49 protein-coding genes, 1 tRNA gene, 1 pseudogene and 1 riboswitch (1 of these 52 cut by a window edge) are annotated in these 57,397 nt (G+C 65.2%); of the genes and pseudogenes, 30 read left to right on the forward strand and 21 right to left on the reverse strand.

The window, feature by feature from the left end:
- On the reverse strand, positions 1-225 hold a 225-nt coding region (locus AUL30_RS19890), incomplete at its 3' end, for a DUF2218 domain-containing protein (protein WP_062225558.1).
- A gap of 1,605 nt (positions 226-1,830) precedes the next feature.
- Here AUL30_RS19890 and AUL30_RS00035 point away from each other — a divergent pair.
- Complete coding sequence (locus AUL30_RS00035) at positions 1,831-3,240, forward strand: sensor histidine kinase (protein ID WP_192842980.1); 1,410 nt, start codon at positions 1,831-1,833, stop codon at positions 3,238-3,240.
- 11 nt (positions 3,241-3,251) lie between these two features.
- Here AUL30_RS00035 and AUL30_RS00040 read toward each other — a convergent pair whose 3' ends face one another.
- Positions 3,252-3,869: a MarC family protein gene (locus AUL30_RS00040; protein WP_062225564.1), complete on the reverse strand. Its 618-nt coding sequence runs from the start codon at positions 3,867-3,869 to the stop codon at positions 3,252-3,254.
- A 321-nt stretch (positions 3,870-4,190) separates the two neighbouring features.
- On the opposite strand from AUL30_RS00040, the gene gyrA reads away from it, so the two are divergent.
- Positions 4,191-6,899 (forward strand): DNA gyrase subunit A, encoded by a 2,709-nt coding sequence (gene gyrA / locus AUL30_RS00045; protein WP_062226461.1) that lies wholly within the window; start codon positions 4,191-4,193, stop codon positions 6,897-6,899.
- Positions 6,900-6,988: 89 nt separating this feature from the next.
- On the opposite strand, the gene AUL30_RS20185 is transcribed toward gyrA, so the two are convergent.
- Positions 6,989-7,117 carry a hypothetical protein gene (locus tag AUL30_RS20185; RefSeq protein ID WP_280137381.1) on the reverse strand — a complete coding sequence of 43 codons (129 nt, stop codon included), beginning with the start codon at positions 7,115-7,117 and terminating at the stop codon, positions 6,989-6,991.
- Positions 7,118-7,312: 195 nt separating this feature from the next.
- Here AUL30_RS20185 and coaD point away from each other — a divergent pair, with 195 nt between their 5' ends.
- The 7 genes from coaD to AUL30_RS00080 all read left to right on the forward strand — a co-directional run bounded on the left by coaD (position 7,313) and on the right by AUL30_RS00080 (position 13,926).
- Positions 7,313-7,804, forward strand: coding sequence for a pantetheine-phosphate adenylyltransferase (coaD, locus tag AUL30_RS00050; RefSeq protein ID WP_062225567.1), 492 nt, complete (start codon positions 7,313-7,315; stop codon positions 7,802-7,804).
- Between the two features lie 40 nt (positions 7,805-7,844).
- Positions 7,845-8,399, forward strand: coding sequence for a peptidylprolyl isomerase (locus AUL30_RS00055; RefSeq protein WP_062225569.1), 555 nt, complete (start codon positions 7,845-7,847; stop codon positions 8,397-8,399).
- Positions 8,400-8,501: 102 nt separating this feature from the next.
- Positions 8,502-8,972: a peptidylprolyl isomerase gene (locus AUL30_RS00060; protein ID WP_062225570.1), complete on the forward strand. Its 471-nt coding sequence runs from the start codon at positions 8,502-8,504 to the stop codon at positions 8,970-8,972.
- Between the two features lie 19 nt (positions 8,973-8,991).
- Positions 8,992-10,038, forward strand: coding sequence for a tRNA preQ1(34) S-adenosylmethionine ribosyltransferase-isomerase QueA (queA, locus tag AUL30_RS00065; protein WP_062225571.1), 1,047 nt, complete (start codon positions 8,992-8,994; stop codon positions 10,036-10,038).
- A complete protein-coding gene (tgt, locus tag AUL30_RS00070; protein WP_062225572.1) occupies positions 10,035-11,171 on the forward strand; it encodes a tRNA guanosine(34) transglycosylase Tgt in 1,137 nt (378 codons plus the stop codon). Before queA ends, tgt begins: the two co-directional genes overlap by 4 nt.
- Positions 11,172-11,310: 139 nt before the next feature.
- Positions 11,311-12,450: a GTP cyclohydrolase II RibA gene (gene ribA, locus AUL30_RS00075; RefSeq protein WP_244490659.1), complete on the forward strand. Its 1,140-nt coding sequence runs from the start codon at positions 11,311-11,313 to the stop codon at positions 12,448-12,450.
- A 102-nt stretch (positions 12,451-12,552) separates the two neighbouring features.
- Positions 12,553-13,926 (forward strand): glycosyltransferase family 4 protein, encoded by a 1,374-nt coding sequence (locus AUL30_RS00080; protein WP_083507564.1) that lies wholly within the window; start codon positions 12,553-12,555, stop codon positions 13,924-13,926.
- On the opposite strand, the gene AUL30_RS00085 is transcribed toward AUL30_RS00080, so the two are convergent.
- From AUL30_RS00085 to AUL30_RS00105, 5 genes are all read right to left on the reverse strand, one after another.
- Entirely contained in the window at positions 13,859-14,872 is a 1,014-nt protein-coding gene (locus tag AUL30_RS00085) for an alpha/beta hydrolase (protein ID WP_244490660.1), read from the reverse strand. The two genes, AUL30_RS00080 and AUL30_RS00085, sit on opposite strands and share 68 nt — an antisense overlap.
- Before the next feature lie 67 nt (positions 14,873-14,939).
- The gene (locus AUL30_RS00090) at positions 14,940-15,134 is read right to left on the reverse strand and encodes a hypothetical protein (RefSeq protein ID WP_062225574.1); all 195 of its coding nucleotides are present in this window, start codon (positions 15,132-15,134) and stop codon (positions 14,940-14,942) included.
- A gap of 71 nt (positions 15,135-15,205) precedes the next feature.
- Positions 15,206-15,520: a hypothetical protein gene (locus AUL30_RS00095; RefSeq protein WP_062225577.1), complete on the reverse strand. Its 315-nt coding sequence runs from the start codon at positions 15,518-15,520 to the stop codon at positions 15,206-15,208.
- A 183-nt stretch (positions 15,521-15,703) separates the two neighbouring features.
- Entirely contained in the window at positions 15,704-18,829 is a 3,126-nt protein-coding gene (locus tag AUL30_RS00100) for an efflux RND transporter permease subunit (RefSeq protein WP_062225581.1), read from the reverse strand.
- Positions 18,830-18,832: 3 nt separating this feature from the next.
- Positions 18,833-19,945 carry an efflux RND transporter periplasmic adaptor subunit gene (locus tag AUL30_RS00105; RefSeq protein ID WP_062225584.1) on the reverse strand — a complete coding sequence of 371 codons (1,113 nt, stop codon included), beginning with the start codon at positions 19,943-19,945 and terminating at the stop codon, positions 18,833-18,835.
- 103 nt (positions 19,946-20,048) lie between these two features.
- Here AUL30_RS00105 and AUL30_RS00110 point away from each other — a divergent pair, with 103 nt between their 5' ends.
- Positions 20,049-20,648, forward strand: a complete 600-nt coding sequence (locus AUL30_RS00110; RefSeq protein ID WP_062225586.1) for a TetR/AcrR family transcriptional regulator — start codon at positions 20,049-20,051, stop codon at positions 20,646-20,648.
- Between the two features lie 218 nt (positions 20,649-20,866).
- Here AUL30_RS00110 and AUL30_RS00115 read toward each other — a convergent pair whose 3' ends face one another.
- Positions 20,867-21,094, reverse strand: coding sequence for a hypothetical protein (locus tag AUL30_RS00115; RefSeq protein ID WP_157069779.1), 228 nt, complete (start codon positions 21,092-21,094; stop codon positions 20,867-20,869).
- A gap of 94 nt (positions 21,095-21,188) precedes the next feature.
- Positions 21,189-21,265: transfer RNA gene (locus AUL30_RS00120), tRNA-Pro, on the reverse strand.
- 419 nt (positions 21,266-21,684) lie between these two features.
- On the opposite strand from AUL30_RS00120, the gene AUL30_RS00125 reads away from it, so the two are divergent.
- Complete coding sequence (locus tag AUL30_RS00125; protein ID WP_157069781.1) at positions 21,685-21,888, forward strand: hypothetical protein; 204 nt, start codon at positions 21,685-21,687, stop codon at positions 21,886-21,888.
- A gap of 87 nt (positions 21,889-21,975) precedes the next feature.
- Here AUL30_RS00125 and wrbA read toward each other — a convergent pair whose 3' ends face one another.
- The gene (gene wrbA, locus AUL30_RS00130) at positions 21,976-22,578 is read right to left on the reverse strand and encodes an NAD(P)H:quinone oxidoreductase (protein ID WP_062225595.1); all 603 of its coding nucleotides are present in this window, start codon (positions 22,576-22,578) and stop codon (positions 21,976-21,978) included.
- A gap of 158 nt (positions 22,579-22,736) precedes the next feature.
- On the opposite strand from wrbA, the gene AUL30_RS00135 reads away from it, so the two are divergent.
- Together AUL30_RS00135 and gpt are read left to right on the forward strand one after the other, a co-directional pair.
- Positions 22,737-23,474 (forward strand): competence/damage-inducible protein A, encoded by a 738-nt coding sequence (locus AUL30_RS00135; protein WP_062225596.1) that lies wholly within the window; start codon positions 22,737-22,739, stop codon positions 23,472-23,474.
- A 65-nt stretch (positions 23,475-23,539) separates the two neighbouring features.
- Positions 23,540-24,034: a xanthine phosphoribosyltransferase gene (gene gpt / locus AUL30_RS00140; RefSeq protein WP_062225597.1), complete on the forward strand. Its 495-nt coding sequence runs from the start codon at positions 23,540-23,542 to the stop codon at positions 24,032-24,034.
- Positions 24,035-24,093: 59 nt separating this feature from the next.
- Here gpt and AUL30_RS00145 read toward each other — a convergent pair whose 3' ends face one another.
- The 5 genes from AUL30_RS00145 to AUL30_RS00165 all read right to left on the reverse strand — a co-directional run bounded on the left by AUL30_RS00145 (position 24,094) and on the right by AUL30_RS00165 (position 31,101).
- Positions 24,094-24,774: a CBS domain-containing protein gene (locus AUL30_RS00145; RefSeq protein ID WP_062225598.1), complete on the reverse strand. Its 681-nt coding sequence runs from the start codon at positions 24,772-24,774 to the stop codon at positions 24,094-24,096.
- A gap of 62 nt (positions 24,775-24,836) precedes the next feature.
- Entirely contained in the window at positions 24,837-26,786 is a 1,950-nt protein-coding gene (gene fhuB, locus AUL30_RS00150; RefSeq protein ID WP_062225599.1) for a Fe(3+)-hydroxamate ABC transporter permease FhuB, read from the reverse strand.
- On the reverse strand, positions 26,783-27,679 hold the full coding sequence (locus AUL30_RS00155; RefSeq protein ID WP_083507566.1) for an iron-siderophore ABC transporter substrate-binding protein: 897 nt from the start codon (positions 27,677-27,679) through the stop codon (positions 26,783-26,785). Before AUL30_RS00155 ends, fhuB begins: the two co-directional genes overlap by 4 nt.
- A gap of 15 nt (positions 27,680-27,694) precedes the next feature.
- Positions 27,695-29,854, reverse strand: coding sequence for a TonB-dependent siderophore receptor (locus AUL30_RS00160; protein ID WP_062225601.1), 2,160 nt, complete (start codon positions 29,852-29,854; stop codon positions 27,695-27,697).
- Between the two features lie 158 nt (positions 29,855-30,012).
- Positions 30,013-31,101, reverse strand: a complete 1,089-nt coding sequence (locus tag AUL30_RS00165; RefSeq protein ID WP_062225603.1) for a catalase family protein — start codon at positions 31,099-31,101, stop codon at positions 30,013-30,015.
- Between the two features lie 172 nt (positions 31,102-31,273).
- Between AUL30_RS00165 and AUL30_RS00170 the strand changes: the two genes are divergently transcribed.
- The 3 genes from AUL30_RS00170 to AUL30_RS00180 are packed head-to-tail and all read left to right on the forward strand — an operon-like array spanning position 31,274 to position 33,443.
- Positions 31,274-31,900 (forward strand): CDP-alcohol phosphatidyltransferase family protein, encoded by a 627-nt coding sequence (locus tag AUL30_RS00170; protein WP_244490661.1) that lies wholly within the window; start codon positions 31,274-31,276, stop codon positions 31,898-31,900.
- The gene (locus AUL30_RS00175; RefSeq protein ID WP_062225605.1) at positions 31,897-32,505 is read left to right on the forward strand and encodes a lysophospholipid acyltransferase family protein; all 609 of its coding nucleotides are present in this window, start codon (positions 31,897-31,899) and stop codon (positions 32,503-32,505) included. Before AUL30_RS00170 ends, AUL30_RS00175 begins: the two co-directional genes overlap by 4 nt.
- Positions 32,505-33,443, forward strand: coding sequence for a phosphatidate cytidylyltransferase (locus AUL30_RS00180; protein WP_062225606.1), 939 nt, complete (start codon positions 32,505-32,507; stop codon positions 33,441-33,443). Before AUL30_RS00175 ends, AUL30_RS00180 begins: the two co-directional genes overlap by 1 nt.
- Positions 33,444-33,450: 7 nt before the next feature.
- On the opposite strand, the gene AUL30_RS00185 is transcribed toward AUL30_RS00180, so the two are convergent.
- Positions 33,451-34,566, reverse strand: a complete 1,116-nt coding sequence (locus AUL30_RS00185) for a ribonucleotide-diphosphate reductase subunit beta (protein ID WP_062225609.1) — start codon at positions 34,564-34,566, stop codon at positions 33,451-33,453.
- A gap of 29 nt (positions 34,567-34,595) precedes the next feature.
- A complete protein-coding gene (locus tag AUL30_RS00190) occupies positions 34,596-37,391 on the reverse strand; it encodes a ribonucleoside-diphosphate reductase subunit alpha (protein ID WP_062225612.1) in 2,796 nt (931 codons plus the stop codon).
- 117 nt (positions 37,392-37,508) lie between these two features.
- A riboswitch (cobalamin riboswitch) is annotated at positions 37,509-37,718 on the reverse strand.
- A 130-nt stretch (positions 37,719-37,848) separates the two neighbouring features.
- Here AUL30_RS00190 and AUL30_RS00195 point away from each other — a divergent pair.
- Genes AUL30_RS00195 through AUL30_RS00210 form a run of 4 tightly spaced genes read left to right on the forward strand, consistent with a single transcriptional unit; the run spans position 37,849 to position 42,158 of the window.
- Entirely contained in the window at positions 37,849-39,375 is a 1,527-nt protein-coding gene (locus tag AUL30_RS00195; protein WP_244490662.1) for a sensor histidine kinase, read from the forward strand.
- Entirely contained in the window at positions 39,372-39,815 is a 444-nt protein-coding gene (locus AUL30_RS00200; protein WP_062225614.1) for a response regulator, read from the forward strand. Before AUL30_RS00195 ends, AUL30_RS00200 begins: the two co-directional genes overlap by 4 nt.
- Positions 39,812-40,894, forward strand: coding sequence for a sensor histidine kinase (locus AUL30_RS00205; protein ID WP_062225617.1), 1,083 nt, complete (start codon positions 39,812-39,814; stop codon positions 40,892-40,894). Before AUL30_RS00200 ends, AUL30_RS00205 begins: the two co-directional genes overlap by 4 nt.
- A 16-nt stretch (positions 40,895-40,910) precedes the next feature.
- Positions 40,911-42,158 (forward strand): alpha/beta hydrolase, encoded by a 1,248-nt coding sequence (locus AUL30_RS00210; protein ID WP_062225620.1) that lies wholly within the window; start codon positions 40,911-40,913, stop codon positions 42,156-42,158.
- 6 nt (positions 42,159-42,164) lie between these two features.
- On the opposite strand, the gene AUL30_RS00215 is transcribed toward AUL30_RS00210, so the two are convergent.
- Positions 42,165-42,704 carry a cytochrome b gene (locus AUL30_RS00215; protein WP_062225622.1) on the reverse strand — a complete coding sequence of 180 codons (540 nt, stop codon included), beginning with the start codon at positions 42,702-42,704 and terminating at the stop codon, positions 42,165-42,167.
- A 144-nt stretch (positions 42,705-42,848) separates the two neighbouring features.
- Here AUL30_RS00215 and AUL30_RS00220 point away from each other — a divergent pair, with 144 nt between their 5' ends.
- The 6 genes from AUL30_RS00220 to AUL30_RS00245 all read left to right on the forward strand — a co-directional run bounded on the left by AUL30_RS00220 (position 42,849) and on the right by AUL30_RS00245 (position 49,593).
- Positions 42,849-43,553 (forward strand): CDP-alcohol phosphatidyltransferase family protein, encoded by a 705-nt coding sequence (locus tag AUL30_RS00220; RefSeq protein ID WP_192842981.1) that lies wholly within the window; start codon positions 42,849-42,851, stop codon positions 43,551-43,553.
- Positions 43,544-45,073 carry a sulfatase-like hydrolase/transferase gene (locus AUL30_RS00225; RefSeq protein ID WP_157069782.1) on the forward strand — a complete coding sequence of 510 codons (1,530 nt, stop codon included), beginning with the start codon at positions 43,544-43,546 and terminating at the stop codon, positions 45,071-45,073. The genes AUL30_RS00220 and AUL30_RS00225 overlap by 10 nt, the downstream gene beginning before the upstream one ends.
- A 73-nt stretch (positions 45,074-45,146) precedes the next feature.
- A complete protein-coding gene (locus tag AUL30_RS00230) occupies positions 45,147-46,145 on the forward strand; it encodes an ABC transporter substrate-binding protein (RefSeq protein ID WP_083507568.1) in 999 nt (332 codons plus the stop codon).
- The gene (locus AUL30_RS00235) at positions 46,135-46,938 is read left to right on the forward strand and encodes an ABC transporter ATP-binding protein (protein WP_062225634.1); all 804 of its coding nucleotides are present in this window, start codon (positions 46,135-46,137) and stop codon (positions 46,936-46,938) included. Before AUL30_RS00230 ends, AUL30_RS00235 begins: the two co-directional genes overlap by 11 nt.
- Complete coding sequence (locus AUL30_RS00240) at positions 46,935-48,518, forward strand: ABC transporter permease (protein ID WP_202814465.1); 1,584 nt, start codon at positions 46,935-46,937, stop codon at positions 48,516-48,518. The genes AUL30_RS00235 and AUL30_RS00240 overlap by 4 nt, the downstream gene beginning before the upstream one ends.
- A gap of 19 nt (positions 48,519-48,537) precedes the next feature.
- Positions 48,538-49,593, forward strand: coding sequence for a glycosyltransferase family 4 protein (locus AUL30_RS00245; RefSeq protein ID WP_062225636.1), 1,056 nt, complete (start codon positions 48,538-48,540; stop codon positions 49,591-49,593).
- A 21-nt stretch (positions 49,594-49,614) separates the two neighbouring features.
- On the opposite strand, the pseudogene AUL30_RS19145 reads toward AUL30_RS00245, so the two are convergent.
- Positions 49,615-50,463, reverse strand: a pseudogene (locus tag AUL30_RS19145) (DMT family transporter); the annotation flags it as partial.
- A 114-nt stretch (positions 50,464-50,577) separates the two neighbouring features.
- Between AUL30_RS19145 and AUL30_RS00255 the strand changes: the two are divergent.
- Positions 50,578-51,981 (forward strand): aminotransferase-like domain-containing protein, encoded by a 1,404-nt coding sequence (locus AUL30_RS00255; protein ID WP_062225638.1) that lies wholly within the window; start codon positions 50,578-50,580, stop codon positions 51,979-51,981.
- Here AUL30_RS00255 and AUL30_RS00260 read toward each other — a convergent pair.
- Complete coding sequence (locus AUL30_RS00260) at positions 51,954-53,939, reverse strand: BCCT family transporter (protein ID WP_062225640.1); 1,986 nt, start codon at positions 53,937-53,939, stop codon at positions 51,954-51,956. The two genes, AUL30_RS00255 and AUL30_RS00260, sit on opposite strands and share 28 nt — an antisense overlap.
- 214 nt (positions 53,940-54,153) lie before the next feature.
- Between AUL30_RS00260 and AUL30_RS00265 the strand changes: the two genes are divergently transcribed.
- From AUL30_RS00265 to AUL30_RS00270, 3 genes are all read left to right on the forward strand, one after another.
- Complete coding sequence (locus AUL30_RS00265; protein WP_062225641.1) at positions 54,154-55,533, forward strand: GntP family permease; 1,380 nt, start codon at positions 54,154-54,156, stop codon at positions 55,531-55,533.
- A gap of 379 nt (positions 55,534-55,912) precedes the next feature.
- On the forward strand, positions 55,913-56,668 hold the full coding sequence (locus tag AUL30_RS19595) for a hypothetical protein (RefSeq protein WP_157069784.1): 756 nt from the start codon (positions 55,913-55,915) through the stop codon (positions 56,666-56,668).
- Positions 56,669-56,806: 138 nt separating this feature from the next.
- Positions 56,807-57,397, forward strand: the 5' end (the start) of a protein-coding gene (locus AUL30_RS00270) for an autotransporter outer membrane beta-barrel domain-containing protein (RefSeq protein ID WP_157069785.1). 2,664 nt of this gene lie beyond the right edge of the window; only the first 591 of its 3,255 coding nucleotides appear in the window; its start codon is at positions 56,807-56,809; its stop codon lies beyond the right edge, outside the window.

The raw sequence follows: 57,397 nt of genomic DNA on the forward strand, positions 1-57,397 counted from the left end.
GACAACACCCTTCATCGCTTCCAGCCCGGCCGCATCGGCGCAAGACAGGACAAGCGTCAAAGCCTCATCGTCGCGCGACAGCGACAGGCTGGACTGCGCGCTGAAGGCAATCCGACCCGTGTCCACGCCGTGCTCGACTTCAAAACGGTGGCTCCAGTGCTTGCACAGCTGCTGAAGGTAGCGACCACCATGGGACGTGAGGACACGGGATGTCGCAATGAGCATGAACAGGCTTCCTGATAAACGGGCATAAGCAAGCGGGCGATAAGGGTGGTATGGGCGACGCACGGCGAATGAGGACGGCATAATGGTTAGCCTGTCCAAGTGGTTCGCATACATGGATGAATCGAGACGCGGATGCCGTTGCCCTCGATCGTTCGAGTAAGACCTTTGGCCATTATGTCGTCCTCGATAGCCTCCCGCAATCTGCTTAGGAACGATGCTAGAGAACGGTCCCGTAACGACGTCACCAGGGCCGATATCGCATCTGGATGGTCCTAAGTGACGCCTGGGACGAAGCGCCTTCGCGTTTGGAGCCGTGACAGAACATTGCTGCAAGAGTGCCGGGCGGATGTTATCGCGTCGGCATGCCAAGAGATTTGGAAGGGGAATGAACCAGTAGCGGTGTAGATACGCTTCATAGACTGGCTTGGGGCAGTCACTCGGCAGGCCGTGATCAAGGCCACAACACCGTATACCCATTGGGACACAAACTTCACTTCAGATGCAATCTGATCAGTTCGCGCCCCGGTTTTTCCCATGTCTTCCGGCGGGACTTTCCCGCAAAAGCCGTAGCAGTCCGGAGATCTGGTGAGTGTGTCCAAAGAGAAATGATTCGGTCAAAACCATCGTCTCAGTCGAAACCACGGCAATGCGCAGGTGGCGACGACGGCTTGCTACGCCGGGGCGCGCCATACGCATGATCCTCTAGCATGCTCGTATCGTCTCAGCTCAGGCAGACATGATCATCCAGCAGTGACGTGCTGGATCCTTCCGCTGTTGCAAAGCGATGGGGCTGGCGTGTCATAAGGGCGTCGTCCGGGCGGCCACCGGCATTCCCCTTGCAGGCTGACACCGTAGATGCGTGACGCCTGCGTCACTGTCCGTCGACGATACGCCGGAGCCGGTCGTTGATATGCAGATGGTCGCAAACCAGCGCTACCGCCGCCGACGCTATGCCAAGGGTCACATCAATGCAGCCCTGACATTCTGCGCCATCGCACATCCAGCCCCGTCAGACGACGGGACGTGCGCATATCGTAGAAGTGCTATTTCAGGCCCAAAGCAACCCGTGCGTATCCTGCTCTCATCATGGGCGACAGCGCGTTACGTTGCGTTGGTGAGACGAACGAAACAGGAAATCGGCGCTCTTCGCTCAGGCCAGTCTCAAACGTCGCCATGTCGTATGACCCCCGCGGTGAAGGTAATCGATCCTGTCACAGTGGGTCGCGCATGGCGTTCTTGTTCGGTCGCTTCCCTAGGTAGGGGCCGGGAGGGACAAAATCCGCCAAGCCTGCGGAAATCCAGAGGGGCAACGGGTCTGTCGTTTTACCGAATTCACGAGATGACCTCGGCGCGTTGCGGACGCATGAGTCGCTATGCCTGCCGACCGCTTGAAACTGGTCCGCAACCCATCCGGCATTCTCGCCTGCGTCTGGATTGGTTGGCGCGACGCGATGTGTCGACAAACAAAATAACGCTTCCGATCTAAGCTTCGTGTATCCTCGCTTTGCCTGCGGGACCCTGTATATCGGCGGACACACATCCGTTTCGGGGTCGCCGGCGTGGTCGCAGGTCAGGGCCGGACGTCATTTTGATATCGGGGTGAACGTGGACATAGAGAAAGCTGAACCGCTTTCGCATGAGCTCGGGTCAGGGTGGAAGGCGATTGCAGAGGATATCCGGGAAGGTCTTTTCGTCGGAGAGGTCATCCGCAGCGCCACCGGCATCATCACCGACTACGTCATCATCTATGCCAACCCATCCTTCGCCCGCATGACGGGCGTTCCGCTTGAGGTTGCGATCGGTTCACGGTTGACGGCGCTGTTCCCGCTTGCCGGTGACGCGCCGCTCCAGATCTGCCGACGTGTGGTCAGCACCGGAATTTCCGAAGAGTTCGACATGCCCTTCGACGATCCCGTTGGATGGTATGAAGGGCGTGTTCGCCGCCTTTCCGAAAACCGCTTCACGGTCGTCTTTCAGAACACGACGAAACACCACAGTGCCGAGCTTGCCTTGGCTGCTGCGCAAGACCGATACCGCCGGTTGTTCGATGCGATCGATGAGGGCTTCTGCGTCATCGAGATGATCTTCGACGACGATCAGCCCGTGGACTACCGGTTCCTGGAAGCGAACCCGGCTTTCGAGCGCCATACGGGGTTGGTCGATCCGGTCGGCAGGACAGCGCGGGAGATGGTGGACGGGCTCGAAGCGCACTGGTTCCAGACCTATGGCGCCGTCGCTCGGGATCGACGGGCGGTCCGCCTGACGCTACCCGCCCCCTCCATGGGTCAGCGCACCTTCGATATTTTTGCCTTTCCGGTTGCCGAAGAGCTGCCGAACCAGGTCGGCATCCTCTTCATCGACGTCTCGGAACGGGTTGCCATGGAAGAGCAGCGCTCCTTCCTGAACCGCGAACTCGGACACAGGTTGAAGAACACGCTGGCGGTTGTTCAATCCGTCGTGTCCCAGACATTGCGCTCCGCACCGGACATCGAGTCGGCACGACAGTCGCTGTCGTCGCGGATCCATGCGCTTGCCCAAGCCCATGAAGTGGTTCTGAAGGGGGAGCAGGAGGGGGGCCAGATCTGCGATATCATCCGCGCCGCCGTGGATATCCACGATCCCGAATGCCGGGTCGACATCAATGGCGAGCCGATGGTCGTCCACCCCGCTGCAGCCCTGTCCCTTTCCATGGCCATGAATGAGCTCGCCACCAATGCCACCAAGTACGGGGCGCTTTCGACTGCGGCGGGCCGGGTGCGCGTGTCGTGGGAGCTGACCCGGCTCGCGCATGGAACCCGGCTTTGCCTGTCCTGGATCGAAAGCGGTGGCCCGCCCGTCCGCCAGCCCGATCGGCAGGGATTCGGCTCCCGCCTGATCGCACGCGGCATCAGCGGGGCGGCCGATGGTTCGGTGGTCATGGACTTTCCGGTGGAAGGGTTGGAATGCCGTATAACGGCTGTTTTGCCATACGTTACGCCCCAGGCCACGACTGGGGACAGCGCCGAAGCCCGCTGACAGGGCTCGGTTCAGAACTCGAAGAGTTGCCGTGCACCATCGGCAACGAACTGCACCGCCAGGGCTGCCAGAAGGACACCGAGAAGCCGGGTAACCACCGCGCGTCCCGTCGCGCCCATCAGCCGGTCCAGCCTGTCGGCGACCGACAGGAACAGGAACGTGGCCGCGCAGACCAGCGCAATGACCATCAGGAGCAGGCTCTGGCCGAGAAGGCCGGGCAGATTGCCGGACAGGAGAATGACGGCCGATATCGCGCCCGGACCCGCCAGCAGGGGAATGGCAAGCGGGAAGGCCGCGACATCCGGCGTATCCTCCGGATGGGGAACCGCTTCCCCGGCACTCTTTTCCTTGCGGTGCTGCCGCTTTTCAAAGACGAGCTCGAAGGCGATGGTGAAAAGGAACAGACCGCCCGCCACGCGGAATGCCCCCAGCGATACGCCGATGGCCTCGATCAGCGCCAGCCCGAAGAGGGCGAAGACCGCCAGGATCAGGAAGGCGATGGTGCTGGCCTGAAAGGCGATCCGCCGCCGCTCGTCGCGCGAGCGGCCGGGCGTGAGCGTGAGGAACAGGGGCACGAGCCCGAACGGGTCGATGATGACGATCAGCGTGATAAAGCCCGTCAGAAGCATATCGTACACGGTGCCGAATCTCCCCCGCCAGAATCGCTCGCCGAAGAGCGCCGCGGCCGATCCTGCGCCCTTGCGGGCCGGATGGCGACGCAGAGCGGCAGATAATTTCAAGACAGCCCGTCTAAGCCGTCATAAGATATTGATTTATATGGATTTATACGCCCCGTTCCAGGGCGTCGGATTTGCCAAGACGGGGCTGCGCAGGCTATAAGCGGTGCAGGTCGATAGTACAGGCAAGGAAGCGTCTTGGCAGACGATCAGAACGAGACTTCGCCGCCGGAGCGCCCGCGCGGAATCGAACCCGTATCCATTGTCGAGGAGATGCAGCGCTCATACCTCGATTACGCGATGAGCGTGATCGTGAGCCGTGCTCTGCCCGACGTGCGCGACGGGCTGAAGCCGGTGCACCGCCGCGTCCTCTACGCCATGTCGGAAATGGGCCTGGTCCACAACCGGCCGTACCGCAAGTCGGCGGGTGTCGTCGGCGAGGTGATGGGCAAGTTCCACCCGCATGGCGACTCATCCATCTACGACGCCCTCGTGCGCATGGCGCAGGATTTCTCGCTTCGGGCGCCGCTGATCGACGGGCAGGGCAATTTCGGTTCGATCGACGGCGATCCGCCGGCGGCGATGCGGTACACTGAGTGCCGCCTCGAGAAGCTGTCCGACATGCTGCTCGAGGATATCGACAAGGAAACGGTCAACTTCCAGGAAAATTACGACGGCCGTGAGCTGGAGCCGACCGTGCTTCCGGCGCGGATCCCGAACCTTCTGGTGAACGGTTCGGGCGGCATCGCCGTCGGCATGGCGACCAACATTCCGCCGCACAATCTGGGCGAGGTGGTCAATGGCTGCATCGCCATGATCGACAATCCCGGCATCAGCCTGCCGGAACTGATGGAGATCATCCCCGGTCCGGACTTCCCGACCGGCGCTATCGTGCTCGGCCGTGCCGGCATTCAGTCCGCCTATTCCACCGGGCGCGGCTCCATCCTGATGCGCGGCAAGGTCCATATCGAGACCGGGCGGGGCGAGCGGGAATCCATCGTCATCACCGAGGTGCCGTATCAGGTCAACAAAGCCTCGATGATCGAGAAGATGGCCGAGCTGGTGCGCGACAAGCGCATCGAGGGCATCTCCGACATTCGCGACGAAAGCGACCGCGAAGGCTACCGCGTCGTCGTCGAGTTGAAGCGCGACGCGTCGTCCGATGTCGTCCTGAACCAGCTCTACCGCTTCACGCCGCTGCAGACGTCCTTCGGCGCCAATATGGTGGCGCTCAACGGCGGCAAGCCGGAGCAGATGACGCTGTCCGACATGCTCGCGGCCTTCATCGCCTTCCGCGAAGAGGTCGTGAATCGGCGCACCAAGTTCCTGCTGCGCAAGGCACGCGAACGGGCGCATGTGTTGGTCGGGCTCGCCATCGCTGTCGCCAATATCGACGAGATCATCAAGCTGATCCGCGAGGCGCCCGATCCGGCAACCGCGCGCGAGCAGCTCATGACGCGCGACTGGGATGCCAAGGATGTGGCGCCCCTGGTGCGGCTGATCGACGATCCGGTCTATCGGATCAGCGACGCCGGCACCTACCGCCTGTCCGAAGCGCAGGCGCGGGCCATTCTGGATCTGCGCCTGCAGCGCCTGACGGCGCTCGGACGCGACGAGATCGGGGATGAGCTGAACAAGCTTGGCGCCGAGATCCGCGACTATCTGGACATCCTGTCCTCCCGCGTGCGGGTGCGCGACATCGTCAAGGACGAGCTGATCGCCGCGCGCGACGAATTCGCTACCCCGCGGCGCACGGAACTGTCCGAGGGCGCCGCGGACATGGACGACGAGGACCTGATCCCGCGTGAGGACATGGTCGTCACGGTGAGCCATGGCGGCTACATCAAGCGCGTGCCGCTGACCACCTACCGGGCGCAGCGGCGGGGCGGCAAGGGCCGGTCCGGCATGACGCTGAAGGGAGAGGAAGACTCTGTCACGCGGCTTTTCGTGGCCAACACCCACACGCCCGTGCTGTTCTTCTCGTCCCGCGGGATCGTCTACAAGGAAAAGGTGTGGCGCCTGCCTCTGGCGACGCCGCAATCCCGCGGCAAGGCGCTGGTGAACATGCTGCCGCTCGAAAAGGGCGAGCGGATCACCTCCATCCTGCCATTGCCCAACGACGAGGAAGCCGCCGAGCGCCTGAACGTCATGTTCGCCACGACACGGGGAACGGTCCGGCGCAACAAGCTGTCGGATTTCGTTCAGGTCAACCGAAATGGCAAGATCGCCATGAAGCTCGACGAGGCCGGGGACGAAATCCTGGCGGTCGCGACCTGCTCGGAAGATGACGACGTCCTTCTGACGGCGGCATCTGGCCAGTGCATCCGCTTCCCCACGACGGATGTGCGCGTCTTCGCCGGCCGCAATTCCGTCGGCGTGCGCGGCATGGCGCTGGCCGACGGTGACCGCCTCATCTCCATGGCGATCATGCGCCATGTCGATGCCACGCCGGCCGAGCGCGCGACCTATCTGCGCATGCGGCGCGCCGTGGAGGGCGAGGCCGGAGCCGATGTGGTGAGCGACGAGGAAGGCACGGTCGAGGATGTGTCCCTGTCGCCGGAGCGTTATGCCTTCCTGGGGGCGAATGAGGAGTTCGTGCTGACGATTAGCGAATTCGGCTTCGGCAAGCGCTCGTCCTCCTACGATTTCCGGACGATCGGGCGTGGCGGCAAGGGCATCCGCGCCACCGACGTGTCACGGCTGGCCGATATCGGCGCGCTCGTGGCGGGCTTCCCGGTCGAGGAGGGCGACCAGCTCCTGCTCATCTCCGATCGGGGGCAGATGATCCGCGTGCCGGTCAACGGCATCCGCATCGCCAGCCGCGCGACCAAGGGCGTCACGATCTTCAACACGGCTGAGGGCGAGCGGGTCGTCTCCGTGGAGCGCATCCCGGACCAGGGAGAGGAAACCGGCATCGCGCCCGATGACGATCTTGCCGACGGTGCGCCGGAGCCGGACGCGCCGCAAACGCCGGAAGGCTGACACGAAAAACGGGGCGCGATCCGGCCGATCGCGCCCCGTCTCGTCATCACATTGGGAACGGCCGCACCGTCCCGGCAGGCAGGTCGTTCTTAATACATGACGCGATGCTTGCGCACCGACGCCTTCACACGTGCCTTGTCGGCCTCGTTGTGGATAGTGATGGCAGTGGCCGTGAGAAGCGTGACGACCATGGCCAGGGACAATGCGAGTATCAGCATTCCTAAGCCTCCAGATTTGCAGGGAAAACGTGGTTAATCCCCGCTTGGTTCCACGCCTTCCATGCCCCGTTCCGCAATGCGGTGTCAGGGCATCTCCGTGATGCACAGAGTGCGACAAATTCCTTGGCAGAGGGGTTTCAGGATCATGTCCAATTTTAACGAAACGGCTCTGCCGTCGCAGAGGGTTACGAAGCGATGAACGCAGAGCGCCGCGCCCTCTACTCGGGCTCCTTCGACCCCGTCACCCATGGCCATGTCGACATATTGGCGCGGGGACTGGCGCTCTATGACCGGGTCATCGTGGCCATCGGTATCCATCCAGGCAAAGTGCCGCTCTTTGCTTTCGAGGAGCGGGCGGAGCTGGTGCGCGGAGCCGTCCGGAACCTTTCGGGGGCCGAACGGCTGGATGTCATCTCTTTCAAGGGCCTGGCGATCGATGCTGCGCGGGCGCAAGGGGCGCAGGTCATGCTGCGCGGACTGCGCAGCGGCACGGACCTCGACTATGAAATGCAGATGGCGGGAATGAACGGTGCAATGGCGCCCGACGTCGAAACCGTCTTCCTGGCCGCAAGCCCGGCCGTCAGGCCCATAACCGCCACATTGGTCCGTCAGATCGCGAGCATGGGCGGCGATGTCGGCCATTTCGTCCCGGCCAATGTCGCTGCTGCCCTGAAAGCCAAATTCTAAGGGCTTTCCTGCCGCCGCCCTTCCACTGGAGTCCACCCACATGACCTTGCTCGCCCGCCTCGGCCTCGTTGCCGGCATCCTCGTCTCAGCCTTCACCATGCAGGCCGTCGCCCAGGCGCCCGATCCCGAGAACCAGATCAAGGTCACGACGGACAAGGGTGATTTCGTCATCCAGCTCCGTCCTGACCTTGCGCCCAAGCATGTTCAGCAGATCAAGACGCTGGCTGCCGAGGGCTTCTACAACGGGGTCGTCTTCCACCGGGTGATCGACGGCTTCATGGCCCAGACGGGCGACCCGACGGGCACCGGCACCGGGGGCTCGCATCTGGCCGATCTTCCGGCCGAGTTCTCCAACGAAACCTTCGATCGGGGCACGGTGGGCATGGCCCGCGCGCAGGACCCCAATTCCGCGAACTCGCAATTCTTCATCATGCTGGCGGATGGCGATTTTCTGGACGGCCAGTACACGGTGGTCGGCGACGTGATCTCCGGCATGGATGTCGTGGACCAGATCAAGAAGGGCGATCAAGCCGCCAATGGCAAGGTCGACGATCCGGACAAGATGGTCGCGGTGACCGTCGGCGCTGCAGAGTAGCATCGCTCCAGCGGTTGTACTCCATGCCCGAATGGGGCATTGACGGCACATGCCTGGGCGGCCTTCCGGCCGTCCCGAACCCAAAGAGGAAGGAAGAAGGCCATGACCTTCGAGAATCCCGAAGACACGCTGGTGCTGGAAACCACCAAGGGTCGTGTCGTCATCAAGCTGCGCCCGGACCTGGCTCCCAACCATGTGGCGCGGGTCAAGGAACTGGCGCGCGAAGGCTTCTATGATGGCGTCGTGTTCCACCGCGTGATCGACGGCTTCATGGCCCAGACGGGCGACCCGACGGGCACCGGCGCGGGCGGCTCCGACAAGCCGGACCTGAAGTCGGAATTTTCGGCCGAATCGCACAAGCGGGGCACCGTCTCGGCTGCGCGCACGGCCAATCCGCATTCAGCGAACTCGCAGTTCTTCATCTGCTTCGACAAGGCCCCCTGGCTCGACCGACAGTATTCTGTCTGGGGCGAGGTGATCGAAGGCATGGATGCGGTCGATCAGATCAAGCGTGGCGAGCCCGTGCGCGATCCCGACTCCATCACGACCATGCGCGTCGCCGCCGACCTGTAGAGCGGACGACAGCACGGACATGCGGGTCGACCTGTTCGATTTCGACCTACCGGAAGAGCGGATCGCCCTGCGACCCGCTCTTCCGCGTGAATCGGCACGGCTGTTGCGCGTGGCGCCCGCAGGTCCCTTCGAGGACCGGACGGTGGCCGACCTTCCGGCGCTCCTGCGGCCGGACGACTGCCTGGTCTTCAACGATACGCGCGTTATTCCGGCGCGGCTGGCGGGGCTGCGGCAGCGTGGCGATACCACGGCCCGGGTGGAGGTCACGCTGCATATGCGCGTTGCGCCCGATCGCTGGCGCGCCTTCCTGAAACCCGCCAAGCGTGTCGCGAAGGATGAAACCATCACCTTCGGGCCGGACCTGTCCGCGCATGTGATCGACAAGGCCGATGGCGGCGAGGTGACGCTCGCCTTCGATCGTTCGGGGCCGGCGCTCGATACGGCGATCGCCACGACCGGCTTCCTGCCGCTGCCACCCTATATCGCCGCCCGTCGGCCGGTGGATGATCAGGACCGGCAGGATTACCAGACCATCTATGCCCGGGAGGACGGGGCCGTCGCGGCGCCGACCGCCGGGCTGCATTTCACGCCGGAGCTGATGGCTGCGCTCAAAGCGCGTGGGTTGGAGACGCTGTTCGTCACCCTGCATGTGGGCGCCGGCACCTTCCTGCCGGTCAAGGCGGACGATACGGCCGCCCATGTCATGCATTCGGAAATCGGCGAGATCGATGCCGGGACGGCGGAGCGCCTGAACGCCGCGCGCGCGGCCGGACGGCGGATCGTCGCCGTGGGGACAACCTCGCTGCGCCTTCTGGAATCAGCGGCCGACGAGACCGGACGGTTGCATCCGTTCCGGGCGGCGACGGATATCTTCATCACGCCCGGTTACCGCTTCCGCGCCGTGGATGCGCTGGTGACGAACTTCCATCTGCCGCGCTCCACCCTATTCATGCTCGTATCGGCCTTCAGCGGGCTGGAGCGCATGCGGGCGGCCTATGACCATGCCATCGCAGGGCAGTACCGCTTCTATTCCTATGGCGATGCCTGCCTGCTGGAGAGATCATGACGCCTGAATTTACCTTCCAGTTGCTCGCAACCGATGGTCGCGCACGCCGGGGCGAGATTTCCATGCCGCGCGGCACGGTGCGCACCCCCGCCTTCATGCCGGTGGGAACCGCCGGTACGGTGAAGGCCATGTATCTCAGCCAGGTGCGGGAGCTTGGCTCGGATATCATCCTGGGCAACGTCTACCACTTGATGCTGCGGCCGGGGGCCGAGCGCGTGGCGCGCCTGGGCGGGCTGCACGACTTTGCCCGCTGGCCCTGGCCGATCCTCACCGATTCCGGCGGCTTTCAGGTCATGTCGCTGGCGGGCCTGCGCAAGCTGACGGAAGAGGGCGTAACCTTCCGATCGCATATTGACGGGTCGGTCCATGAACTGACACCGGAGCGCTCCATCGAAATCCAAGGCCTCCTGGATTCTGATATTCAGATGCAGCTCGACGAGTGCATCCGCCTGCCGGCGCCGCGCGAAGAGATCGAGCGCGCCATGGAACTGTCGCTGCGCTGGGCCGAGCGCAGCGCGGTGGCCTTCGGCAACCAGCCCGGAAAGGCCATGTTCGGGATCGTGCAGGGGGGCGACCAGCCCGACCTGCGCATCCGCTCGGCCGAGCGCCTGACGGCGATGAACCTGAAAGGCTATGCCGTGGGCGGGCTTGCCGTCGGCGAACCGCAGCATGTCATGCTGGAGACGCTCGACGGGACGCTCCCTTCGCTCCCCACGCACAAGCCGCGCTACCTGATGGGCGTCGGCACGCCGGACGACATATTGCAAAGCGTGGCGCGCGGCATCGATATGTTCGACTGCGTCATGCCGACCCGCGCCGGGCGGCATGGCCTGGCCTTTACGCGCCATGGCAGGGTCAACCTGCGCAACGCCGTCCATGCGGAGGATCCGGCGCCCCTCGACGCAACCTCCGACTGTCCCGCCACGCGCGATTATGCGCGGGCCTATCTGCACCACCTCGTGCGTAGCAACGAGGCGCTGGGCGGCATGTTGCTGACCTGGAACAATCTGGCCTACTACCAATCTTTGATGGCCGGCATCCGGGATGCCATTTCGCAAGGGCGTTTTGCGACCTATGCGGCGGAGGTCTCCGAGGGATGGGCGCGGGGCGAGGCGCTGCGCAAGGCCCGTTAGCCAAGAGGACCGCCCGGTCAGGGGCCGGCCGGGTAACGAGGATTGAACGCTGTGTTCGCGCGAGGCGCGCTCCGGCCGGTATGGCGGAATGGACCGCGAAGGTCCATATGCTGGCTATGAATAGTGACGAGGTTGTGCCGTGAATCACGACAGGGCCGCCGCCAATGGCGGTGCCATCGGCAAGCTGGTCTTCGGTACGGCGGGGACATTGCGGGCGGAACGGGCCGTGGCCGAACTGCGGGCCGGCAGGCCCGTCATGCTGCGCCGCACGGAGCCGAAGGCCAACCGGGCGATCCTGGCGCTCGATACCGCCTCGCCCGCCGTCTACGAAGCCTTCATGGCTGCCACGCTCGCCCGTGCCGAGCTTTACCTGACGCCGGCCCGGGCGCATGTCCTGGGCCTCGATGCTCCGGAAGGGGCGCGCGTGCCGCTGACGGGCCTTAACTACGACGCTCTCTGCCAGATCGGCTATCTGCGCCATGCCGCAACGCCGTCCGCTTGGCGCCCCGGTGATGCGCTGGACGCAGAAGCCGCGCATCTCGCCCGGTTGGCGTTGCTTCTTCCGGCCGTCCTGGTGGCCGACGTGGCGGAAGAGGACCCGCTTTTCCTGTCCTGCAACGCAGTGGAGCCGGGCGACCTGTCCGAAGGTTTCTCGACCGCGGCGCTCTCCTTCAACGAGATCGCTCGCACACCGGTCCCATTGAAAGATGTGGGCGAGGTCGTCTTCGCCGTCTTTCGGGGTGGCTTTGCCCAGCGCGATCAGCTGGCCATTATCGTCGGCGCGCCGGATCCGACGTCGGCGGTCCCGGTCCGCATCCATTCCTCCTGCATCACGGGGGATCTTTTCGGCTCGCTCAAATGCGATTGCGGCGACCAGCTCCGCAACGGCCTTTCCATTCTGAAGGAGATGGGCGGAGGGGTGCTCCTCTATCTCGATCAGGAAGGGCGCGGCACGGGGATCGCCTCCAAGATGCGCGCTTACGGGCTGCAGCATGAGGGGCTGGATACGGTGGATGCGGATGCCGAACTCGGCTTCGGCGGCGATGAGCGGCGCTATGAGGCCGCCGTTGCGATCCTGAAGGCACTGAAGATCGGAACGATCCGCCTTTTGACCAACAATCCGTCCAAGATCGCCTATCTACGCGGAAGCGGTTTGTGCGTGGAGGAGCGGATTCCCGTGGAAGGCGCGGTCACGGGCGAGAACGAGAACTATCTGCGCACGAAGGTCCGGCGAGCGGGGCACCTGATGGATGTCGATGCAATGACACGTCGCCCATAAGGCTGCGCGCCACCCTTTGGGGTAGGCGTCTGCGCGAAGGGTCGAATTGATCCGCTACGCCTTGTCGCGCAACATGATGCGCACGAGTCGTAAGAGCGTTTTATGGCATCCTCACCCAAAGTCCTGATCGTCAGTGAAAACGCGTCGATGATGTTCGGCGGCGAAGCCTCGCTGCCCTGGCATTATTTCACGCGGCTGCGGGCGCGCCGTGTGGATACGTGGCTCGTGGTGCATGAGCGCACGCGTGACGAGCTCCTCCGCCTTGCGCCTGAGGCTGCCGACCGGATCCACTTCATCCCGGATGACCGGTTCAACGTCTTCTGCTGGAAGATGGGCCGCAAACTGCCCGCACAATTGGCCGACATCACCTTCGGCTATGCCAGCCGCATCGCCAATCAGCTTGCCGCGCGCAAGCTCGTGCGCGCCCTGGTGCGCGAACACGGTATCGAGGTCGTGCACCAGCCCATCCCCGTATCGCCGCGCGAGCCGTCGCTGATGGCCGATGTCGGCGTGCCGGTGGTCATGGGGCCCATGAACGGCAACATGTCCTACCCACCGGCCATGGATACGCAGCGGCGCGGCATCGTGCGCAGCATCATGAGCGCGGCCCGTTCGCTGTCCGAACATCTCCATTCCGTCATGCGCGGCAAGCGGGATGCCGCGCTGCTGCTCGTCGCCAATGAACGCACGCGCAAGGGCCTGCCGCGACACTGCCGGGGGGCCGTGGTGGAACTCGTCGAAAACGGGATCGACACCGAGCTCTGGCAGCCGGGCAGGGTCCATGGCGGCGCGCAGGACGGAGCATCCTTCCTGTTCCTGGGCCGCCTGGTGGACTGGAAGGCCGTGGACATCATCCTGGAGGCGATGCAACGCCTGCCGGAAAGCCTGAACGCGACCTTAGACATTATCGGCGACGGGCCGCAGCGTCTGCATCTCGAGGCAATGGCGCAAGAAATGGGCTTGACGGACCGCGTGCGGTTCCATGGGTTTCTTCCCCAGGCCGATTGCGCGGAGCGCATGCGCAAGGCCGATATCCTGCTTTTGCCGAGCATCTATGAGTGCGGCGGCGCCGTCGTGCTGGAAGCCATGACCGCGGGCCTGCCGGTCATAGCCACGGCTTGGGGCGGGCCGATGGACTATCTGGACGAAAGCTGCGGCATTCTGATCGAACCGACGAGCCGGGCGGATCTGGTGGCGGGTTTTGCATCCGCCATGACGGACCTTGCGGGCGATCCGGCGCGCCGCGCCGCGATGGGCCAGGCGGGCCGCAACCGCGCCCTGCGCCGGTTCGACTGGGACGACAAGATCAGCCGCATTCTGTCGCTCTATGCCAGCGTCGTCAGCGGGCGCCCCATCGAGCCGGAGCCTGTCGATGACCGCTCCGCGGATCGCCTGCAGCGCCATCAGTTCATTCTGCGGCCGTCTCCCCATGCGAGGGCCGGGCAGCCGGCAGATCAGTCCAGTGGCCCTCGATGAAGGTGAGGCCGTCCCGGATCGTCTGCGACCAGAGTAACCAGACATGGTCACCGTCGGTCACGCGGAACTCGACGGGCCGGTCATCCGCCTTCATGGTTTCAAAAAAGGCGATCGCACCGCGCCACAGGGCGTGACTGTCGTCATCGCCGACAGTCACATACATGGCCGGCAGCGGAACATCGGCGATAATGGCGTCCTCCAGCAGCGTGAAGACGTTGAGCCGGTTGAAGAGCCGCCCGTCGAAGGGCTGGCCGAAGGACGCGCCGAAATAGGGAGGGGCGGGCGGTATGTCCACGCCCTCGGTCACGTCGTCCACGCTGTTGCGGTGGAAATACTGGCTCTTGCCGATGACCGACATGGCTTCGGGGGCGAGATCGAGCTCATCCGCCGGGATGTTCTGCCACATGCCGGGCGACAGCGCGACAGAGGCGATGAAGCTGTCCGGGTGCGCGAGCGACAGGCGCAAGGCCCCAAAGCCGCCCATGGAAAGCCCGGCAATGGCGCGCCCCCCGCGATCGCGCCGGACGGGGTAACGCTCTTCGACGGCGGCAGGAAGATCGCGCGTCAGCGCGGTTTCGTAATTGCCGGGACCGCCGACGGACGCTGAATCCACATACCAGGAATCACCGACCCCAGGCATGACGACAAGCTGTGGCCGGATGGCCCCGCTGCCGATCATTTCGTCCAGCGTCGGCCCGATATCGCCGAGGTCCCGCCAGCTCGTTTCGTCCCCGCCATGCCCGTGCAGAAGGTAGAGGACCGGCCAGCCTTGTGCCGGCGCATCGCCGCTCGGCGTATAGACGAGCACCGGCAGCTCCCGGCCGAGCGCCGCGCTGGCAAAATGTTCGGAAGCGATCTGTCCGGCATAAGCACCGGGGGCGGCGAAACAGGCCGCGCCCATGACAATGCCTGAAACGACCCTTATGCCCATGCGTCGGATGCCCATGCTCTGCCGTCCTCCAGCTCATGCGTCACGGCACAAACTATAGCAGCTATGTCTTCAGGACAGGCACTCAGCGCCGCGGCAAGTTCCGTGCGAGTTCCTCGCCATAAGCGCCGATGGCGTAGAAGGCTGCCTTCACGACATCCTTCTTGCTGGCGGCCGGATGGCGTTCCCGGACTTTGCGGATGATCTTCCGGTGGGCAAGCCCGGGGCGGGCGATGGTGACCAGGGTCGCGGCAATATCAAAAAGGGCGTCTTTGCTCACGAATGAAACTCAAGGTTGATACTCTTGAGGGGCCCATACGGCAGGTTCGTAACAGCCATGTGACGGCCGGCTCAGGCGGAAATCCACGTCATGATGGCGTGGAACGGGAGGGCGCCGGGGTCCTTGGCCGAGCCATCGATGATCACCGTCGGCCCTTCGATACGTCCGTCGAAATTCACGACGATATTGCCCTTGCGGGGCACCGCATCGAGCTGGTGGATCAACCGCACCGTGCCCATGATCCGTTGGCCGAGGACGACGTAGGAGCCGGCGAATCCCTGCATGGGATTGATGCAGTAGAGCCTGCCGCCGCAGGCGACGGCGTAGCCCCGCCCGTCCAGGCGGTGCGCCAGCCCGTATGTCGCAACATAGAGTCCCTCCCGCATGTCGATACGGCCCCCTTGTCGTCGTTGCGCCTGCATTCGGGCCAGCTAAAACGGCCGCGTCGTGCGGCGCAACCCGTCAATCTGGAGGAGGGTGCGCCCAGGCCCTTGCCTATGAAGGCAGGTTCGCGCCGCACTCTGCGGTTTCGCTGTATCGACAGTGTTGGCGTTACATTGGATATCACATCACTCCGCTGGCAGCGCCTGCGCACTATCGGCATGCCCGTTCTGTATGGCTGCCGGCGCGCCCGTTCCCTCCCTGGTCTTCGGCGCTTTGACTCGGAACCAGGTCGCGTAGAGGGCCGGGAGGAAAAGCAGGATCAGGATCGTGCCGCCGGCGGTGCCGCCGATCAGCGTGTAGGCCATCGAACCCCAGAAGACCGAATGCGTCAGCGGGATGAAGGCCAGCACCGCGGCAAGTGCCGTCAGGATGACCGGGCGCGTTCGCTGGACGGTTGCCTCGATCACGGCATGGTAGTCATCCAAACCTTCGGCCTTGTTCTCGCGGATCTGCTCAATGAGGATCAGCGTGTTGCGCATCAGTATGCCGGCAAGGCCGATCATGCCGAGGATGGCGTTGAAGCCGAACGGCTGATTGAAGGCGAGAAGGATGGGCACAGCACCGACGAGGCCGAGGGGCGCCGTCAGCACGGTCATGAAGGTTGCCGAAAACGAGCGGACCTGGAACATGATCACGATCAGCGTCAGGACGATCATGATCGGAAAGACTTTCACGAGCGCGGCGTTCGCCTTCAGCGACTCGTCTATGTTGCCCCCCGTCTCGATGCGGTAGCCTTCTGGAAGCCCGGCGATCAGCGGCTGGAGGGCGGCGAGCACCGCGGTCGACACTTCTGGCGGCTGGGCCGTCTCTGCGATGTCCGACCGGATTGTGATCGTGGGCGTGCGGTCGCGGCGTTTGAGGATCGGATCCTCCATGCCGATCTCGGTTCGGCCGATCTGGTCGAGCGGGATCAGTCGGCCATCGCGGCTCGTCAGCGAGAAATCCTTCAGACGCGCGGGATCGAGACGCTCCTCGCCGGCGCTGCGAGCGATGATATCGACGGTGCGAATGTCTTCGCGCATCTGCGTCACCGTGATACCCGAGAGCAGGAACTGAAGCTGCTGTGCAGCTTCGACCGGCGACAGGCCAATGAGCCTCAGGCGGTCCTGGTCGAGCACGAAGCGGAGTGTCGGCGAGCGGCTGCCCCAATCGCGGTTGACCTGCCGCACATCCGGCACGCTTCGCATGATCGACATCGCCTCGCTCGAGATGCGCACAAGCTCGCCTGCATCCGGCCCCATGACGCGGAATTCGACGGGGAACGGCGTATAGGGACCGAACACGAGTTGCGTCACCCGGACGTAGGCTTCCGGCGCCAGGCCCTCGGCAATCGCCTTGCGCAGCCGCTGCTTCAGCACTTCGCGGGTATCGGCATCCCGGGTCAGGACGACCATCTTGGCGAAGGACGGATCGGGCATTTCCGGCGACATGGCCAGAAAGAAGCGTGGCGCGCCCTGGCCCACATAGCTCGACACGCGTTCGGCTTCGGGCTGCGCCTTCAGCCAGGCTTCGAGCTTTGCAACGGTTTCGGTGGTGGCCTCGATGCTGGATCCTTCGGGGAGGCGCACCTCGACCAACACTTCCGGGCGATCCGAGGATGGGAAGAATTGCTGCTTCACGCCGCCCATGCCGATCACCGCGGCACCGAAGGCCAGTACAACGAACCCGCAGGTCAGGAATTTGTGGCGCACGGCCGCGGTGATGACGGCGCGCAGGCGCCGGTAGTTCGGGGTGTCGTAAATCGCGTGTGCGCCGCCAGGCACGGGCTTGATGTCGGGCAGCAGCTTGACCCCGAGATAGGGCGTGAAGATGACCGCCACCACCCAGGAGGCAATCAGTGAGAAGCCGACGATCCAGAAGATGTTGCCGGCATATTCGCCTGCTGTCGACTGGGCGAAGCCGACGGGCATCAGGCCGATCACGGTGACGAGCGTACCTGACAGCATCGGGGCGGCGGTATGGCTCCAGGCGACAGCGGCGGCCGAGACACGGTCCATGCCTTCCTCCATCTTCACCACCATGACCTCGATGGCGATGATGGCGTCGTCCACCAGCAGGCCGAGGGACAGGATCAGGGCACCGAGCGTGATACGGTCGAAGAAGCGCCCGGTGTCGAGCATGATCAGGAACACGACCGCGAGCGTCAGCGGCACGGCGAGCGCCACGATGATGCCGGCGCGCCAGCCGAGCGCGATCAGGCTGACCAGGAGGACCACCCCGAGCGCCATGACGAACTTCACCATGAACTCGTTGATCGAGCCGGAGATGTTGACGGCCTGATCGGTTACCTTGGTGAGGCTCATTCCGAGTGGCAGGCGGGCCCCGATCTCGGCGGTCTTCGCCTCCAAAGCCTTTCCGAGGTCAAGCCCGTTCCATGCATCCTGCATGATGACCCCGAGCATCAGCGCGGGCTCGCCTTCCGTACGGATCTGGAAGGTCGCGGGGTCTTCGTAGCCGCGGCGCACTTGCGCGACGTCAGACAGGCGCAACGATCGTCCGACCGCCACGATCGGCGTATCGGCGATAGTCTGGAGATCGTCATAGGCGCCGTCGAGGCGCAGGAAGATCTGCGGTCCGGCCGTGTCGATCGAGCCGGCAGGCGCGACGGTGTTCTGGCGCTGGAGTGCCAGGAACACATCCTGCGCCGAGATGCCCAGGGTGGCGAGCTTGGCATAGGAGAACTCGACGAAGATGCGCTGTGGGCGCTCGCCAAGGATGTTGACCTTCTTGACGCCAGGAACGCCCAGAATTTGCTGGCGCATGGCTTCCGCCTCCCGCACCAGCGCACGCATCGGCATGCCAGGCGCCTTAAGGGCGTAGAGGCCGAAGGTCACGTCGGAGAACTCGTCATTGACGAAGGGGCCGACGGTGCCGTTCGGCAGATTGCGTGCCTCGTCACCCAGCTTCTTCCGGGCCTGGTAGAACTCGTCCTGCACGGCACTTGGCGGTGTGTCGTCCTTGAGTGTCAGCGTCAGAAACGCGACACCGGGGCGGGCAATGGTCTCGACACGGTCGTAGTAGCGCAGCTCTTGGAGCCGCTTTTCCAAGGGCTCGGCAACCAGATCCTGCATCTCCCGGGCGGTCGCGCCTGGCCAGGCGACTGTGGTTACCAGCGTCTTGACGGTGAAGGCCGGGTCCTCGGCACGGCCGAGCTGCAAAAAGGCGAAGGCACCGGCAAGTGCCACGACCATGATGAGGAAAAGTGTCACCGAGCGATGGCGCACTGCAAGCGCCGAAAGGTTGAAGCTCATGGCTCAAAACCCCTTGCCGACGATAAGCCGCACAGCGGCTCCCTCGTGAAGGAGATGCGCTCCGAGCGCTGCGACGGTCGTTCCGGGTTCGAGGCCGGATACGGTCACGGTCTCCTCGCCGAATTCCATGATCGTCACCGGCCGCAACGACACTCGGGACGTGGCGCGATCGACGGACCAGACGCCGGTCTTCCCGTTCTCGTCGAGGATGGCGCCGATCGGCACTTCGGCCGCATCCGTTGTCACCGGATTGCCGATCCAGACGGTGACAGTGGAGCCGATCGGAGCCTCCGCCGCCTCGCCATCTAAAACGAAGCGCGCGTCAAAGGTGCGTGTCTGCGTATCGGCAGCGCTGGAGAGCTGACGCAGCCTCGCACCCCAGCGTCGGTCGCCAAGACCATAGACGCGGGCTTCGGCCGCCGACCCGATGGCCGGCCTCACGGTTTCAGGCAGCGATACGGTCGCTTCCCGCTGGCCGTCATGGGCAAGACGCACGACGGCCTGGCCCGCCGACACGACCTGGCCGGGCTCGCCAAGGGTCTCCACGACTGAACCGTTGGAATCTGCGACGAGGATCGCATATCCGGCCTCATTGCGTGCAACGTCGGCTTCAGCCTGCGCGGCCGCAAGCTGGCCTTCGGCAGAGTCGAGCGCGGCCTTGGCCTGCTCGTAGCGCTGGCGCGTTGCCTGGCCGAGCTTCAGAAGGGTGGCGTAGCGCCTCTCGTCAGCCCTGGCCTGCACAGCCATGGCACGCGCCGCATCCGCCGCCTTGGATCTCGCGGTGAGCGCCAGGCGAAGGTCTCGTTCGTCGATGCGCATGAGGGGCTGACCGATCTTCACCTGATCGCCCGTATCCACGAAGCGTTCAACGATCTTGCCGGGCACGCGAAAGCCGAGATTGCTCTGCACACGTGCGGATACCGTTCCAGTGAAAGCCCGTTCAGATACGCCGATGCGCCGGGCCTCTACCGCCGCAACCAAAGGCGGCTCGGTTCGCGCATCTATCGTTGCGGACTTTGCGGAGGGTTCGTTGGCGGCGAGCGATGGGTAGATGACGACAGCTGCAGCGGCGGCCAGCGCAGCAGATGCAAGCGCAATGAGGGATGCGATTCTCATGGGACCACCTTGTTGACGGTACGACGACCCAAGCCCATTATAGATTGTGTTTAAACTCTATATCGACGATAGATGTTGAACGCAATCCAATTAGGAGAAGTCCATGAGAGTTTCCCGTGCGCAGGCCGAGGTGAACCGCGACAGGGTGATCGACGTCGCCAGCCGCCTGTTCCGTCAGCACGGGTTCGACGGGATCGGCCTCAAGGATTTGATGGCTGCTGCCGGTCTGACGCAGGGCGGCTTCTATAAGCAGTTCACCTCCAAGGAAGATCTGGCCGCCAATGCCTGCACACGTGGCTATGCAGCCGTTCGCGAACGCTGGCGCGAATTCGCGGCCGGCGATCCGCAGCGCCCCCTCGAGGCGCTGGTGCGCGCCTACCTTTCCTGCGAGCATCGCGACGAGCAGGCAGAGGGCTGCGTGATGGCGGCGCTGGGCCCGGATGCCGCGCGGGCGGGCCCGGCAATCCGCACGGCGATGGAGGAGGGCGTGGTTGCCTATGTGGATTTCATCGAGGCCTACCTGCCCAACGCGGCAAGCGACCGCCACGGGCGAGCTATGGCAATCGCCTCGACGATGATCGGGGCAATCGTGCTGTCGCGCAGCGTGAACGATCCAGCCTTGTCCAAGGAGATCCTCGACGCGTCCGTCCGCGACATATTGGAACGCTCGGGCGCCCCAAAGAGCGACGATGGACGAGAATAGACCTGGCGGTCATACAACGGATCCGACGCAGTGGTGGCCCTGCGCTTTGCGGCTGCCGGCGGGCTCCTCAAAACACGCGAAAGGCGATCACCAAACAGGCGGCACGGGTTTTGCGCTGGCCGTCAGTGGGTTGCCGTGCAATCGTAAATCCGACGGCCCCACTCGGTACCTTGCATTTTCATTTGCATATCGCGCAGAAGCAGCCGAGTGCCCCCGCTTTACGGCAGGTTCGTATCGCAATTGGCGAGTTCGGCCGTGATGCGTGCCCGGTCGGCATCGCTCAGCGGCGTGCCGTCTTCCGTCGTGCCGCGCTCCAGCATGCTGGCGGCAAGGCCGCAGCTTTCGGCCTCGGCCGTTTCGTCGTCGGCGAGCTGCCACTGCAGGATCCAGCCCCCAAGGGCAATGATCATGACGATGACGAGGGCGATGGTTACGGATTTCGTCATGCGTTGCGTCATGGCGTCTCGTCACCAGAGGTCAGGCACCGGCGCCGCAGAAAGGGTGCCCATGCGTTGGGGAAGAAGGGTTTTTCAGTGAAAATGGTCGGAGCGAGAGGATTCGAACCTCCGACCCCCTGAACCCCATTCAGGTGCGCTACCAGGCTGCGCTACGCTCCGACGGGCGAAGGCTTATGAAATCTCGGGGGGCAGCGCAACTTATTTTTCGGCCTGCCGACACGGGGTACGGGCATCAGCAAATGTATCAGCCAAAATGTGTAGGGCGATGGCCTCTACGGTAAAGTCCGCCTGCCGGACCGCCATGAAGAAGGCGGCCATCTGTCGGTCTTATTCATTGCGTATCGATTAAAGGATGGTAGGCATCTGTTCGCGAGCGACGGTATGTAATTCTGTGCGCCCAGGCTGGCAGGATGAATTGAAAATTCCAAGTTTTCGGATTGAATTATACTTAAAACGGTCTCGTCACAGTTTCGTCAAATATTTGGGAATTTGCTACGCTGTGACTTTCGACTTGCGCAGCGGCCGTATCGCGCGTAGTCTTTGGAAATGAGGGGCGAATGGGACAGGAGGACAGGGCGATGAGCGGTATGACCCATCATAGCATTTCCGACCCATATGTCATGGATATCGGTGGTGACCAGCTCGTATCGCAGGCGACGGCACCAGGTTTGATTCTGCGTCTGCGGGACAGCAATCGCGCTTTGGAGAATCTGCTGCGCGAGCTGCGGCGTGATGAATGCATCTATGGCGACGGCGCGCAGGATACGCAGGCTTACGTGTAATGGCCGTCCGGCCGGAATAAATCACATGGTATGAATGGAAACGGGCCCGCAAGCGGGCCCGTCGTCGTTTGCGCGGATGGTGTTCCGTCAGGCGGACAGCTTGCCGGCGATCTCAGCGATATGGCGGCCCTGGAAGCGTGCACCGTCGAGCTCAACCTCGCTCGGCTGGCGCGAACCGTCGCCCGCGGCGATGGTCGTGGCGCCGTAAGGCGAGCCGCCGGCGATGGCATCGAGGGTCATCTGGCCGGCAAAGGCGTAAGGCAGGCCGACGATGACGAGGCCATGATGCAGCAGCGTCTTGTGCATCGACAGAAGGGTCGCCTCGTTGCCGCCGTGCTGCGTGGCCGAGGATGTGAACGCGCCACCGACCTTGCCGATCAGCTTGCCCTGCGCCCAGAGGCCGCCGGTGCGATCCCAGAAGGATGCCATCTGGGAGGCCGGGTTGCCGTAACGCGTCGGGGTGCCGACGATGATCGCGTCATATTCGGCCAGATCGGCCGGCTGCGCTTCGGGGTGCGAATGATCGGTCACGAAGCCGGCAGCCGCCACGACCTCGGCCGGTGCGGTTTCGGGGACGCGCTTGATGTCCACCGTGGCGCCGGCGGCAGCGGCGCCCTCGGCGACGGCCTCCGCCATGGTCTTGATGTGGCCGTAGCTCGAATAGTACAGCACCAGAACCTTCGTGGTCATTATGAAGCTCTTTCCTTGTCAGCGTTGCAGCTTGCTCTTGACCCAAGATACGCAACTGCGCAGGAAGTCGAGAGCCCCCGGCCAGTGACGGACTGTCCACACGGATCGAACCATCACGCGCCGGGCCCTGATGGCCGCGCGATACAAGGACAATCGGCATGATCGAAACCGCTTCCATGCTGGCCATCGGGGACGAACTCCTGTCCGGGCGGACCAAGGACAAGAATATCGGCCACCTGGCCGACGTTTTGACCCTGGCCGGAATCGACCTGAAGGAAGTGCGGATCGTCGGGGACGAGCCCGATGGAATAGCCGAGGCCATCAACGCGTTGCGCGCCCGGACCGATTATCTGTTCACCTCCGGCGGGATCGGGCCGACCCATGACGACATGACCGCCGATGCGGTGGGCCAGGCCTTCGGGCTGGATGTCGGCTTCCACCCGCAGGCCTTCGCGCTCCTGGACGCCCATTACCGCAAGCGGGAAATGCCCTTCACGCCGGCGCGCCAACGCATGGCGCGCACGCCGGTCGGCGCATCGCTGATCGACAACAGCGTGTCGGTGGCGCCGGGCTTCCGGGTCGGGAACGTCTTCGTCATGGCAGGCGTGCCGGCCGTGTTCCGGGCCATGCTGGAAAGCGTCGTGGCCGCCCTGCCGCAGGGCCAGCGCATTCTGTCGGCCGCGATACCCTGTCCGGTCGGAGAGGGCGATATCGGCGGCCCGCTCGCCGAGATCCAGGCCAGGCACAAGGATGTGGTGATCGGCTCCTACCCGAAGTTCGACGGCGCCGGCTACTCGACCGAACTCGTCGTTCGTTCGCGCGATGCCGATGCGTTGGAGCGGGCGAGGGCCGATGTCGCCCAGATGGTGGAAACCATCGTAAGGGAGCGTTCGTAGCCGACTTGCGGCTCCGTTCCCTACGGGTTATCGCAACTGCACCATTACGGAGCGATTGAAAGCCAATGTCGAGCGAGAAGTCCTTCCCCGTGTCCTGGGACCAGTTCCACCGCGATGCGCGCGCCCTGGCCTGGAGATTGGCCGGCGTCCGGCCCGATTGGAAGGCGATCGTCTGCATCACGCGCGGGGGGCTCGTCCCCGCCGCCATCATCGCCCGCGAGCTCGGCACCCGCATGATCGAGACGGTCTGCGTGGCCTCCTATCACGATTACGATACGCAGGGTGAGCTGGCCGTCCTGAAGGGGATCACGCCGGAACTCAAGGTGGATGACGGTGATGGCGTGTTGATCGTCGACGACCTGACCGACACGGGCAAGACCGCGGCGCTCGTCCGGTCCATGCTGCCGAAGGCGCATTTCGCCACCGTCTATGCCAAGCCCAAGGGCCGCCCCCTGGTCGATACGTTCATCACCGAAGTATCGCAGGATACGTGGATCTTCTTCCCCTGGGATATGGGCCTGACCTTCCAGGCGCCCATTTCCAAAGGCGTCGCGGGCTAAAGGCCGGGCAAAGCCCCGGCCGGAGCCTTGCCTCGGCCCGGCCACGGCCTCGACTTTCCTCAGCTCCAGGACGCATCCACCCGGGTGGCATCTTCGATGCCGCGCACCTCCGGGATGCTTTCCGCCGCCAGCCGCAGAGCCAGGCGCTCACGCTGGCTGGCAAGGTTGCCGGAATAGCGCACGATGCCGTCCTGCACCTCCACATTGTCGTCGCGCAGGTAGAACCAGGGTTGTCGCCGCAGGTCCTCCAGCAAACGCCGGCGGATCTCCGCATCGCCGATCGGCTCCGGGGCGCGGGGCGGCGTCGCCTGAATGGCCTTCAGTATGTCCGAGCGCGTGACGATGCCGACGGGCTTTCGATCGTCCAGGATGACGATGGACCGGATCTTGCGGGCGACCATCTCGGCAACGATCTCCGCCAGGTCGGCATCCTTGGGCAGGGTGCGGACCTTGGTGGACATCATGTCCCCGGCCGTGTTGGCATGGCTGCGGATGTAGTTGTCGAGCATTTCCCGCGGGCTCTTGCGGTCCCAGGACCACCAGTTGCTCGGCAGCAGGGTATCGATGCTGCGTCGGACGATGAAGTCCGTTGTGGTGACGATGCCGACGAGATACCCAGCCGCATCGACGACGGGCAGGGAATTGACCCGCTTCTGCGCCAGGATCTCCGCGACTTCGGCCACGGAAACATCGGGTGTGATCGTCATGATGGGCGATACCATCAGGTCGGACGCTTTCATCGCAATCCTTTCTGCCATCTTCAACTGCACCGCGCCCTCCCGGACGGGCGGCGGCCGACGTCTTATCGGCGGCTGATCAACAGGATCAGATAAAGACCACCAATCAATGACGCAAAGAGCCCGACCGGCATCTGGTACGGAAAGCCGATCATGCGGGCCAGCCAGTCGGCTCCGGCCAGGAGGATCGCGCCCAGCATCACCGCTGCGGCCGCCTCGTGCAAGGGCTTGGCAAAGCCGATCTGCCGGGCAAGATGCGGGCCGATCAACCCGGCGAAGGAAAGGGGGCCGACCTGCAACGTCGCCGCGGCGGAGGCCGTGGCCGCAAGGATCAACATCGCCCTGGTCGCGCCATCGACCGGCACGCCGAGGGAACCGGCCGCCGGGCGGCCCAGCGGCAGGAGCACCAGCCAGCGGGCCAGAAGCGGCAGCGGCGCTAGAAGAAGAACCGCGCTGAGGAGCGCCGCCACGCCTTGCCGGGCCGTCGAGCCCTGCAGGGCGCCGCTCAGCCATTCCAGCATCTGCATGGCCTCTGGCCCGCCATCGGAAATGACGGTGGTGACGGCGGCGCCCGTGCAACTGCCCAGCGCCACACCGGCCAGGAGCAGGCGCTCCGGCCCGCCGCTGTTGCGTGCGGCGATGGCGAGGATTGCCGCCAGCGCCACGGCCGATCCCGCCAGGACGGCGCCGAAACGCAGCGCCGGCCCCGGCATGTCCACCAGCATCAGAAGGGCAGCCAGAGCCAGGCCCGCCCCCGATGCGATGCCGAGGACCTCCGGGCTCGCCATCGGGTTTCCGGTGACCCGCTGGAGGAGGAAGCCGGACAGGGCCAGGAGCGCGCCGCTGCCCACCGCGACCGCAAGGCGCGGGGCGCGATAGGGCATGAGCTCCGCGAAGGCGGAGCCCGTCGCCAGGAACCAGCCTTCGCCGTCGCGCCCCACGCACAGGGCGACGGCCACGACGGCAAGGAGCACCAGGGCGATGATCGCCAGGGCGATGCGCGGATGCGCCAGGCGGTGAAGGACGCGTGGCGACGGCACCTGCTGCAGGGAGAAGCGCAGGCGCGGCAACGCCCACAGAAGGATCGGGCCGCCGATCAACGCCGTGAAGGCGCCCGTCGGCAGAAGATCGCGGCCGCCCACCGTGGCAGCCAGGACGAGCCCGTCTGCGAGCCAGAGCAGAAGCGCGCCGGCGATGGGCGCGGTCAGAAGCTGCATGCCGATCGTGCGGGCTCCGGCGGCCCGGACCAGCGCGGGCGCCGCCAGTCCGATAAAGCCGATGATGCCGATCATGGAGGTGACGGAACTGGCCAGGAAGACCGCCAGCGCCAGCGCCACGAGCCGTATGGTTCCCACACCGAGGCCAAGGCTCTTTGCGCTTTCTTCCGCCAGACCCAGTATGACGAGCGGGCGGGTGATCAGCCCGGCGAAGAGCGCGGCCACGCCGAAGCGCCAGCCGAGCTGCACGGTCGGCTCCCAGCTTTCCTGGGACAGCACCCCGCCACCCCAGATGAAGATCGACATGACATAATCGCCATGGGCAAGCGTGAGCGCGGCGCCGAGGGAGGCCGCGACGAGCGACAGGAGCAGGCCCGTCAACACGGTGCCGACCGGCTCCAGCCGACGCCGCCAGTTGATCAGGATGATCAGCCCCAGCATGGCGCTGCCGCCGACAAAGGCAACCATTCCCCGCCCGCCGGCCAGGAGCGCGGGGGCGTAGAGCGTGGCGAGGGTCAGCGCAAGCTGCGCTCCGGCCGCGACGCCGAGCGTCGACGGATCGGCGATGGGATTGCGCAGCACCCGCTGCAGAAGAAGGCCCGACAGGCCCAGAGCCGCCCCGGCGATCAGCGCCATGGCCGCGCGGGGAAGCACGGCATAGGCGAAGTAGATCTGGGCAAAGGCGCTGGTGCCGGCGGCCTGGAACGCCGGCCAGGCATCGGCAGCAAAGAGCACGGATGCAAGGCCGGCCGCGACGAGGAAGGGCGCTGTGCGCAGGGGTTCCACCTCGGCTTTCATGCCGCTTGCGCACCGAGGCTGGCCGACAAAAGCCGGATGAAGCGGCGCGCGGTCGGCAGCGCGCCGAAGGCGTTCATGTTCGGCAGAATATGCGCGCGTCCGGAGGCGACGGCCGGTATGGCCTGCCACAGGACGCTGTGTTCCAGGGCGGCTTCCGCATCCGGTGGAATCGGTCCCACGATGACGATGGCCGCGTCCGGGCGCTCGGCCATGGCCTCGATGCCGACGGGGGCCGATGCCGCGTAGCGCGTGGGCCCGGAAAACGCATTCTGAAGCCCCATCGCGGCCATGATGCTGCCGAAGAGCGAGTCCGGGCCGAAAACGCGAGCGTGCCGCGCATCTCCCAGATTGATCAGATAGACTGGCCGTGACGCCCGTCCGGCGAGCGCCTGACGCGCCGCTTCGAGTTCGGCCTTCGTGTCAGCGATGTAGGACTGCGCCTCTGCCGCGCGGCCGAGCGCATCGCCCATCTGCCGGGTGACGGTGATCGCCTGTTCGAAGGGCGGTGTCTGCGTACCGAAGATTTCATAGAAGCGCAGCGGCGCGATCGGCTCGATGAGCGGCATCGCCCAGCTGTTGAAGGGCGATACATAGATGGCGTCCGGCCGGAGCGATGCCAGGAGCTCCAGATTGAACGATCCGCGCAGGCCGAGATCGATGACCTGCGGCGGGACGGTGGGCTCGACCGCGAGCTTGCGGAACAGCACCAGCTCCACGGCGGCGACGGGTACGGTGCCGAGCGCCAGAAGACATTCCAGAAGAGCCCAGTCCAGGACGGCGAGCCGCTGTCCGCCAGCCGCCTGGGCCAGGCCGGCCGGCGCGGCAAAGGCGGCAGCCAGGGGGGTGGCCAAGGTGCCGGCCAGGAACCGGCGCCTGTCGAAGCCCCCTGCCATGCCGCACGCTCCCCCTTACCAGGTGTAGCCGACGGAGGCGATCACGCTGCGGCCTTCGCCGTAGTAGCAGCCGAAGTTGCAGCTTGCGACATACTCTTCATCCGCGATGTTGTTGATGTTCAGCGCGGCCTTGAAGTCGTTCTTTTCGAAGCGGATCGCGGCATCGACCAGCGTCACGGCCGACAGGTCGATCGTGTTGGCATCGTTGCCATAGCGGGTGCCGATGTAGCGCACGCCGGCACCCAGCGACACGCCCTCCAGCGCCGTTCCGGACTGGAAGGCGTAGTTGAGCCACAGCGCCCCGGCATGTTCGGGGACATTGGCCGGCCGGTTGCCGGTCGTCGACGCGGTGATGATGCCAGCGGCGCTGACCGTGTCGTCGCCTTGGGTGATCTCCACATCCGTATAGGTGTAGTTGCCGACGAGACTCAGCCCGTCCACAAGGGTCGCCGTGCCTTCCAGTTCGAACCCGCGGGACTCGATCTCACCCGTCTGGCCGGTGACCTGCTGCAGCAAACCGTCGATGGGCAGGGCCTGCGACGATACGATGTTGGTCTGCGTGATGTTGAAGATCGACGCCGTGATGAACCCGTCCCAGCCGGTCGGCTGGTACTTGATGCCGCCTTCGATCTGCTTGCCCTTGGACGGCTTGAAGAGTTCGCCGGCCTCGGTCTCCCCGATCAATGGGTTAAAGGAGGTCGCGTAGCTGACGAAGGGCGCCAGGCCATTGTCGAACAGATAGACGGCGCCGACACGGCCGGTGAGGGCATCGTCGTCGGCCGACTCGGCGCTGTTGGACAGCTGCGACCAGTCCTGCCGCAGCCCGGTCGTGACGACGAGCTTGTCGAAGCGGATCTGGTCCTGCGCGTAAAGGCCGGTCTGGCGCAGGTCGTTGTCGGTCAGGTTCGCGGCATCGGGATCGACGGTGATGGTCTGTCCGTAGACCGGGGCGAAAACGTCGATGCTCGGCTGGCTGAAATTGAAGTTGGAGCTGCGGAACTGGCTGTTCTGGCGGTAGTCGACGCCCATCAGCGCCGTATGCTCGAGCACGCCGGTGTTGAATTTGGCTTCCAGCTGATTGTCGATGCCGACGCTTTCGCTCAGCTCCGACTGGACCGACGAGCCGCGGAACACCGTGCGCTGGTCCGCGCCCAGGCCGGAGAAATACAGGTTCTGGTAATCGAAATCGAGCCGCAGATACTGGGCATTCTGACGGAATTCGAGCGCGTCGTTGAAGCGGTGGCTGAACTCATATCCGATCGTGCCGAGCCAGCTGTCCGAATCGTTGAAATCCGGCTCGCCGATATAGGTGCTCGGCGGAATGACGCCGTTGGGGTTGAAGTCCAGAGTGCCGGCCTGCGGCAGGCCGAGGGGCGAATCCGCCTTGTCGTATTGCAGCGAGCCGAGGATCGTCAGCGTCGTATCGTCGCCGGGCTTCAGCGTGATGGACGGCGCCAGATAGACGCGGTCGTCATCCACGGAGTTCTGCTGCGTTTCCGACAGACGGGCCAGGCCCACCAGGCGGTAGCTGACATCTTCGTTGACGACGCCGCCCACATCGAACTTGGCGACGTAGCGGTCGTTGTTGCCGACCTCGGCCCCGACGGAGGCGAAATCGGTGAAGGTCGGCCGCTTGGAAACGAGGTTGATGATGCCACCCGGCTCACCTTGGCCGTACAGGACGGAGGCCGGACCCTTCAGCACCTCGATCCGCTCCAGGCCATAGGGCTCGAAGGAGAGGGCGCCGAAATCGCGGATGAAGCGGAAGCCGTTCAGATAGACACTGTTCGTCGCCTCGAAGCCGCGGATGATCGGGCTGAAGAAGCGCGGATCCTGGCCGAAGGGCTCGGTGACCACGCCGGAAGTGTAGTTGAGCGCCTGCGCGATATTCTGGACCGCGCGATCTTCCATCTGGTCGGTCGTCACGATGGAGATGGACTGCGGAACCTCGATCAGCGGCGTATCGATCTTGGCCCCGGTGCGGACCTGCGTGGCGACATAGCCATCCACCGGACCCGTCGCCGCGGAAACACCGCTGCCGGCCGTGCCGCCTCCGGCCGACCCGTCGACAACCACCGTATCGAGCTGGACCGTCCCGCCGTCCTGGGCAAGGGCAGGCGTGTATGGGAAGGCGACAGTGGCCGCGAGGATCGCGACATGTTGGGCGAGACGCATAAGAACCTCCGGCTTGCAGGACACGCTGCTTACCTGTGCTTATGCGCGATAAACTGGAGTGGAAAGTTCAATTTAACCGGGATGCTGCAAATGGCGCGCCCCTGTGGATCGCGCGCAACAGCTTCCCATGCAAATGTTCCCGGCTCGTCCCGCTCCCGTCAATCGACCGGTGCTGCGTTCGGCTCGTGGATCGGGCACCGATTGTAGCGCGCGCGGTACTCGGCGGAATGGCGGTAGGTGTCGCGCCGGGCCCGGTTGATGTTGCCCAAAGGGCGATGTGCCGCCAATCCGGTCCAGACGCTGAAGCGCATCCGCTCGTCGATCTCGTCCACTTTGGCCTTGGACCAGCTGTCCTGCGGCTCGGCCATGATGGTCGCCACGACGGCGAAGGGCGCTTCGTCTTCCGACCATTCGCGTGTCGGATCCTCGACGGGCTGATTTTCCAGATCACGGCAGAGCTGGACGCGAAATTCCCAGACCGGCGCGCGCGTGCGCAGCTCCGAGCGAACGGTCTGGCGGATCGCATCCGGGCTGTCCTTCGTCTCCACGATATTGCCCTTGAGCTCCAGAAGATCGCTCGAAATCGGCGCCAGGCTGAACTTGGCGATATGGTCGCCATAGCGGAAGGGCGTCACGCTGTAATAGGTCTCTCCCAGCGGATCGACGTTCGGCGCGCCGCCCAGTGCGTTGAGCGTCGTGCTCTGCACGCCCACCGTTTCCAACGCGGCGCTGACCCCGCGCAGGACAGACGACATCGCCTTCTTGGCGCCGTCCAGCCGGTCGGTGGTCAGTGCCAGGGCGCGCAGGCTCGTCAGGAAGCGGCCGGCATTCGGTGCCTGGAACACCTTGCCGTTGACCATCACGAAATCCTGCGTCGTGCCTTCCGCGTCCGGCAGCCGCGCGCCGTCCACGCCGATCACCTTGAGCGCGACGCCGCGCGGCAGCGAAACGGAATCATCGAGAATGTCGCCGGCATTGGTGGACAGGCGCATGACCACGTCATAGTTGCCCGGTTTTGCGAACAGACCCTGCCGCAGCTCGGGCGGCAGATCCTCGCGCACCGTCATGCGCCCCACGATCAGTCCATGCCCCTTGGCATGGACGGCGCGCACGGCATGGCCGTAATCGGTGGCCGTCGTCGCCAGGACGCGGTCGAAGGTTTCGTTCAACTGCCCGATCGTTTCCGCTTCGTCGGGCAGGATCGTCTCGACATCGTCACTGTAATGCACGGGTGGGTTCAGCGGCATGGATGGGCTCCAGTTCAGTCCGATTCCAAACTGGAAAGCCGTCTCTTCGTTCCGAAGCCGCCTAAAGGATCCGGCGCTGCCGTTGATGCGGCAAGCAAGGGCACTTGGCGTCGGCTTCACGATCGTGTCAGATTCACCCGCAAGTTGCGTGGGAGAGAATCGGATGCCAGATATGTCAGCGGATCGCCGTCCGCTCGCCTCACGCAGGACGCCTTGGGCGGCGGGTCTGACGCGACTGGCCCTGCGCACCAGCATCACCCCCAACACGATTTCGGTCCTGGGGATCGGCTTTGCCATGATCGGCGGTGCTGCGCTGACCTTTGCCCCGCTGCGGCCCTGGTTGTTCCTGCTGGCCGCGCTGATGATCCAGCTCCGGCTGGTATGCAACCTCCTGGACGGGCTCGTCGCGGTGGAAGGCGGCCGGCATTCCCCATCGGGTGCACTCTACAATGAAGCGCCCGACCGCGTGGAGGATGCCGTGCTCCTGATCGGCTGCGGCTATGCCGCGCTTCTGCCGGAAATCGGCTATCTGGCGGCAATCGCCGCCGTCGGCACGGCCTATCTGCGCGCTTTCGGCGCGTCACTCGGCTTTGGCCAGGACTATCGCGGACCGATGGCCAAGCAGCATCGCATGGCGGCGCTGACCATCGGCTGCATTGCGGCCTTCGTCGAGATCCTGTGGCTCGGCAGCCTCTATGCGCTGCAGGTCGCGCTCCTCCTCATTCTGTTCGGAACGGCGGTGACGATCGTGCGGCGCCTGCACCGCATCTCACTCCGGCTGCATGGGGTGGACCGATGATCGGGGCGTTGATCGTCGGGCTTGCCCGTTTTCTGGTGGGCGGGCGCCCGGAATGGGTCGGCAGTCTGCCATCGGGCCTGCCGCGCATCTACTTCGCCAATCATGGCAGCCATCTGGATACGGTGCTTCTTTGGGCCGCGATACCCGAACACTATCGCGGCCGGACGCATCCCGTGGCCGCCGCCGATTACTGGGGCCGCAACCGGCTGACCCGGGCCGTCTCGCTCGGTGTCCTGCGCTCCGTGCTGGTGGACCGGCGCGGCGGCGCTGCGGCGGGTACCGATGTCTTGAAGCCGATGGAAGACGTGTTGAACAACGGTGAATCGCTCATTCTCTTTCCCGAAGGAACGCGCGGCACGGAGCGTCTGCCGGGGCCTTTCAAGAGCGGGCTCTACCGGCTCGCCGAGCGCTGCCCGGAGGTGGAACTCGTGCCTGTTTATCTTCAGAACCTGTCGCGCGCCTTCCCGCGCGGGGCGCTTCTGCCGGTTCCCATTTCCTGCGGCGTGCGCTTCGGCGCGCCGCTCGCCCGGCTGCCGGAGGAAGGGCGTGACGCCTTTCTGGAACGCGCCCGCAATGCGGTGATCCAGCTTGCGGAGCCGGCCTAATGGATGGCGTCTTCATCGGGCTCATCGCGGGCCTCGTCGCGCTTCTGACGCTGGCGACGGTCACCGGGCAGATCCTGGCGGCGCGCGCCCGCGGCGCGGATTCCATCGCCACCATGGACAATCTGAACAAGCGGATCCGATCCTGGTGGCTGATGGTGGCGATCCTGGCCATCGCCATGTTCTTTGGCCGCACGGTGACGCTCGTCTTCTTTGCGCTCACTTCCTTCTACTGCCTGCGCGAGTTCATCTCTCTCACGCCGACGCGGCCTGCCGACCACCGGGCCCTGGCGGCCGCCTTCTATGTGTTCCTACCGCTGCAATACATCCTGATCGGAATCGACTGGCAGACGCTCTTTTCCATCGCCATTCCCGTCTATGCCTTCCTGGCACTGCCGGTCCTGTCGGTCCTGGCGCACGAAACGGACGGTTTTCTGGAGCGCAGCGCCAAGGTGCAATGGGCGCTGATGCTGACGGTCTATTGCATCAGCCATGCGCCGGCGCTGCTCATCCTCGACATACCGGGCTTCGAAGGGCGTACGGTGCTCCTGATGTTCTTCCTCCTGTTCGTCACGCAGGCGAGCGATGTTCTGCAATATGTGTTCGGCAAGCTCTTCGGCCGGCACCGCATCGCCCCGATCGTCAGCCCGAACAAGACCTGGGAAGGCTTCCTCGGCGGCGGGCTCTGCGCCACGCTCCTTGGCGCGGCGCTTTTCTGGATCACACCCTTCACGCCGCTTCAGGCCGCGGGCATGGCGCTCGCCATCGTGCTGGCCGGTTTCTGCGGCGGCCTGGTCCTGTCCGCGGTCAAGCGGTCCATGGGCGCCAAGGACTGGGGCAGCATGATATCGGGCCATGGAGGGGCGTTGGACCGGATGGACTCCGTGTCCTACGCCGCGCCGCTCTTCTTCCATCTGGTGAATTATTATTTCGTGCCGTGAGGCGCCGTCAGTCCCAGCGCAGTGATCCGCCATTCTGGTATTCGATCACGCGTGTCTCGAAGAAGTTCTTCTCCTTGCCGAGGTCCATGGCCTCGCTCATCCAGGGGAACGGGTTCTCACAGGCGGGAAACACCGCTTCGAGCCCAAGCTGCGCGCAGCGGCGATTGGCGATGAACCGCATATAGGTTTCGCACTGGTCGGCATTCAGGCCGAGCATGCCGCGTGGCATCGTATCGCGGCCATAGGCGGCTTCCAGTGCGGCGCCGTCGCGGATCATGCCGCGGACTTCCTCGTTGAACGCATCCGTCCACAGATGCGGGTTCTCGGCCCGGATCTGGTTGATGACGTCGACCCCGAAATTCAGGTGAAGGCTCTCGTCGCGCAGGATGTACTGGTACTGCTCGGCGATGCCGACCATCTTGCCACGCCGGCCGAGGGCCAGGATCTGCGCAAAGCCGGTATAGAACCACATGCCCTCGAAGACGACGTAGAAGGCGACGAGGTCCCGCAACAGGGTCCTGTCGGTGGCTTCCGTTCCCGTGCGGAAAGCCGGGTCCTCGACGCTCTGCGTATAGGCCAGTGCCCAGGCCGCCTTGTCGGTGATGGACGGCACCTCCCGGTACATGTTGAACAACTCGCCCTCGTCCATGCCGAGGCTCTCGACGATGTACTGGAAGGTGTGGGTGTGGATCGCCTCCTCGAAAGCCTGCCGCAGCAGGTATTGGCGGCATTCCGGATTGGCGAGATGGCGGTAGATCGCCAGGACGATGTTGTTGGCGACAAGCGATTCCGATGCCGCAAAGAAGCCGAGATTGCGCTTGACCAGCCGGCGCTCGTCCTCCGTCAGCCCGTCGGTGGATTTCCAGAGCGCGATATCGGCCTGCATCGACACTTCCGTCGGCATCCAATGGTTGTTGCAGGCGGCAAGGTATTTTTCCCAGGCCCAATGATACTTCATCGGCAGGAGCTGGTTCACATCGGCGCGGGCGTTGATCATCCGCTTTTCGCCGATGCTTACCCGCCCGCCGGCACGGTCGATGGCGCCAAGGCCCGTATCGGCAGCGGTGCCTGGTGTGGGGGCGCCCGGCGCGGGGGCAGGCGGGGCGAAGGTCGTGTCGAACATGGTTGAGTCCTTTCCTGATGTCGGGCCGGTCACTGGCAGGCTTCGCAGTCGGGCTCGTCGATGGCGCAGGCGCGCACCGCCACGGGCACGGCGTTGAGGCGGCCGTCGCTGACATCGAGAGTCGATTTTTCCACGTGGCTCGCCGAGCGCGTCCGCAGGTAGTAGGTCGTCTTCAGGCCGAGCTTCCACGCCGTCCGGTACAATGTGTCGAGCGCGCGCCCGCTGGGATCGGCAAGATAGAGGTTGAGCGATTGCGCCTGGTCGAGCCAGGTCTGGCGCCGGGCCGCGGCGGCCAGCAGCCATTGCGAATCGATCTCGAATGCGGTGGCGTAGAGCGCTTTCAGCTCCCCATCCACGCGATCCAGCGGGGCGAGGGCGCCATCGTAATACTTCAGGTCGGAGATCATCACCGCGTCCCAAAGGCCGCGCTCCTTCAGGTCCCGCACCAGGTAGGGGTTCGCCACGGTGAAGTCACCGGACATGTTCGCCTTGACGAAAAGGTTCTGGTAGGTCGGCTCGATCGATTGCGAAACGCCGCAGATGTTGGAGATAGTCGCCGTCGGGGCAATCGCCATGCAATTGCTGTTGCGCATGCCCTGACGGCGGACCGTCTCGCGCAGGCTGTCCCAGTCCCGCGTGCCGCCGACGGGCAGCACCGTCCCCCGCGCTTCGGCCAACAGGGCCAGGGAATCCGGGGGTAGTATGCCCTGCGACCACAGGGAACCCTCGAAACTCGGATAGCGCCCGCGCTCCGCCGCAAGCGCGCTCGACGCCGCGATGGCGTGATAGGCGATGGCCTCCATGCTGGTATCGGCAAAGGTGACAGCCGCTTCGCTGGCATAGGGGATACGCTGGATGTGCAGCGCATCCTGGAAGCCCATCAGGCCGAGGCCGACCGGGCGATGGGCAAGGTTCGAGCGGCGCGCTTCCGGGATCGTGTAGAAGTTGATGTCGATGACATTGTCCAGCATCCGCATGGCAACGCGCACTGTCTGCGCCAGCCGCTCCTCGTCCAGGCCGCCATCCGCGCTCACATGCGCCGCAAGGTTGACCGAGCCGAGGTTGCACACCGCCACCTCGTCGCCGGAGGTGTTCAGCGTGATTTCCGTGCACAGGTTGGACGAATGGATCGTGCCGACATGGCGCTGGGGCGAGCGGATGTTGCAGGCATCCTTGAAGGTGATCCAGGGATGCCCGGTCTCGAACAGCATGGTCAGCATGCGGCGCCACAGATCGACGGCGCGCACCTTGCGATGAACCCGCAATTCCCCGCGTTCGGCGCGCGCCTCCGCGGCTTCATAGACTGTTTTGAAGGCAGGGCCGTAGCTGTCGTGGAGTTCGGGAACCTCGTCGGGGGAAAAGAGCGTCCAGCTTTCGTCGGCTTCCATGCGCTGCATGAAAAGGTCTGGAACCCAGTTGGCCGTGTTCATGTCGTGCGTGCGGCGCCGGTCGTCGCCCGTGTTCTTGCGCAGATCCAGGAAGGCTTCGATATCGATGTGCCAGCTTTCCAGATAGGCGCAGACCGCCCCCTTGCGCTTGCCGCCCTGGTTCACCGCGATCGCCGTATCGTTGGCGACCTTCAGGAAGGGGACGACACCCTGGCTCTTGCCGTTCGTGCCGCGGATATGGGCGCCCAGGCCACGGACATTCGTCCAGTCATTGCCGAGGCCGCCGGAGTACTTGGCCAGAAGGGCGTTGTCCCGGATGGATTTGAAGATGTCCGACAGATCGTCGCCGATCGTGGTCAGGAAGCAGGATGAAAGCTGTGGCCGCGGTGTTCCGGCGTTGAAGAGGGTCGGCGTCGAGGCCATGAAGCGAAAGGACGACAGGAGATCGTAGAAGGCGATGGCAGAGCCTTCCCGATCCACTTCCTGCCGCGCCAGCCCCATGGCCACGCGCATGAAGAAGGTCTGCGGCATTTCGATATGCCGGCCGTCCGCTTGCAGAAGGTAGCGGTCATACAGCGTCTGCAGGCCGAGGAGTTGGAAGTTCCGGTCCCGCTCCGGGCGCAGCGCGGCGGCAAGACGGGGCAGGTCGAAGGCCAGGAGTTCGGGATCGATCAGCCCCGCACTGACCCCGTGGCGAAGATAGGCGGAAAGACCCTCGACGCTGTAGAGATCCGGCGCTGCGCCCTTCACGCCGAGCGCGGCCGAGACGCGGCCGGCAAGCTTGGTCAGGAGCAGCCGGGCGCTGGCATAAGCGTAGTCGGGATCGGTCTCCACCAGGCTGCGGGCCGCTAGGATGGGCGCATCGGCGAGTTCGTCCACCGACATGCCATCATAGAGATTGGCCATGGCGCCCGAAAGAATCTGGCCGGCATCCGCACCGGACAGGTCTTTGCACGCATCCTCGATGCGCCGGGCAAGGGTGGAGAGGTCGATCGGCCGCCGCGTGCCATCGGGTGATGCCAGATGAAACACCGGCGCGGGCGCCGCTGCCTCCTGCGCCTGGCGGTCAAGCGCGCGTTCCTCCCGGTACAGTACATAGGCGCGCGCCACCTTGTGATGGCCGCCCCGCATCAGGGCCAGCTCGACCTGATCCTGTATGTCCTCGATATGGACGACATGATCGCGACCGGCCCGGCGTTCGACAGCGGCCACCACGGCCTGCGTCAGGGCGGCGACCAGATCGTGCACCCGGGGCGAGCCCGCGGCCGAGCGCCCTTCGACCGCCAGGAAGGCCTTGGTCATCGCCGCGGCGATCTTGGCCGGGGCGAAGCGGTCCGTCGCGCCATCGCGCCGGATGACGCGCAATGCGGTGCGCAGCGCGTCTTCGTTCAGCGGGGATGCCGTATCGTCGGACCGGGTTTGCAGGAGTGTGGACATGCTGCGTGTGCTCCGTTGGGTGGAGCGGGGACGAGCGGAACCGTGCACGACCGCGGCTGGGACGATCCCAAGGAGCGCCCGCCGCACGACACGATCCACCGGGACACCCCGCCCGGGGAAAGATCTGGCGTCGCGGCAGGTCTCCTGACTTGCGGGTCATCGTCCGGTGCCGAACCTTCCCAGACTTGAAGTCCAGTGGTTGGAGCGTGGCATCGAACTCGTCGCATACAGTTGCGGGGGCAGTTCCGGCTTTGCGGTAAGCGTACCGGATTCCCTCTTAGCTTCCATGCTTTGTGGTCATGGAAGACCGTGACCACAATATGTTGTGTGATGGGCCGCGGGCTGTCAACCCGCCCGCGCGGCTATCCACATCCGTGGGGTGGCTAAGGATACGGATAACGTCAGTTGTGCATGTCTTTGTTTGCGCAATTGTACTTTGCGCACGGGTGCGGCAAAGATGCACGAAATCTTCGTGGTCGAGCGTTTCATGCCCATCAGCCAGCGACAATTCTACCTGCGCACCTCCGCCTTCCTGGCGGCCGGTCTCATCCTCCTGGTCGTGATCGTGGCGTGCTCGCTCTATCTGACGGAGCGCACATCGGCCAATTTCGACCGCGTCGTCGCCACGCGGGAGTTGCGCAGCTCCGCCGCGGATCTGATGAGTGTTCTGACGGAGGCCGAATCGGGCCAGCGGGGATACCTTCTGACGCAGGACGAGCGCTACCTTGCCCCGTATCGCCTGGCGTTGGGCCGCCTGGAAACAATGCTGGAGCGGCTGGAGCAGGCCCAGCGCAACGTGACCGGAACGCCGCTGGATTTTGCGGAACTGAAGCAGGGGGTCGAAACCAAGATCGCCGAGCTGGAAGATACGGTGCGTGAGGTCGATGCCGGCAACACGCAAACCGCGCTCGAAACCCTGCGTTCCGGCACCGGACTGGCGTTGATGACGCAGATCCGCGAAAAGCTGAACCGTACCCTTTCCACAAGCGAGGCGGAACTTCAGATCGCCATTGCCGATCAGGAGCGGATCGGCGCCTGGCTGCGCAATACGACGATCTTCGGTGCGCTGGCGCTGCTTGCCATGGCAGTTGCCGCAGCCGTGATCATCCTGCGCTACACGCGGGAGATCGTCGATGCCCGCAGCGAGGTGGAGGCGGCCAATTCGGCCCTGGAAGCGCGGGTGCAGGAGCGGACCCAGGATCTGATGAAGGCCAATGAAGAGATCCAGCGCTTCGCCTATATCGTCACGCACGATCTGCGCGCGCCGCTGGTGAACATCATGGGCTTTACGAGCGAGCTCGAGGCCACGTTCGAACCCGTCCGCACTTACCTCGAAAAGCTGCCCGATGCCGATCCGCGGCTCAAGGAGGCCGCCGATCTGGCCATGCGCGAGGATGTGCCGGAGGCCATCACCTTCATCCGCTCCTCGACCCGCAAGATGGATGGGCTCATCAATGCCATCCTGCGCATCTCGCGCGAGGGGCGGCGGACGCTGAAGCCCGAGCGGGTCGATCTTGCGGAGGTTGTGGAAACGGCGACGGGCGCCGTCCATCACCAGACCGTGGAAGATGGCGGGGAGATCGTGACCGAGCTGCGCGCCGGCAGCATCGTGACGGACCGCCTGTCGCTCGACCAGATGCTCGGCAACCTCCTCGACAACGCGATCAAGTATCGCAATCCGGGCCGGCCGCTGCGCGTCGTCGTGCGCACGCGGCAGGATGCTTTCGGCCGCGTCGTCATCGAGGTGGAAGACAATGGCCGCGGCATCGCGTCCACCGACCATGAACGGGTGTTCGAACTCTTCCGCCGCTCGGGCAAACAGGATAGGCCGGGCGAGGGCATCGGGCTGGCGCATGTGCGCACGCTGGCCCGCAATCTGGGCGGAGACATCAACGTCGCGTCGGAGTTGGGAGTGGGCTCGACCTTCACCATCTCTCTTCCGGCAGATATCAGAACCGTGAAGCGGAGCATCGAAAGCGCATGACCAACGCCAAGCCCGTCCAGATCGTCATGATCGAGGATGATGAGGGGCACGCCCGCCTGATCGAGAAGAACATCCGCCGCGCGGGCGTCAACAACGAGATCATCCCCTTTGCGAACGGCACGGAGGCGCTGGCCTTCCTGTTCGGAGACGACGGCTCGGGCGAGGTGAGCGCCGGGCGGCATCTCCTTATCCTCCTGGACCTCAACCTGCCCGATATGGGCGGCGTGGACATATTGGAGCGCGTCAAGGCGAACACCCATCTGAAGCGCTCGCCCGTCATCGTGCTGACGACGACCGACGACAGCCGCGAGATCCAGCGCTGCTACGATCTCGGCGCCAATGTCTACATTACCAAGCCGGTCGATTATGAGGGCTTTGCCAACGCCATCCGCCAGCTCGGCCTGTTCTTCTCGGTCATGCAAGTGCCCGAAACGGAATGAGTGACCTGGCGGCTCCCGGCACGGCGGCGACGCCGGCGGTACGTGTTCTCTATATCGATGACGACCCGGTGGCGGGGCGCCTGGCGCAGCGCGCGCTCGGGCGGCTCGGCATCGATGTCGTACACGCGCCCGATGCCACGGCCGGCCTGGCGTTGTTGACGCAGGGCAGCTACGACGCCGTCATCCTGGATCACGATCTCGGCACAAGCTCCGGCATGGACGTGCTCGCGGCGCTGTCGGGGATGGAGCATGCCCCGCCGGCGGTCTACGTGACGGCTTCGACGGAACTGTCGATCGCCGTGGATGCGCTGAAGGCCGGGGCTGTCGATTATGTTGTGAAGACGGTGGGGAGCGAGTTCGACGTGCTTCTGGCCGCCGCCGTTCGCGCCTCCGTCGAAAAGGCGCGCCTGCGCCGTGCCAAGGAACAGGCCGACGAGGCCGTCCGCGAAGCGCGCGACCGGGCCGAGGCCATGCTGGCGGAAGTGAACCACCGTGTCGCCAACAGCCTGGCGCTCGTGGGCTCGCTCGTGCGCATGCAGAGCCATGATGCAAGTGACCCTGCCGTGCGCGAAGCCCTGTCGGAGGTTCAGGCCCGCATCACCGCAGTCGCCAATCTGCACCGCAGCCTCTATACGAGCGCCGATGTGCGACAGGTCGATCTGGACGCCTATCTCGGCACCTTGGTCCACGACCTGGCCCGGTCCATGGCCGATGGCAGCACCGTTCCACATATCCGGCTGGCGGCCGAACCGATGCAGGTTTCGCCCGACAAGGCCGTCGCGATCGGCGTCATCGCCACCGAACTCGTCACCAATGCCATCAAATATGCCTACCCGGCGGAGAAGGGGGAAATCCGCGTCAATCTGGTTCGTTTGGCTGGCCAAAGAACGGAACTCTCGGTAGAGGATGATGGTATCGGATGGCGCGGCGCTGGCCCGATCAAAGGGACGGGCCTGGGGGCCAAAATCGTGACGGCGCTGTCCCGCAGCCTGGACAGCGAGCTCGTTTACGAGGCGATGCCGCGGGGAACACGCGCCGTCATCGCCTTCGACGCGCCGGATCCGGGGGGCGTGGGGTGATCGTTTGGGGGAAAGCATGCGCAGTACAGCCAGGCGTGTCCTCGTTCGGGCGCAGGTTCTGACACTTGGCCTGTTGGTCCTGGCGGGTTGCGCCGGCGGACCGCAAGGCGTTCTGACGCCGCTGCGCGTCGATCCCGCCGCCTTCGGCGCCAGCCGTATCGACATGCTCGTGGCGACGACACGCCAAGCCGTGGACGACCCCGCATTCCTGTATGGCGGAGAGCGCGGGCCTAACCTGTCGCTCCTGGATATGGAAATCTCTATCCCGCCGGATGCCAACCGTAAGATCGGCGAGGTCCAGTGGCCCAAACGCCTGCCGCCAAATCCGGCGCGGGACTTCACCACCCTCCTGGCAAACCCCATGTCGGCGCACCAGAGCCGCACCTGGCTGAACGAGAACCTGACACCCAGCCGCAACGTCCTGATCTTCGTACACGGCTTCAACAACCGCTTCGAGGATTCCGTCTACCGCTTCGCGCAGATCGTCCATGATTCCGGGGCGGATGTGACGCCGATCCTCTTCACCTGGCCCTCCCGCGCCAGCGTCTTCGGCTATAATTACGACAAGGAAAGCACCAACTATTCCCGCGATGCTTTGGAAACCCTGTTCCGCGAAGTGGCGAAGGATCCGCGCGTCCGGGAGGTCACCGTGATGGCCCATTCCATGGGCACCTGGCTCGCCGTCGAATCCCTCCGGCAGATGGCCATCCGCGACGGGCGTATCGCTGCCAAGATCCACAATGTCATCCTGGCCTCGCCCGATATCGATATCGACGTGTTCCGCCAGCAGTGGATCCAGTTCGGGGAACGCAAGCCGCATTTCACCATCTTCGTCTCCACTGACGACAAGGCGCTCGCGGTCAGCCGCATCCTGGCCGGCAACAGCCGCCTGGGTGCGGTCAATCCTGCGGAAGAGCCCTACAAGTCGGAGTTCGAGAAAGCGGGGATCGACGTCGTCGACCTGACGGGGCAGGGTGGCTCGGACTATCTGAACCATTCGCGCTTTGCGGAGAGCCCCGAAGTCGTCCAGCTCATCGGCCGGCGGCTGATCAACGGCCAGACGGTCACCGATTCCCATGTCGGCGTGGGCGAGGCGATCGGCGCTGTCGCCATCGGCGCGACACAGGCCGTCGGGCAGACCGCCTCCGCAGCTATCAGCCTGCCGATCGCCGTCGTGGATCCGACGACCCGCCGCAACCTCGGCGATCAGTTCGACGCCGCGGTGGATTCCACGGCCGGCACGCTGGAGGCTGCCAGGCCCTGAACCGCCCTACCAGGGGCGCATGCGCCACAGGACCCCGTCCCGCCGCACGATACCGTGATAGAGCGCGGCGGCGACATGCAGCGCAATGAAGACGATCAGCACGGTCTTGGCGCTGTCATGCAGGCCAGAGGCGAGGTTGGCCAGGGCGTCGGAGCGGGGGACCAGCGGTGGCAGGCCGATCGCGTCCAGAAGCTCCACCGGGTATCCGCCCGCCCGCACGCTGACATAGCCGGTCAGGATCATGACGAGAAGCAGCGTGTAGAGCGCGGCGTGATTGCCGATGGCAAGCGCCGCCTGCCATGCCGGCATGCCGGCCGGCAGCGGCGGCGCGGGATGCCGCGCACGATAGGCCAGCCGTGCCAGGACCAACAGAAGCAGGAGGACGCCGGTGTTCTTGTGGAACAGGAACAGCGCATCCTGAAGCGGGCGGCCGATGTTCGATCCCGTCATGACAAGGCCCGCCGGGACCATGGCAAAGACCGCGACCGCCACCACCCAGTGGAGAATGCGGGCGGTCGGCCGGTAGGACTGTGGAAGCACTGCCATGCGATACCCCCGATCCGTTGTCCCGCCAGAGTGAACCTTTGGTTGCGCTCGTCAAGGCCATGCGCTTGACAGAGGCGCCCGCCTTGTCTGTCCTGTGCCGGCATGGGCGCCGGAGCGTTGCAGGCGCACTTGGGGAGGCATGATGTGACCGCAGCCGGTGTGACGCCTGCCATGCGCCTTGGCCTGACGGGCCTGCCGCTCTCAGTCGCTGTCCTGCTGCTGGCGCCCCACCTGGCGCCGGAACGGCCGGCCGCCGGCCTTGCGGTGGCCCTAACCCTTCAGCTTGCCGTCACCGGTCTGGCGGTGGCGGGCCTGTCGCGCGGCTATCCCTATGACAGGCTCGGCCCAGCCAACCTTGTCACGCAGGGGCGGGCTGCGCTGACGGCGAGTCTGTCGGCAGCGCTCGTCGTCATGCCGGACGCTGCGGTCCTGTGGGCCGTTACGTCCATTGCGGTCCTTTGCCTCTTCCTCGACGGCGTCGATGGGCAGCTTGCCCGCAGGAGCGGGCTCGTTTCCCGGTTCGGGGCCCGCTTCGACATGGAAACCGACAGTCTGCTTGCGCTCCTGCTGGCGCTGGTCGCTTTCCGGAGCGGCAGCGGGGGCGTGCTGGTCCTGGCTCTCGGACTGCCTCGCTATGGCTTCTGGGTGCTTGGCCGCATCTATCCGCGCCTGTCGGGTCCATTGCCGGAGCGCATGGGGCGCAAGCTGGTCTGCGTCATCCAGATCGTGGCCCTGCTCCTGATCGTCAGTCCGCTGACGGGGCCGGCAAGCTCCGACATGCTGGCACTCTTCGCCCTGGCGTGCCTTGCCTGGTCGTTCGGGCGGGACATCCTCTTCCTGTGCCGTTGACGCAAGGCCTACGCCACATCGCACCGGCTGCCGCGCTCCTGGCATGCTGGTGCATCTTCGCCTTGCCCGGCCTTGGCGCATCCTGGCGGTGGATGCCACCGGAGGCGCTTGTCATCCCGTTCCTCATCGCCATTCCCATGCGGGGGCCGGCCGGCTTTCCGCCCGCGCTGGCCGCCCTGTTCCTGACGGGGCTTCTCGTCCTGAAACTCGCCGATATGGCAACGATGGCGGCCTATGGGCGGAGCTTCAACATCCTGGCCGATAGGGAACTGCCCGGCGCGGCCGCAAATCTTCTGGCCGGCACGCTCGGACTGCCGCGCCGTCTGATCGAGCTTCTCTTCATCGCCGTTCCGCTGGCGGTCTTCATCCTGCTGCGCTGGCTGCTTGGCCACCTGCAAAGCCTGTTGCAAGGCCTGCCGCACCGCCGCGCCGTGCCTCTCGCCCTTATCGCCGCTGCCCTTGCGATCCTGCCTGGAAATTACCGCGCCCTCCTGGCCCGCGCGCAAGACACGGCGCAATTTGCAGCCACCCTGTCGCAGTTCGACCGCGATCTGGCCCAGCCGGCGCCGCGCCATGCCGATCTGTCAGCCCTTCAGGGCGCGGATATCGAGATCATCTTTGTGGAATCCTACGGGCGGGCGAGCTTCGAGGTCCCGCTCTATGCGGCGGAGCATACGCCATTGCGCCGGGCGGCGGAGGCGTCCCTGCGGGCCGCCGGGCTGTCCAGCCTGTCAGGCTGGCTAGCGGCGCCGGTGGCCGGCGGGCAGAGCTGGCTGGCCCATGCCACCTTTGCCGCTGGTGTGCCTGTGCCCGATCAGTTGCGCTACAGGCGGCTTCTGGCGAGCGCGCGGCCGACGCTGTTCCAGATCGCCCGCGATGCAGGCTACCACACCGCCGCTTTCATGCCGGCCATCACGATGGACTGGCCGGAGGGCGACAGGCTCGGCTTCGACACCATCATTGCCGCCGACGGCTTCTCCTATCGCGGGCCGGCCTTCAACTGGGTGACAATGCCGGACCAGTTCACCCTGCAGGCCGTCGAGCGTCTGTCCGCCGGCCTGCCGCATCCGCGCCTCAGCCAGATCGTGCTCATTTCCTCGCATGCGCCCTTCACGCCCATACCGCCCATCCTCGATCCCGGCGCGGTCGGCGATGGAACGGTCTTCCAGCGCTTCGCCGCATCCGGCCCGGCGCCGGACGAACTCTGGCGCGATCGCGAGCGCGTGCGGAGCGCCTACGGCACGGCGCTGGCCTATTCGCTCCGCGTCGCCCTGGCCTATGGGCAGGTAAGGGCCGGGCAAGGCGCGCTCGTCATCATCCTGGGCGATCACCCGCCGGCCGGCTTTATTTCCGGCATCGGCTCACCGGACGTCCCCATACACCTGATCGGCAGCCCGGAGCGCCTGGCGCCTTTTCACAGCCTGTCCTTCACGCCGGGGCTCGACCCGGCAACGCCGTCCTGGCCGATGGAAACGTTCCGTGACCGCTTCCTGGCGGCCGCCTCGCAGCGGCAGGATTGAACCCGTTAGGCTTGAACCATCGGCGGGAATGCCAACAATACGTAAAGCCGCTGCGTCCAGTTCGGGAGTTTTCATGATCGTGCCCGCCCGTTCCGCCCTGTCCCGCCGGCATTTCCTGGCTGCAACGGCCGGCATCGCCACCCTGGCGCGGCATTCGTTTGCTCACGCGCAGACGCAGGATGTGGCGTTGCAACTTTCCTGGCTGCATTCGGTCCAGTTCGCGGGCAGCTACGTGGCGCAGGAACGCGGTTTCTGGCAGGAGGAAGGACTGGCGGTAACGCTCATGCCCGGCGGTCCGAACGCGCCGGTCGAGCCACCTGTCGCGGCGGGCACGGCGCTGATCGGCATATCCGCCGCCGATTACGCGGCCAATGCCGTGGCTGCCGGAGCGCCGTTTCGCATCATCGGCGTCGCCATGCAGAAGAACCCCTTTGCCATCGCGTCCCTGGCGACGGCGCCGGTTCGCGAGCCGGCCGATCTGAAGGGGCGCCGCATCGGCATGGCGCTGGCCAACACGCCCGTCCTCCAGGCGCTGTGCCGGCTGAACGGCGTGGATATCGAATCCATCGAGATCGTTCCGACCCAATATGACATTGCACCGCTGATCGCCGGGCAGGTGGACTGCCTTCTGTGCTGGGAGACGGACCTTCCCGTCGCCATGACCGTGCGGGGTATCGACAACGTCACCATGCTCCTGGCCGATTACGGCTACAGCATTCATTCGCAGACCTATATCGCCACCGATGACAGCATCGCCAACCGTCGCGCCGAACTCGTCGGCTTGTTGCGCGGCGAAGCGCGCGGCTGGGATGCCGTCGCAGCCGACACGCCGGCCGCGGTCCGCCTGACGCTGGACCGCTTTGCCGATCAGGGGCTCGATCCCGCCGTGCAGGAACTTCAGGCGGAGCGCCAGAAGCCCCTGATGTATTCCGCCGATACGCAGGCCCATGGCTTCGGCTGGTTCTCGGACGCGTCCGTGGCGGCCAATGTGGAGACGTTGGCCCTGATCGGCAAAAGCGCCACGCCGCAATTGTGGAACCGCAGCCTGATCGAGGAAGCGCATGGGCGCTGAGGTTCCGCCGCCGCCCGAGATCACCTGTACCGACCTATCCCTGCGCTACCGCAACGGCGCGGGCTGGCTCGACGTGCTGACCCCGCTGACGGCGACGTTTCAGGCCGGGCACACGACGGCGATCCTCGGCCCGTCGGGATGCGGCAAGTCGAGTTGGCTCCGCCTGATCGCCGGGCTGGAGGATGGAAGCTCCGGGGAGGTGTCGATCGGAGGCCTTTCGCCGGTGCAGGCCGCGCGGGCCGGCCGCATCGCCATGGCCTTCCAGGACCCATCGCTCCTGCCGTGGCGCAGCGTGCGCGGCAATGTGGCGCTCGCCCGCCGGTTGGCTCGGCAGGCGCCCGATCCCTCCGGCGTGGACGAACTCATCCGCCTTGTCGGGCTCGATTCTTTTGCGCAGGCGCGGCCGCACGCTCTGTCGGGTGGCATGCGCCAGCGTGCCGCCATTGCCCGCAGCCTGGCCACCCGGCCGGGGCTCTTGCTCCTCGATGAGCCTTTCGCGGCCGTGGACGAAATCACCCGCATGCGGCTGAACCGGGAGTTGCCGCCGCTCTGGCGCAGCCGGGGCACGACGGCGATCCTCGTCACGCATTCCATCTCGGAGGCCGTCCTTCTGGCAGACCGTGTGCTTGTCCTGTCGGAGCGGCCGGCCAGGATCATCGCCGATATGCCCATCACCATCGGCGGCGGCGATGCCGATGCGCGGCGTGCCGCGCCCGGCTTCGGCCAGACCGTCAGCGCGCTGCAGGCCATTCTGGCCGACGCCACGTCTCGGCCGGTGGGCGCTGTCGCATGAGCACTCTGGCGCCGGCCGCCGCATCGGCGCGGCCATCCATGCGCGGGGCCGCGTGGGCGGCCTTCATTCTGGTGGCGCTTGCCGCATGGCAATGGAGCGCCCACCGCTTCCACCAAGGCCTTATCGTGGCCGGCCCGCTGGACATTGCCGGCTATCTCGTCGCCAATGCCGCATCGCTTGGCCGGGCGACCATGGCCACCTTGACGGCGGCCGGGTGGGGCTTCCTGTTCGGCAATGGCGCGGCAGTGGCATTGGCGGTCCTGTGCCAGCTCGTGCCGGCGCTGCGATCCGTCCTGACCGGCCTGGCGCTCGCCATCTTCTGCCTGCCGCTGGTGGCGACCGGGCCGATCCTGCGCATCCTGTTCGGTCCCGGGCTCGGGCCGCAGGTCACTCTGGCGGCTCTTGCCGTCACCTTCCCGACCTTCCTGTGCGTCTGCGTCGGGCTGCGGGCGGCGCCGACATCCTGGTTCGACCTCACGCGTCTTTATGGCCGCGGCGCCGTGGCGGAACTCGTCTATGTGCGCGCGGGCGCCGCTTTGCCCTATCTTTTCGCCGGGCTGCAGATCGCCGCGCCGGCCGCCATACTGGGCGCCATGGTGGGTGAGTTCACCGGCGCGGAGCAGGGGCTCGGCCTGCGGGCTATCCGCGCCATGGGCGCCATCGATACGGCCGCCATATGGAGCGTGGCCACCATTGCCGCAATTCTGTCGATCCTGGCCTATGGGGCCGTATCCCTCCTGGCGCGCCGCCTCGGCACGCCGCCGCCGCTGATGATCGGCCGTGGCCAGACCGGACGGCTGGCGCGCCGGTTCTGGGGTCTTTCGTCGGCCGTCACGGTTCTGATCATCCTTGTTCTGTGGCAGGCGAGTTTCGCGGCCTTCGGCCTCAGCACCTATGCGGCCAAACGGCCGCTGGATGTCTGGGCCTTCCTGTTGACGGTGCCGGACGCTGCCGCCAACCGCGCCACGCTCGGCGCGGCGCTCATGGCCACGCTCAAGGTCGCCGTACCGGGCTATCTCGGCGGGTTGTCGCTCGGCGCCGGGCTCGCGGCTTTCGTGGTCCTGTGGCCGCGGCTGACAGGGGTCGTCATGGGGCCGGCCATCGCCGCGCGCTCCATCCCGATCGTCAGCACGGCGCCGCTCATCGTCCTGATGCTCGGCCGTGGCGGCGCGTCCACGACGGCCATCGTTGCCATCATGGTCTTCTTCCCGGCGCTCGTCGCGTCCCTGCGCGGCATGCGGCAGCTTCCCGGCCAGGCCGGGGACCTCATGCGCATCTATGCCGCGCGCCGGTGGGACGCGCTGATCCTGGGGCGTCTGCCCGCTATGCTGCCGGCCTTCTTCGCGGCGGCGCGCATGCTGGTGCCCGCGGCCATCCTGGCGGCGACGACTGCCGAATGGCTGGCGACCGGGCGCGGCATGGGTGGCCTCATCGCCACGACGGCCTCCACATCGGGCTATGCCATGTTGTGGAGCGCCACCGTGGTGCTCACGGCAACCTCCGGCATTCTCTACGCGCTGGTCGGCCAGGCCGAAGCGATCGTCCTGCGCCGCTATGCACCGGAACAACTGACTGCATGAATGGACGAGGGAGACTGCCATGCCTGCCGCCGCCGCCTTTGCGATCCCCGGTGAACTGGAGCAGAAGACCGGCGGGTACATCTACGAGCACCGGCTGCTCATGGGCCTGCGCAAGCTTGGCCATGCGGTGGACCATATCGTCCTGTCGGCCGGCTTTCCCACGCCGGATGCGCGCGCCATGGTCGAGGCTGTGGAAGCCATGCGCAAGGTCCCGCCCGACATGCCGCTGATCGTCGACGGCCTTGTCTTCGGCGCCGTCGATCCGGCGGGGCTGCGCCAGGTGCAGGCGCCGGTCATCGCCATGCTCCATCACCCGCTCGGGCTCGAAACGGGCCTTGCGCCAAAGCTGGCGGAGACGCTTCTGGCGACGGAGGCCGAGAATCTTCAGCGTGCGGACCATGTCGTCTGTACGAGCGCGCACACGGCGCGTCTCTTGCAGGACCGGTTCGCCGTCGCGCCCGCGCGGATCACCGTGGCGATACCGGGCTTCCCCCCGGTGCCGGCCCCGGTGGCCGCCAAAGCGGAGCCGCCACTCATCCTGTCGGTCGGGCTCATGGCGGAGCGCAAAGGCCACGATGTCCTGTTGCAGGCGCTCTCCACGATCACCGATCTGCCCTGGCAGGGGGTCATCGTCGGCAAGGTGCATGATGCCGGTGTGGCCGATGGGCTGAAGCGACTGGCGGCGGATCTGGGGCTCAGCGGCCGGGTCCGCTTCGCCGGCCTTGTCAGTGATGGTGAACTGGCCAGCCTTTATGCGCAGGCGACCCTCTTTGCCTTGGCCAGCCGCTATGAGGGCTACGGCATGGCCTTTGCCGAGGCGCTGCGCAACGGCCTGCCGGTCGTCGCCTGCCATACGGGCGCTGTTCCGGACACGGTGCCGTCCGGTGCCGGCCTGCTCGGCCCGGTCGACGATGTGGCCGCCTTCGCGGCCAATCTGCGGCGGCTGCTTGTTGATCCGGTCCTGTTCCACGCTTTGTCGGATGGTGCCCGGTCGGTGGGAGACAGCCTGCCGGATCTGGACAGCCCGGCGCGGATCATGAGCGGCGTGATCGAGCGCCTTCATGCGGCGGCATAAGGACCGGCGGGGCGCCGCCCATCGCGCGCCGGCCACGCACAGGACGACGCCTGAGGTCGCGAAGAGCATGGCGGGGTCGATCCGCTCGCCCAGGAAGAGGCCCGCCAGGGCTAGCCCGATGAAGGGCTGCAAGAGCTGGAGCTGGCCGATCCGCGCGATGCCGCCCAGCGCCAGCCCGCGATACCAGAAGACGAAGCCGATCAGCATGCTGAAGAGCGACACATAGCCGAGGGCAACCCAGCTCGCGCCGCTGATGGCGCCCCAATCCTGCGGCCGTGTGGCGAGCGCCAGCACCAGCATGACCGGCGCAGCCAGAATGAGCGCCCATGAAATGACCTGCCATCCGCCAAGACTCCGGGACAGTCTGCCGCCCTCCGCATAGCCGAGCCCGCACAGGAGCACGGCCGCCAGCATGGAGAGGTCCGCTAGGGGAGACACCGTCACGCCCGCACGCAAGGCAAAGCCTGCAACGCAGAGGCTTCCGAGGGTGGAGAAGACCCAGAAGCCGGCCCGCGGCCGCTCGCCCGCCCGCAGGACGGCAAAGCCGGCCGTCGCCAGGGGCAGGAGGCCGACAAAAACGATGGAATGGGCCGCGCTCACCCATTGCAGGGCGATGGCCGTCAGTAGCGGAAAGCCCAAAACAACGCCGCCTGCAACGATTGCCAGCGGCAGGAGCATAGCCCGGTCCGGCCGCGCCTGCCGCATGCCCGCCAGCAGCAAACCGGCACAGCCCGCCGCGATGACGGCCCGGGCCGATGTCAGGAAGATGGGGTCGAACCCCTGTAGCGCCGCCCGCGTTGCCGGCAGCGAACCTGCAAAGATGATAACGCCGGCCATACCGCTCAGCCAGCCGTGTGACGCGCGTTCCATGCCGACGCCCCCCCCTTTTTTCCGAGGACGCCGGGATAGCGTGCCGGTCTTGTCGCCGACAGACACGGTACAGTACACTTCAAACGAACTGTACTGGAACGTAGGGCCATACGCATGGGAAAGATCGATGATGTTGTGCAGGCGGTGCGGGGGCGGATCGTCGGCGGCCTCGCGACCCCCGGCACGCAGCTCCCGTCGATCCGGCGGCAGGCGCAGCAACACAGCGTTTCCGTATCGACCGTCGTGGAAGCCTATGAGCGCCTTGCCGGTGAGGGGCTGGTCTACGCACGGCCCGGCGCCGGCTTTTACGTGGCCGGGCAGGTTCAGCCATCGCCCCTGCGCGATATGGCGCCCCGGCGGGCGCGCAACGTGGATCCGCTCTGGATCTCACGCCAGTCGCTCGACGCGCCGGACGGGGCGATGATGCCGGGTTGCGGCTGGCTGCCTGCGGATTGGATGTTCGTGGACGGCATGCGCCGCGCCATGCGCAAGGTCGGCCGTGCGCCGGCAAGCGCCCTGACGGACTACGCCACCCCGCTCGGCCATAACGGGCTGCGCCACGTCCTTTCGCGGCGACTGCAGGATCTTGGAATCGCCGCAGATTCGGACCGGATCGTCTTGACGGAATCCGGGACACAGGCGCTTGACCTCGTCTGCCGGTTGCTGCTGCGGCCCGGGGACCGCGTGATCGTGGACGATCCCTGCTACTTCAACTTCCATGCGCTTCTGAAAGCGCACCGGGTGGAGGTTTTCGGTGTTCCCTGGAATGCTGAAGGGCCGGACCTTTCGACACTGGACAGTCTGTGCCGCGCACATGGGCCGGGCCTCTACGTCACCAACTCGGCCATTCACAATCCAACGGGTGCCACGCTGGCGCCCGATGTCGCGCACAGGCTTCTGAAGCTGTGCGAAAGCCACGGCCTCGTCGTCGTGGAGGACGATATCTTCGGCGATTTCGAACCCGTTCCGGCGCCGCGCCTGGCCGCGCTGGATGGGTTGAGCCGCGTCGTGGTTATCGGCAGTTTCTCCAAGAGCATCTCCGCTTCCGTGCGCTGCGGCTATATCGCGGCACGCGCGGACTGGATCGATCCGCTCGTCGACATGAAGATCGCAACGGGCTTCGGTGGCGGCCGGATGGCGGCCGAACTCCTCTATGCCGCGCTGACCGACGGTGCGCTGCGCCGCCACAAGGAGGCGGTGCGCCGGCGCTTGTCCGCCGCCATGGAACGGACAGCGCAACGGCTGGCCGATCTTGGCATCGAGCCCTGGCTGATGCCGCGTGCCGGAATGTTCCTGTGGTGCCGGATGCCCCAGGGGGTCCATTCCGGCACGCTCGCGAGCCTGTGCCTTGCCGACGGTGTCGTGCTGGCGCCCGGCAATGCCTTTAGCCTATCCGGCACCATGCAGGACTACATGCGCTTCAACGTGGCGCAGATGGGCGAGGAGCGGGTCTTCACCTCGCTCGCCCGCAATCTTGCCGCCGCGCGCGATCAGGCCGGATCGGGCGATGTTGCATAGAGCTGGGTCGACGGCTCGCTCGTCAGCACCTGGTAGCGCTCGAACTGCGCCAGAACGTCGGCCAGCATGTCATCGCGCGTGAAGCCCATCACGTCATAGCCGCGGCTGCCATCGGCAAAGACGGTCCGCGCCGACCAGACATGGGAGCGGCGCGCATCCGGCCGTGTCACCTCGGCGGCGGAGAAGGCGAGCGCCAGCTGCGCGACCGGCTGAACGCCATAGACGAAGTTGCGTGTCGTCGACGAATGCACGGTCAGCTGCACGCTGCCGGCGCTGTCGTCACGCTCGACGACCGCCTCGACATTGCGCCGCTTGAGCGCATCGCGCACGTCGGTGAGTGCCGGCTCGACCGTCCGGCCGATGAAGGCTTCCACGTCCTTGCGGCTCGGCTGGTACAGAATGGATTGCAGACGTTCCTGCCAGCCGATGGTCCGCATGGGAACCGCGGGCTGCGATTGCGCCTGCTTCTCGGCGCGGGCCATGTCGGCCTTCATGCCCTTCAAGAGCCCATAGGCCAGGAGCAGCAGAATGATCGTGAAGGGCAGGGCGGAGATGAGCGTCATGGTCTGCAATGCCGTCAGCCCGCCGGCCAGCAGCAACAGGGCCGCGACGATCCCCTCCATGCTGCACCAGTAGATGCGCTGCCAGACGGGCGTATCCTCGTTTCCGCCGGAGGCGATCGTATCCACCACCATGGAGCCCGAGTCGGAAGAGGTGACGAAGAAGACCGCCACGAGCACGATGCCGAGGACGGAGGTGAAGGTCGGCCATGGCAGATACTGGAAGAACTGGAACAGCGCGACGGAAATGTCGTTGCCCACGGCCTGCGAGATGGCGCCGGACGCAACGCCCATATCGAGGCTGATGGCGGTGTTGCCGAAGGTCGTCATCCAGAAGAAAGTGAAGGCGGAGGGCACGAAGAGCACGCCCACGACGAATTCGCGGACCGTGCGCCCGCGCGAGATGCGGGCAATGAACATGCCCACGAAGGGCGACCAGGAAATCCACCACGCCCAGTAGAACAGCGTCCAGTCGGAGATCCAGCTCTTCGGCTCATAGGCGTAGAGGGTGAAGGTCCGCTCCAGGATGCTGTCGAGATAGGTGCCGACATTCTGGACGAAGGCCCGGAACAGGAATTCCGTCGGCCCGACCACCAGCACGAAGAGCATCAGGAGAATGGCGAGGATCAGATTGCCTTCCGACAGGCGCCGGATGCCGACATCGAGGCCTGAGACCACCGACAGCGTTGCCGCGAGGGTGACGACAGCGATCAGCGCCACCTGCACCAGCGCGGTCTGCGGCACGTCCAACAGGTAGTTGAGGCCTGCATTGATCTGCAGGACGCCGAGCCCGAGCGAGGTGGCGATGCCGAACAGCGTTCCGCAAATGGCGAAGATGTCCACGGCGTGGCCGATGGGTCCGGAGATCCGATCCTTGATCAGCGGGTAGAAGCCCGAGCGGATCGTCAGCGGCAGGTTATAGCGAAAGCAGAAATAGGCGAGCGACAGGCCGACGACGGCATAGATCGACCAGGCATGGATTCCCCAGTGGAAATAGGTGATCGCCATGGCCTGGCGCGCCGCCGCATAGGAACCGGCTTCCGCTTCCGGCGGAACGGAATAGTGCAGGATCGGCTCCGCCACGGCATAGAACATGAGGCCGATCCCCATGCCCGCGGCAAACAGCATGGCCAGCCACGACAGGTAGGAATAATCCGGCTCGGCATCGTCCGGTCCGAGCTTCAGGGTGCCGTAACGGCTGATCGCCAGGAACAGTGCGAAGAAGACGAAGACGCCCACCGCCAACAGGTAGAACCAGCCGAACGTATCGAGGACCCAGGCCTGGGCGGCCCCGAAGATGCGGTCGGCATCCCGCGGGAAGACGATGCCGATCATCACCAGAAGGGCGATGATGGCGCTGGCCCCGAAGAAAACGGGGCGGTTGATGGTGCTTGTCATGCGGTATCGAATATCCGTGGCGAACTGAAATTGAGGCGAAAGCTTGGCTGTCTCACGAGAGAGTTAGCGCACGCTCCGCCCGGACAAGCCTTTTGCGAAGCCTCGGCCCTTGTTGCGATGCAAAACTTACGGTTATCGATGGCATCGATCCCGTCCCGCCGCCCTATCTGGCCGCGGGACGGGTCCGCTCGGACGAAAGCCAGAAGGAAAAGCCATGCAGAACATCGAACCGACCATGGGCGCCGGGCCGCTCCTGGTCATTGCGGCGGGCGCCATTGCGCTGCTGCTTGTCCTGATCATCCGCTTCAACGTGCATGCTTTCATCGCGCTGATCCTCGTCAGTCTGGTGACTGCCCTCGTCGCCGGCATTCCGGCTGCCGACATCGTCACCACCATGACGCAGGCCTTCGGCTCGACCCTGGGAGGCGTGGCGCTCCTGGTGGCGCTCGGGGCCATGCTCGGCCGCCTTCTGGAAATTTCCGGCGGCGCACAGGCGCTTGCCAACGCGCTCGTGGCCCGGTTCGGCGAACGGCGTGCGCCGCTCGCGCTCGGCATCGCATCCTTGATTTTCGGCTTCCCCATCTTCTTCGATGCGGGCCTCGTGGTCATGCTGCCCGTCGTCTTCACCATTGCGCGTCGGCTCGGCGGCGGCCTGCTCATTTACGGCATGCCCGTTGCAGCGGCCTTCTCCGTCATGCACGTCTTCGTGCCCCCGCATCCCGGGCCCGTGGCGGCCGCCGAACTTCTGGGCGCCGATGTTGGCCTTCTGATCGTGATCGGGCTTGTGGTCGCCATTCCGGTCTGGATCCTGGCCGGGCAGCTCTTCGGCGTCTGGATCGGCCGCAAGATCATCCTGCCCGTGCCCGACATCCTGTCCGGCGGCCCGCAGGTCGAGGATGCGTCCACACCGCCGCGCCCGTCGACGGTGGTCCTTCTTCTTCTCCTTCCGCTGCTTCTGATCTTCGTCAATACCGGGCTGGACTATGCGCGGGTGGCCGGTTGGGTGAATGCGGATGCGCAATGGTACGGCCTGGCCCGCACGCTCGGATCGACGCCGGTCGCGCTGCTCATCGCCGTCCTGGTCGCGGCCTATGTCATCGGCGTGCGGCGCGGCCGCTCGACCAAGAGCATCGAGGGCATTCTGGAATCCGCCCTTGGGCCCGTCTGCTCCATCATCCTCATCACCGGCGCGGGCGGCATGTTCGGTGGGGTACTTCGCGCATCCGGCATCGGCGATGCCTTGGCAGGCGCCCTGGACGGGATCGGAATGCCGATCTTCGTGGCCGGCTTCATCATTGCGACAGCCCTGCGCGTTGCGCAAGGCTCCGCCACGGTGGCGCTCATCACGGCGGCGGGCCTGGTCCAGCCGGCGGTCGTCGCAGCCGGCTATGACGGGGTGCAGCTTGCATCGCTCGTCGTGGCGCTGGCGGCCGGCTCCGTCATGCTGAGCCATGTCAACGATTCCGGTTTCTGGCTGGTGAGCCGCTTCTTCGGAATGGATGTAAAAACCACGTTTCGGACCTGGACGGTCATGCAAACGCTTGTCGGGCTGCTGGGATTTGCAATAGCCGGTGCGCTTTTTGCAATGGCATGACGCAGAAAGGACACGCGTTCTCTATTTAGAATTGAATCAGAGGTAGTAGTTTAACGTTTGGTTTCTTGTGGGCGGAAAACCGCGCTGGTTATGACTCTTACGTATGGTTGACGAGTTTGTCCTGGGATCCGGGCCCGTTCGACAACCTTCGCCGTAAACGGTCCGTTCCAGGAAGGTCTCCGCCCACATGCCGTCGCGCTCTTCGCATCGTGTCGCCCAGTACCGCCCACGTCGGGCGTCCCATCGTCGTGCCTTGCTGCTCTCGACGGCTTTGGTCGGTCTCATCATACTGCCCGTTGCCGGTGGAACGCCTGCCTGGGCCCGCGGTGGGTCAAGCGGGGAGTCCGGCAGTGTCTCATCGTCGGGAGGCCAGGATTCCGTGACCGGCACCGGCAGCTCCGGCGGCACGTCATCGTCCAGCTTGTATGGCGGCGGCGGTGGTGGCGCTGGTTCCGTAGGCGGTAATGGTAGCGCCTCCAGCAACGGCTCTGCCGGTGGAGCGGGCGGTGCCACGGCAGGAGCTGCCGGCTCTGACGGAAGTTCCGGCGGCTACGGCGGTGGCGGTGGTGGCGGCGGCGCTCACGGTTATGTGGGCAGCACCTTGCCGACAAATCAGTCCGCCATCGTGGGTGGAGCCGGCGGGCATGGCGGTGCGGCCAGCAACCTGGGCGGTGGTGGCGGCGCGGGTGGGTACGGCGTCGTCTTCACCGGCTCCGGCAGCGAAGACTGGACCGGCATTACTGCGACGATCACCGGCGGTCGGGGTGGCAACGGCTACTACTCGGGCTCCGGGAACATCTATCAGGGGGGCAGCGGAGGCTCGGGCGGTATCGGCCTATACTTCGTGAACGTAGCCAGCGCGACCTTGGGCGAGAATTTGTCCATTCAAGGGGGGCAAGGCGGGGATGGTACGCGCGGAACAATCGGTGGAAGCGGAATTGTTCTTGCGGGTGTTGGGCTGAATCAACTTACTATCCTCGGCTCAGTGACGGGTGGCACCAACGGGTCGGCCCTGAACGGCGTGACAAATGATGCCGGTAACGGCATACGCGTTCTAGACGAAGAAGCGTCGCTCGAACTGAATTTGGGTCAGAACGGAACGATCACCGGAGCGAGCGGGACGGGCGGTGCTTAAGGTGCCGACGCTGTCTATCTGCAGGGCGCGTTGACGGGTTCCATAAACGGAACGGTTACCGGTGGTAGCGGGGCGCCTTCTGCCCAATATGGCGCCCGTGGCGGTCACGCCATTCTAGCAAACTCGATAGTTCTTTCGGTGGGTACCACAGGGGTAATCAAAGCAGGATCGGCCTCTTCCAATACTGGCGGGGAGGGGCAGGCTGCCATCACCGCATATGAAAATTCTGAAATTTTCGTCGAGGGGACGATTAAGGGCGGCAATGCCATTCCCGGCTCCTATTCAGAGTATGGCGGCGCCGGCATCGAATTTTCCGGTGGTGGTAAAATCACACTGGAGGGCGGAGTGGTAGAAGGCGGTAGCGGCGCCGGAACGAGCGAAGGTGGCAGAGCCATTTCGATTTCGAACGCGTCCATCAGTCTGGATGCCGCGTCCAAGGTTTCAGGCGGGCTAAACGGTAATGGGGTAGGACGCGCCGCTGCAATTTACATGTATGGCCTCAGCAACACGCTCGATCTGAAGGGCGACATCAATGCTTCGCAGTCCTACGCTAAAATCGAAGGTACGGTACAGGGAGCCACTTATGATCAGGCGGTCGATACGCTGAAGCTAACGGGCACCGGCGGAATTTTCGATCTCGCTAACATCGGTCCCGCAGCTCAGTTTCGAAACTTCGATGTGATTGACATCGCGGCGGGAAACTGGACGATGTCCGGCACCAGCACCGCG

The sequence above is a fragment of the Aureimonas frigidaquae genome, assembly GCF_001463905.1.
Taxonomy (GTDB): Bacteria; Pseudomonadota; Alphaproteobacteria; order Rhizobiales; family Rhizobiaceae; genus Aureimonas; species Aureimonas frigidaquae.

Bases quoted from the DNA above. Each gene is read 5' to 3' on its own strand.
- AUL30_RS00040 (WP_062225564.1), bottom strand. From the start codon at position 3,869: ATGCTTCTGACGGGCTTTATCACGCTGATCGTCATCATCGACCCGTTC.
- gyrA (WP_062226461.1), top strand. From the start codon at position 4,191: ATGCAGCGCTCATACCTCGATTACGCGATGAGCGTGATCGTGAGCCGT.
- AUL30_RS20185 (WP_280137381.1), bottom strand. From the start codon at position 7,117: ATGCTGATACTCGCATTGTCCCTGGCCATGGTCGTCACGCTTCTCACG.
- coaD (WP_062225567.1), top strand. From the start codon at position 7,313: ATGAACGCAGAGCGCCGCGCCCTCTACTCGGGCTCCTTCGACCCCGTC.
- AUL30_RS00055 (WP_062225569.1), top strand. From the start codon at position 7,845: ATGACCTTGCTCGCCCGCCTCGGCCTCGTTGCCGGCATCCTCGTCTCA.
- AUL30_RS00060 (WP_062225570.1), top strand. From the start codon at position 8,502: ATGACCTTCGAGAATCCCGAAGACACGCTGGTGCTGGAAACCACCAAG.
- queA (WP_062225571.1), top strand. From the start codon at position 8,992: ATGCGGGTCGACCTGTTCGATTTCGACCTACCGGAAGAGCGGATCGCC.
- tgt (WP_062225572.1), top strand. From the start codon at position 10,035: ATGACGCCTGAATTTACCTTCCAGTTGCTCGCAACCGATGGTCGCGCA.
- AUL30_RS00080 (WP_083507564.1), top strand. From the start codon at position 12,553: ATGGCATCCTCACCCAAAGTCCTGATCGTCAGTGAAAACGCGTCGATG.
- AUL30_RS00085 (WP_244490660.1), bottom strand. From the start codon at position 14,872: ATGGGCATCCGACGCATGGGCATAAGGGTCGTTTCAGGCATTGTCATG.
- AUL30_RS00095 (WP_062225577.1), bottom strand. From the start codon at position 15,520: ATGCGGGAGGGACTCTATGTTGCGACATACGGGCTGGCGCACCGCCTG.
- AUL30_RS00100 (WP_062225581.1), bottom strand. From the start codon at position 18,829: ATGAGCTTCAACCTTTCGGCGCTTGCAGTGCGCCATCGCTCGGTGACA.
- AUL30_RS00105 (WP_062225584.1), bottom strand. From the start codon at position 19,945: ATGAGAATCGCATCCCTCATTGCGCTTGCATCTGCTGCGCTGGCCGCC.
- AUL30_RS00110 (WP_062225586.1), top strand. From the start codon at position 20,049: ATGAGAGTTTCCCGTGCGCAGGCCGAGGTGAACCGCGACAGGGTGATC.
- AUL30_RS00115 (WP_157069779.1), bottom strand. From the start codon at position 21,094: ATGACGAAATCCGTAACCATCGCCCTCGTCATCGTCATGATCATTGCC.
- AUL30_RS00125 (WP_157069781.1), top strand. From the start codon at position 21,685: ATGAGCGGTATGACCCATCATAGCATTTCCGACCCATATGTCATGGAT.
- wrbA (WP_062225595.1), bottom strand. From the start codon at position 22,578: ATGACCACGAAGGTTCTGGTGCTGTACTATTCGAGCTACGGCCACATC.
- AUL30_RS00135 (WP_062225596.1), top strand. From the start codon at position 22,737: ATGATCGAAACCGCTTCCATGCTGGCCATCGGGGACGAACTCCTGTCC.
- gpt (WP_062225597.1), top strand. From the start codon at position 23,540: ATGTCGAGCGAGAAGTCCTTCCCCGTGTCCTGGGACCAGTTCCACCGC.
- AUL30_RS00145 (WP_062225598.1), bottom strand. From the start codon at position 24,774: ATGAAAGCGTCCGACCTGATGGTATCGCCCATCATGACGATCACACCC.
- fhuB (WP_062225599.1), bottom strand. From the start codon at position 26,786: ATGAAAGCCGAGGTGGAACCCCTGCGCACAGCGCCCTTCCTCGTCGCG.
- AUL30_RS00155 (WP_083507566.1), bottom strand. From the start codon at position 27,679: ATGGCAGGGGGCTTCGACAGGCGCCGGTTCCTGGCCGGCACCTTGGCC.
- AUL30_RS00160 (WP_062225601.1), bottom strand. From the start codon at position 29,854: ATGCGTCTCGCCCAACATGTCGCGATCCTCGCGGCCACTGTCGCCTTC.
- AUL30_RS00165 (WP_062225603.1), bottom strand. From the start codon at position 31,101: ATGCCGCTGAACCCACCCGTGCATTACAGTGACGATGTCGAGACGATC.
- AUL30_RS00170 (WP_244490661.1), top strand. From the start codon at position 31,274: ATGTCAGCGGATCGCCGTCCGCTCGCCTCACGCAGGACGCCTTGGGCG.
- AUL30_RS00175 (WP_062225605.1), top strand. From the start codon at position 31,897: ATGATCGGGGCGTTGATCGTCGGGCTTGCCCGTTTTCTGGTGGGCGGG.
- AUL30_RS00180 (WP_062225606.1), top strand. From the start codon at position 32,505: ATGGATGGCGTCTTCATCGGGCTCATCGCGGGCCTCGTCGCGCTTCTG.
- AUL30_RS00185 (WP_062225609.1), bottom strand. From the start codon at position 34,566: ATGTTCGACACGACCTTCGCCCCGCCTGCCCCCGCGCCGGGCGCCCCC.
- AUL30_RS00190 (WP_062225612.1), bottom strand. From the start codon at position 37,391: ATGTCCACACTCCTGCAAACCCGGTCCGACGATACGGCATCCCCGCTG.
- AUL30_RS00195 (WP_244490662.1), top strand. From the start codon at position 37,849: ATGCACGAAATCTTCGTGGTCGAGCGTTTCATGCCCATCAGCCAGCGA.
- AUL30_RS00200 (WP_062225614.1), top strand. From the start codon at position 39,372: ATGACCAACGCCAAGCCCGTCCAGATCGTCATGATCGAGGATGATGAG.
- AUL30_RS00205 (WP_062225617.1), top strand. From the start codon at position 39,812: ATGAGTGACCTGGCGGCTCCCGGCACGGCGGCGACGCCGGCGGTACGT.
- AUL30_RS00210 (WP_062225620.1), top strand. From the start codon at position 40,911: ATGCGCAGTACAGCCAGGCGTGTCCTCGTTCGGGCGCAGGTTCTGACA.
- AUL30_RS00215 (WP_062225622.1), bottom strand. From the start codon at position 42,704: ATGGCAGTGCTTCCACAGTCCTACCGGCCGACCGCCCGCATTCTCCAC.
- AUL30_RS00230 (WP_083507568.1), top strand. From the start codon at position 45,147: ATGATCGTGCCCGCCCGTTCCGCCCTGTCCCGCCGGCATTTCCTGGCT.
- AUL30_RS00235 (WP_062225634.1), top strand. From the start codon at position 46,135: ATGGGCGCTGAGGTTCCGCCGCCGCCCGAGATCACCTGTACCGACCTA.
- AUL30_RS00240 (WP_202814465.1), top strand. From the start codon at position 46,935: ATGAGCACTCTGGCGCCGGCCGCCGCATCGGCGCGGCCATCCATGCGC.
- AUL30_RS00245 (WP_062225636.1), top strand. From the start codon at position 48,538: ATGCCTGCCGCCGCCGCCTTTGCGATCCCCGGTGAACTGGAGCAGAAG.
- AUL30_RS00255 (WP_062225638.1), top strand. From the start codon at position 50,578: ATGGGAAAGATCGATGATGTTGTGCAGGCGGTGCGGGGGCGGATCGTC.
- AUL30_RS00260 (WP_062225640.1), bottom strand. From the start codon at position 53,939: ATGACAAGCACCATCAACCGCCCCGTTTTCTTCGGGGCCAGCGCCATC.
- AUL30_RS00265 (WP_062225641.1), top strand. From the start codon at position 54,154: ATGCAGAACATCGAACCGACCATGGGCGCCGGGCCGCTCCTGGTCATT.